42 protein-coding genes and 1 pseudogene (1 of these 43 running past the window's edge) are annotated in these 41,869 nt (G+C 71.5%); 26 read left to right on the forward strand and 17 right to left on the reverse strand.

What is annotated here, in order from left to right; translation table 11 throughout:
* The 3 genes in view from IG08_RS0136745 to IG08_RS0136755 are tightly spaced (at most 13 nt apart) and all read right to left on the reverse strand, a layout consistent with a single transcriptional unit that may run on beyond the window.
* Window positions 1-899 carry the 5' portion of a sodium/solute symporter gene (locus IG08_RS0136745; protein ID WP_030613110.1) on the reverse strand. It extends 814 nt beyond the left edge of the window, so 899 of the gene's 1,713 nt are visible here — the first part of the coding sequence; it begins with the start codon at window positions 897-899; the stop codon falls past the left edge of the window.
* Between the two features lie 13 nt (window positions 900-912).
* Window positions 913-1,281, reverse strand: coding sequence for a hypothetical protein (locus IG08_RS0136750; protein WP_390898516.1), 369 nt, complete (start codon window positions 1,279-1,281; stop codon window positions 913-915).
* Entirely contained in the window at window positions 1,278-2,027 is a 750-nt protein-coding gene (locus IG08_RS0136755; protein ID WP_030613116.1) for a LytR/AlgR family response regulator transcription factor, read from the reverse strand. Before IG08_RS0136755 ends, IG08_RS0136750 begins: the two co-directional genes overlap by 4 nt.
* Window positions 2,028-2,126: 99 nt before the next feature.
* On the opposite strand from IG08_RS0136755, the gene IG08_RS0136760 reads away from it, so the two are divergent.
* The 7 genes from IG08_RS0136760 to IG08_RS0136790 all read left to right on the forward strand — a co-directional run bounded on the left by IG08_RS0136760 (window position 2,127) and on the right by IG08_RS0136790 (window position 10,846).
* The gene (locus tag IG08_RS0136760) at window positions 2,127-2,642 is read left to right on the forward strand and encodes an Lrp/AsnC family transcriptional regulator (protein ID WP_030613119.1); all 516 of its coding nucleotides are present in this window, start codon (window positions 2,127-2,129) and stop codon (window positions 2,640-2,642) included.
* Window positions 2,643-2,766: 124 nt separating this feature from the next.
* Window positions 2,767-3,579 carry a dimethylargininase gene (ddaH, locus tag IG08_RS0136765; RefSeq protein WP_030613122.1) on the forward strand — a complete coding sequence of 271 codons (813 nt, stop codon included), beginning with the start codon at window positions 2,767-2,769 and terminating at the stop codon, window positions 3,577-3,579.
* Window positions 3,576-4,802 (forward strand): ornithine--oxo-acid transaminase, encoded by a 1,227-nt coding sequence (gene rocD, locus IG08_RS0136770; protein WP_030613125.1) that lies wholly within the window; start codon window positions 3,576-3,578, stop codon window positions 4,800-4,802. The genes ddaH and rocD overlap by 4 nt, the downstream gene beginning before the upstream one ends.
* A gap of 286 nt (window positions 4,803-5,088) precedes the next feature.
* A complete protein-coding gene (locus IG08_RS0136775) occupies window positions 5,089-7,557 on the forward strand; it encodes a SpoIIE family protein phosphatase (protein WP_030613127.1) in 2,469 nt (822 codons plus the stop codon).
* 62 nt (window positions 7,558-7,619) lie between these two features.
* Window positions 7,620-8,849: a PP2C family protein-serine/threonine phosphatase gene (locus tag IG08_RS0136780; RefSeq protein ID WP_030613130.1), complete on the forward strand. Its 1,230-nt coding sequence runs from the start codon at window positions 7,620-7,622 to the stop codon at window positions 8,847-8,849.
* 174 nt (window positions 8,850-9,023) lie between these two features.
* Window positions 9,024-9,749 (forward strand): lysophospholipid acyltransferase family protein, encoded by a 726-nt coding sequence (locus IG08_RS0136785; RefSeq protein WP_030613134.1) that lies wholly within the window; start codon window positions 9,024-9,026, stop codon window positions 9,747-9,749.
* Window positions 9,750-9,820: 71 nt separating this feature from the next.
* Window positions 9,821-10,846: an NAD-dependent epimerase/dehydratase family protein gene (locus IG08_RS0136790; RefSeq protein ID WP_106981098.1), complete on the forward strand. Its 1,026-nt coding sequence runs from the start codon at window positions 9,821-9,823 to the stop codon at window positions 10,844-10,846.
* Between the two features lie 69 nt (window positions 10,847-10,915).
* On the opposite strand, the gene IG08_RS0136795 is transcribed toward IG08_RS0136790, so the two are convergent.
* The 8 genes from IG08_RS0136795 to IG08_RS0136830 form a co-directional block, all read right to left on the reverse strand.
* Window positions 10,916-12,523 (reverse strand): alpha/beta hydrolase, encoded by a 1,608-nt coding sequence (locus IG08_RS0136795; RefSeq protein WP_030613139.1) that lies wholly within the window; start codon window positions 12,521-12,523, stop codon window positions 10,916-10,918.
* 126 nt (window positions 12,524-12,649) lie between these two features.
* Window positions 12,650-13,420 (reverse strand): urease accessory protein UreD, encoded by a 771-nt coding sequence (locus IG08_RS0136800; protein ID WP_030613142.1) that lies wholly within the window; start codon window positions 13,418-13,420, stop codon window positions 12,650-12,652.
* The gene (gene ureG, locus IG08_RS0136805) at window positions 13,408-14,085 is read right to left on the reverse strand and encodes an urease accessory protein UreG (RefSeq protein ID WP_030613145.1); all 678 of its coding nucleotides are present in this window, start codon (window positions 14,083-14,085) and stop codon (window positions 13,408-13,410) included. Before ureG ends, IG08_RS0136800 begins: the two co-directional genes overlap by 13 nt.
* A 150-nt stretch (window positions 14,086-14,235) precedes the next feature.
* Entirely contained in the window at window positions 14,236-14,910 is a 675-nt protein-coding gene (locus IG08_RS0136810) for an urease accessory protein UreF (protein WP_030613148.1), read from the reverse strand.
* 13 nt (window positions 14,911-14,923) lie between these two features.
* Complete coding sequence (locus IG08_RS0136815) at window positions 14,924-16,645, reverse strand: urease subunit alpha (protein ID WP_030613151.1); 1,722 nt, start codon at window positions 16,643-16,645, stop codon at window positions 14,924-14,926.
* Entirely contained in the window at window positions 16,638-16,949 is a 312-nt protein-coding gene (locus IG08_RS0136820; RefSeq protein ID WP_030613154.1) for an urease subunit beta, read from the reverse strand. Before IG08_RS0136820 ends, IG08_RS0136815 begins: the two co-directional genes overlap by 8 nt.
* 11 nt (window positions 16,950-16,960) lie before the next feature.
* Entirely contained in the window at window positions 16,961-17,263 is a 303-nt protein-coding gene (locus IG08_RS0136825) for an urease subunit gamma (protein ID WP_010355509.1), read from the reverse strand.
* Between the two features lie 133 nt (window positions 17,264-17,396).
* Window positions 17,397-18,026 (reverse strand): TetR/AcrR family transcriptional regulator, encoded by a 630-nt coding sequence (locus IG08_RS0136830; protein ID WP_030613158.1) that lies wholly within the window; start codon window positions 18,024-18,026, stop codon window positions 17,397-17,399.
* Window positions 18,027-18,143: 117 nt separating this feature from the next.
* Here IG08_RS0136830 and IG08_RS0136835 point away from each other — a divergent pair, with 117 nt between their 5' ends.
* Window positions 18,144-19,157 (forward strand): hypothetical protein, encoded by a 1,014-nt coding sequence (locus IG08_RS0136835; RefSeq protein ID WP_052425013.1) that lies wholly within the window; start codon window positions 18,144-18,146, stop codon window positions 19,155-19,157.
* A gap of 94 nt (window positions 19,158-19,251) precedes the next feature.
* On the opposite strand, the gene IG08_RS0136840 is transcribed toward IG08_RS0136835, so the two are convergent.
* The gene (locus IG08_RS0136840) at window positions 19,252-19,533 is read right to left on the reverse strand and encodes a type II toxin-antitoxin system Phd/YefM family antitoxin (protein WP_030613164.1); all 282 of its coding nucleotides are present in this window, start codon (window positions 19,531-19,533) and stop codon (window positions 19,252-19,254) included.
* A gap of 63 nt (window positions 19,534-19,596) precedes the next feature.
* Here IG08_RS0136840 and IG08_RS0136845 point away from each other — a divergent pair, with 63 nt between their 5' ends.
* The 4 genes and pseudogenes from IG08_RS0136845 to IG08_RS57690 all read left to right on the forward strand — a co-directional run bounded on the left by IG08_RS0136845 (window position 19,597) and on the right by IG08_RS57690 (window position 22,694).
* Window positions 19,597-20,232 carry an ATP-dependent Clp protease proteolytic subunit gene (locus tag IG08_RS0136845; protein WP_030613168.1) on the forward strand — a complete coding sequence of 212 codons (636 nt, stop codon included), beginning with the start codon at window positions 19,597-19,599 and terminating at the stop codon, window positions 20,230-20,232.
* Window positions 20,233-20,239: 7 nt separating this feature from the next.
* Complete coding sequence (locus IG08_RS0136850; protein ID WP_030613172.1) at window positions 20,240-20,545, forward strand: hypothetical protein; 306 nt, start codon at window positions 20,240-20,242, stop codon at window positions 20,543-20,545.
* A 562-nt stretch (window positions 20,546-21,107) separates the two neighbouring features.
* The gene (locus tag IG08_RS0136855; RefSeq protein WP_030613174.1) at window positions 21,108-21,581 is read left to right on the forward strand and encodes a C40 family peptidase; all 474 of its coding nucleotides are present in this window, start codon (window positions 21,108-21,110) and stop codon (window positions 21,579-21,581) included.
* Between the two features lie 312 nt (window positions 21,582-21,893).
* A pseudogene (locus IG08_RS57690) lies at window positions 21,894-22,694 on the forward strand (LysR family transcriptional regulator).
* Window positions 22,695-22,709: 15 nt separating this feature from the next.
* Here IG08_RS57690 and IG08_RS0136865 read toward each other — a convergent pair.
* Window positions 22,710-23,168, reverse strand: a complete 459-nt coding sequence (locus tag IG08_RS0136865) for an ATP-binding protein (RefSeq protein ID WP_030613177.1) — start codon at window positions 23,166-23,168, stop codon at window positions 22,710-22,712.
* Between the two features lie 213 nt (window positions 23,169-23,381).
* On the opposite strand from IG08_RS0136865, the gene IG08_RS0136870 reads away from it, so the two are divergent.
* The gene (locus tag IG08_RS0136870) at window positions 23,382-24,242 is read left to right on the forward strand and encodes a helix-turn-helix domain-containing protein (protein ID WP_030613180.1); all 861 of its coding nucleotides are present in this window, start codon (window positions 23,382-23,384) and stop codon (window positions 24,240-24,242) included.
* Between the two features lie 9 nt (window positions 24,243-24,251).
* A complete protein-coding gene (locus IG08_RS0136875) occupies window positions 24,252-24,473 on the forward strand; it encodes a DUF397 domain-containing protein (protein ID WP_030613184.1) in 222 nt (73 codons plus the stop codon).
* Between the two features lie 41 nt (window positions 24,474-24,514).
* On the opposite strand, the gene IG08_RS0136880 is transcribed toward IG08_RS0136875, so the two are convergent.
* The gene (locus tag IG08_RS0136880) at window positions 24,515-25,642 is read right to left on the reverse strand and encodes an 8-amino-7-oxononanoate synthase (RefSeq protein ID WP_030613187.1); all 1,128 of its coding nucleotides are present in this window, start codon (window positions 25,640-25,642) and stop codon (window positions 24,515-24,517) included.
* Window positions 25,643-25,790: 148 nt separating this feature from the next.
* On the opposite strand from IG08_RS0136880, the gene bioB reads away from it, so the two are divergent.
* The 3 genes from bioB to bioD are packed head-to-tail and all read left to right on the forward strand — an operon-like array spanning window position 25,791 to window position 28,993.
* Complete coding sequence (bioB, locus tag IG08_RS0136885) at window positions 25,791-26,993, forward strand: biotin synthase BioB (protein WP_030613190.1); 1,203 nt, start codon at window positions 25,791-25,793, stop codon at window positions 26,991-26,993.
* On the forward strand, window positions 26,986-28,275 hold the full coding sequence (locus IG08_RS0136890) for an adenosylmethionine--8-amino-7-oxononanoate transaminase (RefSeq protein WP_030613193.1): 1,290 nt from the start codon (window positions 26,986-26,988) through the stop codon (window positions 28,273-28,275). Before bioB ends, IG08_RS0136890 begins: the two co-directional genes overlap by 8 nt.
* Before the next feature lies 1 nt (window position 28,276).
* Entirely contained in the window at window positions 28,277-28,993 is a 717-nt protein-coding gene (gene bioD / locus IG08_RS0136895; protein WP_030613196.1) for a dethiobiotin synthase, read from the forward strand.
* Here bioD and IG08_RS0136900 read toward each other — a convergent pair.
* Window positions 28,990-31,215, reverse strand: coding sequence for a helix-turn-helix domain-containing protein (locus IG08_RS0136900; RefSeq protein ID WP_030613198.1), 2,226 nt, complete (start codon window positions 31,213-31,215; stop codon window positions 28,990-28,992). The genes bioD and IG08_RS0136900 overlap by 4 nt on opposite strands.
* Before the next feature lie 114 nt (window positions 31,216-31,329).
* On the opposite strand from IG08_RS0136900, the gene IG08_RS0136905 reads away from it, so the two are divergent.
* Window positions 31,330-32,016 carry an esterase/lipase family protein gene (locus IG08_RS0136905; protein ID WP_030613201.1) on the forward strand — a complete coding sequence of 229 codons (687 nt, stop codon included), beginning with the start codon at window positions 31,330-31,332 and terminating at the stop codon, window positions 32,014-32,016.
* A 75-nt stretch (window positions 32,017-32,091) separates the two neighbouring features.
* Entirely contained in the window at window positions 32,092-32,781 is a 690-nt protein-coding gene (locus IG08_RS0136910) for a class I SAM-dependent methyltransferase (RefSeq protein ID WP_030613204.1), read from the forward strand.
* Here the strand turns inward: IG08_RS0136910 and IG08_RS0136915 are convergent, their stop codons facing one another.
* Together IG08_RS0136915 and IG08_RS0136920 are read right to left on the reverse strand one after the other, a co-directional pair.
* On the reverse strand, window positions 32,782-33,120 hold the full coding sequence (locus tag IG08_RS0136915; RefSeq protein WP_052425016.1) for a hypothetical protein: 339 nt from the start codon (window positions 33,118-33,120) through the stop codon (window positions 32,782-32,784).
* Window positions 33,121-33,178: 58 nt separating this feature from the next.
* Complete coding sequence (locus tag IG08_RS0136920) at window positions 33,179-33,421, reverse strand: hypothetical protein (protein ID WP_030613223.1); 243 nt, start codon at window positions 33,419-33,421, stop codon at window positions 33,179-33,181.
* Window positions 33,422-33,618: 197 nt separating this feature from the next.
* Here IG08_RS0136920 and IG08_RS0136925 point away from each other — a divergent pair, with 197 nt between their 5' ends.
* The 7 genes from IG08_RS0136925 to IG08_RS0136955 all read left to right on the forward strand — a co-directional run bounded on the left by IG08_RS0136925 (window position 33,619) and on the right by IG08_RS0136955 (window position 41,757).
* Window positions 33,619-34,428 (forward strand): ABC transporter ATP-binding protein, encoded by an 810-nt coding sequence (locus tag IG08_RS0136925; protein ID WP_030613226.1) that lies wholly within the window; start codon window positions 33,619-33,621, stop codon window positions 34,426-34,428.
* A 4-nt stretch (window positions 34,429-34,432) separates the two neighbouring features.
* Window positions 34,433-37,000: an ABC transporter permease gene (locus IG08_RS0136930; protein WP_030613229.1), complete on the forward strand. Its 2,568-nt coding sequence runs from the start codon at window positions 34,433-34,435 to the stop codon at window positions 36,998-37,000.
* Window positions 37,001-37,046: 46 nt separating this feature from the next.
* Window positions 37,047-37,937 (forward strand): LLM class F420-dependent oxidoreductase, encoded by an 891-nt coding sequence (locus IG08_RS0136935; protein ID WP_030613234.1) that lies wholly within the window; start codon window positions 37,047-37,049, stop codon window positions 37,935-37,937.
* A 55-nt stretch (window positions 37,938-37,992) separates the two neighbouring features.
* On the forward strand, window positions 37,993-38,418 hold the full coding sequence (locus IG08_RS0136940; RefSeq protein ID WP_030613238.1) for a GNAT family N-acetyltransferase: 426 nt from the start codon (window positions 37,993-37,995) through the stop codon (window positions 38,416-38,418).
* A 144-nt stretch (window positions 38,419-38,562) separates the two neighbouring features.
* Window positions 38,563-39,897: a hemolysin family protein gene (locus IG08_RS0136945; protein ID WP_030613242.1), complete on the forward strand. Its 1,335-nt coding sequence runs from the start codon at window positions 38,563-38,565 to the stop codon at window positions 39,895-39,897.
* Window positions 39,894-40,916 (forward strand): hemolysin family protein, encoded by a 1,023-nt coding sequence (locus IG08_RS0136950; protein ID WP_030613245.1) that lies wholly within the window; start codon window positions 39,894-39,896, stop codon window positions 40,914-40,916. The genes IG08_RS0136945 and IG08_RS0136950 overlap by 4 nt, the downstream gene beginning before the upstream one ends.
* A gap of 58 nt (window positions 40,917-40,974) precedes the next feature.
* Window positions 40,975-41,757: an SGNH/GDSL hydrolase family protein gene (locus tag IG08_RS0136955; RefSeq protein WP_030613248.1), complete on the forward strand. Its 783-nt coding sequence runs from the start codon at window positions 40,975-40,977 to the stop codon at window positions 41,755-41,757.
* Window positions 41,758-41,869 lie beyond the last annotated feature (112 nt).

The following is a 41,869-nucleotide window of genomic DNA, read 5'->3' on the forward strand; positions in this document are numbered from 1 at the left end:
CGTTCCTCGCGGCCGGCGGCGAGGGAGGTCGACATGCCGCCGGTGCTGCTGCGCTCGGCGGCCGGGACGGTGGCGCCCTTGGCGAAGGTCAGCCGGGTGCCCCGCTCGATGTGGTGGGTGCCGGCGGGGAGTTCGAGCCGTTGGTCGTCGTGCGGCCGGCCGTCGACCGTGCCGCTCACCGTGACGGTCAGCGGTCGCTCCAGCTTCAGGTCGAGGCTGTCGTCGACGCGGACGACGCGCTGCTCGCGGAAGGTCACCGGTTCCTCGAAGGCGTGGCGGGGGGCACCGTCGCTCTGCCAGGCGAGGATCAGGAAGAGGGCGGGGACGAGCAGGGCGGTGAGTTTGAGCCAGTACTGGAAGGCCTGCACGAAGGTGATGCTGCGCATCCCGCCGGCGGCGACGGTGGCGACCACCACGGCCGCGACGATCACCCCGCCGAGCCACTGCGGCGCATCCGTCAGCACACTCAACGTCAGCCCCGCGCCCTGGAGTTGGGGCAGCAGGTACAGCCAGCCGACCCCGACGACGAAGGCGCCCGCCAGTCGCCGCACCGCCTGGGAGGCGAGGCGGGCCTCGGCGAAGTCGGGCAGCGTGTAGGCACCGGAGCGGCGCAGCGGAGCGGCGACGAACAGGAGCAGGACGAGATAGCCGGCCGTGTAGCCGACCGGGTACCAGAGCATGTCCGGGCCCTGGACCAGGACCAGCCCCGCGATGCCCAGGAAGGAGGCGGCGGAGAGGTACTCGCCGCTGATGGCGGCCGCGTTGAGGCGGGGGCCGACGGTGCGGGAGGCGACGTAGAAGTCGGAGGTGGTGCGGGAGATGCGCAGGCCGAAGGCGCCGACGAAGACGGTCGCGAGGACCACCAGGGCGACGGCCGGGACGGCGAAGCTGGAGTTCATCGGTTCTCGCCGTTCATCGGTCCTCGACCAGACGCACGAAGTCCCGTTCGTTGCGCTCGGCGCGCCCCACGTACCAGCGGGCGAGCAGCACCAGCGGGACGTAGAGGCCGAAGCCGAGGACCACCCATTCCAGGCGGCGGGCGTCGGGCATCGCCGCGAAGAGGAGCGGCAGTGGGCCGACGAGGAGGACGAGGAACGCGAACACCGCGAGGGCGGCGCGGAGTTGGGTGCGCATCAGGGAGCGGACGTAGGTGTGGCCGAGGGTGGTCTGCTCGTCGATCTCGGTGCGTGGGCGGTAGTAGCCGGAGGTCGGCCTGCTGCGGCGGGACGGGCCGGTGACGACGACGCGGCGCTCGGTGGGGTCCTGGTTCGGCACCGTCACGGCCTCCTCATCAGCAGGTCGCGCAGTTCGCGCGCGTGCCGGCGGCTGACCTGCAGCTCCTCGTCGCCGACCAGGACGCTCACCGTGCCCGCGTCCAGCCGGAGTTCGCCTACGTGGCGCAGGGCGACCAGGTGGCGGCGGTGGATGCGGACGAAGCCGCGGGAGCGCCAGCGCTCCTCCAGGGTGGACAGCGGGATCCGTACGAGGTGGCTGCCCTTGTCGGTGTGGAGGCGGGCGTAGTCGCCCTGGGCCTCGACGTGCGTGATGTCGTCGACGGAGACGAAGCGGGTCACGCCGCCGAGTTCGACGGGTATGTGGTCGGGGTCGGGTTCGTGCACGGGTATACGGGGGGTGTTGTCGGTGAGTTCGGCGGCCCGGCGGATCGCCTCCGCGAGGCGTTCCTTGCGGACGGGCTTGAGCACGTAGTCGACGGCTTTCAGGTCGAAGGCCTGGACGGCGAAGTCCTCGTGGGCGGTGACGAACACGACCAGCGGCGGCTTGGCGAACCCGGTGAGCAGTCTGGCCATGTCCAGTCCGTCGAGGCCGGGCATGTTGATGTCGAGGAAGACGACGTCGATCGCCTCGGGTCCGTTCGGCCCCGACTCCAGCGCGCGGTTGATACGGCGCAGCGCCTCGGTGGCGTCACCGGCCCCCTCCGCACTGCCGATCCGGGGATCGGCGTTGAGGAGGTAGAGCAGTTCCTCCAGCGAGGGGCGTTCGTCGTCGACAGCCAGGGCGCGCAGCATGAACCCGGAGTGTAGGAGTAATTCGTACGACTGGACACGTGGCCGTATGCACGTTCGCACTGGGTAGGGCGCCGACTGCGGGCTGGATACAGTGCGCGCATGAGCAGCACGCCCTCACCGTTCGACGAGACCGACCGGAAGATCATCACCGCGTTGATGGCGAACGCCAGGACGAGCTTCGCCGAGATCGGCGCGGTGGTGGGGCTGTCCGCGACGGCGGTCAAGCGGCGTGTGGACCGGATGCGGGACACCGGCGTGATCACCGGGTTCACGGCCACCGTGCAGCCCGCGGCACTGGGCTGGCGTACGGAGGCGTACGTCGAGGTGTACTGCGAGGGCGCGGCTCCGCCCCGGCGGCTCGCGGAGGTCGTCCGCAACCACCCCGAGATCACCGCGGCGATGACCGTGACCGGCGGGGCGGACGCGCTGCTGCACGTACGGGCACGGGACGTCGAGCACTTCGAGGAGGTGCTGGAGCGGATCCGGATCGAGCCGTTCATCCGGAAGACGATCAGCGTGATGGTGCTGTCCCATCTGATCCCGGAAAGCCCGGAGGCGGGTGCCAGCCAGCCCGCGCCGGAGGCCACGCCGGGGCACGCAGCAGACGTGCGCTGAGTCGGCGAAAGACGCAGCAATCCTGCGCGGACACGCAATTCTCATTGCTTGTCGGGCGTGACCGTCACTTCCTACCTTGGTGTCAACCCTCAGTCGACACCACAGGAAGCGGAGGAACCCCTCTGTGCCCGACTCCCGTGTGCCGCGCCGACGGCGTTTCCTCGTCTGCGAACCCAGACACTTCGCCGTGCAGTACGCGATCAATCCCTGGATGCATCCCGACACCCACGTCGACGTCGATCTGGCGCAGGAGCAGTGGCAGGCGCTGATCGACGCCTACCGCACGCACGGCCACGACGTCGACACCCTGGAGCCGGTCCCCGGTCTCCCGGACATGGTCTTCGCCGCGAACTCGGCGGTCGTCGTCGACGGCCGCGTCTTCGGCTCCCTCTTCCACGCGCCCGAGCGCCGCCCCGAGTCCACGCACTACGACACCTGGTTCAAGGCGGCGGGCTACGACGTCCACCGCCCCGAGTCGGTCTGCGAGGGCGAGGGCGATCTCGTCTGGACGGGCCGGTACGTGCTGGCCGGCACCGGGTTCCGGACGACCCGGGAGGCGCACCGCGAGGTGCAGGAGTTCTTCGGTCACCCGGTGATCAGCCTGACGCTGGTGGACCCGCACTTCTACCACCTGGACACGGCGCTGTTCGTGCTGGACGACGCCAACATCGTCTATTTCCCGGAGGCGTTCTCGCTGGGCAGCCGCGAGGTGCTGGCCCGGCTGTACCCGGACGCGGTGCTCGCGACCCGGGACGACGCGGTGGCGTTCGGCCTCAACTCCGTGTCCGACGGCCGCCATGTCTTCATCGCGCCGCAGGCCGAGGCGCTCGCCGCCCGCCTCGGCGAGCACGGCTATGTCCCCGTCCCCGTCGACCTGTCCGAGTTCCGGAAGGCCGGCGGCGGCATCAAGTGCTGCACTCAGGAGATCCGCCCATGACCGCTCCCGTACGCACTCGTACCTCCGCCGACCTCATCCACGCCGAGGAGCCGGTCCTCGCGCACAACTACCACCCGCTGCCCGTGGTCGTCGCCCGTGCCGAGGGCACCTGGGTGGAGGACGTGGAGGGCCGCCGCTATCTCGACATGCTGGCCGGGTACTCGGCCCTCAACTTCGGCCACCGGCACCCCGCGCTGATCGAGGCCGCGCATCGCCAACTGGACCGCCTGACCCTCACCTCCCGCGCCTTCCACAACGACAGGCTCGCCGAATTCGCCGAACGGCTCGCCGAGTTGACGGGCCTGGACATGGTGCTGCCGATGAACACGGGCGCGGAGGCGGTCGAGAGCGGCATCAAGGTGGCCCGTAAGTGGGCGTACGAGGTGAAGGGCGTCCCGGCCGACCAGGCGACGATCGTGGTCGCGGCGGAGAACTTCCACGGGCGTACGACGACGATCGTGTCGTTCTCCACGGACGAGACGGCTCGGGCGGGGTTCGGGCCGTTCACGCCGGGCTTCCGCATCGTGCCGTACAACGACCTGGCCGCGCTGGAGGCGGCGGTCGACGAGACGACGGCGGCGGTGCTGCTCGAGCCCATCCAGGGCGAGGCGGGGGTCGTCATCCCGGACGAGGGTTACCTGGCCGGGGTGCGCGAGCTGACCCGTCGCAAGGGGTGTCTGTTCATCGCGGACGAGATCCAGTCGGGGCTCGGGCGTACGGGTCGGACGCTCGCCGTCGAGCATGAGGGGGTCGTGCCGGACGTGCTGCTGCTGGGCAAGGCGCTGGGTGGGGGCATCGTGCCGGTGTCCGCGGTGGTGGCTCGGCGGGATGTGCTGGGGGTGCTGCGGCCGGGTGAGCACGGTTCGACTTTCGGTGGGAATCCGCTGGCCGCGGCGGTCGGTACGGCAGTGGTCGAGCTGCTGGAGACCGGTGAATTCCAGCGTCGGGCGGCCGAGTTGGGGGGCCTTCTGCGGGACGGGCTGGCGGAGCTGGTCGGTAAGGGTGTCGTCGGGTTCCGCTCTCGTGGGCTGTGGGCGGGGGTGGACATCGATCCCGCGATCGGTACGGGGCGTGCGGTGAGTGGGCGGCTGATGGAGGAGGGGGTGCTGGTGAAGGACACCCATGGGTCGACGATTCGGCTGGCGCCGCCGCTGACCATTACGGGGGAGGAGTTGCGGGCGGCGCTGGGGAGCTTGGAGAAGGTGCTGGTTCGGAGGGTGTGAGGCCCTGGGGTTTTCGCCCCCGCCGCCCCTTCCCATTCCCGTCCCTGGGGGCTGCCGCCCCCAGACCCCCGCTGTCGGCCTGAACGGCCTCGTCCTCAAACGCCGGACGGGCTGAAATCAGCCCCTCCGGCGTTTGAGGAGCGGGGGTCCAGGGGGCGGAGCCCCCTGGGGACGGGACGGGAAGGGCGGCGGGGGCGAGGACACCTCGGCGCTCACCGCACCACCGTCCGGGGTGAAGATGGGGTCAAGAGGTGGTAGACCACTCTCAGCGACAGAGAGGTCGGCCGTGGGCGCTCACGAGGAGCAGGACGTTGCCCGGCAGCGGTTCGACGTGGCCGATGCCGCGCCCCTGCTGCTCGACGCGCGGGGGGTGGTGACGAGCTGGACCCGTGACGCCGAGCGGCTGCTGGCGTATCCGGCCTCCGCGGTGGTGGGCAGGGAGGCCTCTGTCCTGCTGTCCGACGAGGACGCGCGGCGGCTGCCCGAGCTCGCCGAACGGTGCCGTGCCGACGGCGGTTGGGCCGGACTGCTGACCGCCCGGCGGGGGGACGGGCGTCCGGTGAGGGTGATGGTGCGGATCACCTCGGCGCTCGAGCCCACCGGTCCCTCGCGATGGCTCGTCCTGCTGTCGGAGATGGCCGGAGCACCCGGCTGGGACATGAGCCGCCCGGTGCTGGAGCAGATGGTCGCCCAGTCCCCGGTCGGCATAGCGATCGTGGACACCGACCTCCGTTTCGTCTGGTCGAACGACGCCCTGGCGAAGTTCGGCGGCGGTTCGCCGCGCCAGCGGCTGGGGCTGCGGCTGGCGGACGTCCAGCCGGGTATCGACACCGAGGGGATCGAGGCGCAGATGCGCCGGGTGCTGGCGACCGGCGAGCCGGTGGTGGGGTACGAGCATGTCGGCCAGGTCCGGTCCGCGCCGCTCCGGGAGACGGCGCACGTGCTGTCGTTCAGCCGGCTCGACGACGACCAGGGCCACCCGATGGGCGTGTACTACACCGTCGTGGACATCACCGAGCGGCACCGCGCCCGGCAGCGGCTGGCCCTGCTCGACCGGGCCGGCGAGTACATCGGCCGCACCCTGGACATCCAGCGGACCGCGCAGGAACTGGCCGACGTGGCCGTGCCGGCCCTCGCCGACTACGTCACCGTGGACCTGCTGGACTCGGTGCTGCGGGGAGCGGAACTCGCAGCGGGGCCGCCGAGCGAGACGGACCAGGTGCCGCTGCGCCGGGCCGGTCACCAGTCGGTGAACGAGAACGTCCCGGAGGCCGTGGTAGGCATCGGCAACGTGGCGGCCTACCGGCCGGACTCGCCCCCGCTCCGCGCCCTGACCACCGGCAGGCCCTGGTGCGAGGAGCGCCTCGACCCGCTGGCCGCGGAGTGGGCCACGGACATCCCCGGCGGCCGGCGGGCCACCTTCCTGGAGCTGGGCCTGCACAGCGTGATGATCGTGCCGATCCGCGCCGGGGGCGTCACGCTGGGCGTCACCACGTTCTTCCGGCGCCATCGGCAGGAGCCGTTCGACGAGGGCGACCTGAACCTGGCCGAGGACCTCGTCTCACGGGCGGCCGTCTGTGTGGACAACGCCCGGCGCTACACCCGTGAGCGCGACGCCGCGCTGGTCCTGCAGCGCAGTCTGCTCCCCCACCGGCTGCCCGAGCAGGACGCCGTGGAGGTGTCCGCCTGCTACCGGCCCGCCGACGAGCTGACCGGCCTGGGCGGGGACTGGTACGACCTCATCCCGCTGTCCGGCGCGCGCGTCGCCCTCGTGGTGGGCGAGGTGCCCGGTCACGGCATCAACGCCGCGGCGGCCATGGGCCGGCTGCGAACCGCCGTACGGACGCTCGCAGCCCTGGATCTGCCGCCCGAGGAGGTGCTCGGCCACCTCGACGACCTGGTCGCCCGCTCGGCCCGCGAGGAGGGCGTCGTGCCGGACGCCGAAGGGGCCGTGGGAGCCGACAGCTCGCAGCCGGTGGGGTCCGGCTGCGTGTACGTCGTCTACGACCCGGTCGACGGGCAGTGCACGATGGCCGCCGCGGGCCACCCGGCGCCCGCCGTCGTGCTGCCCGACGGCACGGTCGCCTTCGTGGACCTTCCGCAGGGGCCGCCGCTCGGTGTGGGCGGCCTGCCCTTCGAGTCGGTGGAGCTGGCCCTGGCGGAGGGCAGCACGCTCGCGTTGCACACCGACGGACTGCTGGCCCGCGGCGAGGAGTGGGCCCTGGACGCGGACCGGGACCGGCTGCGCCGGGCCCTGGAACTGTCCGCGGCCTCGCTCGACCTGCGCTGCCGGGCCGTGGTGGACGCGCTGGTCCCGGCCCGCCCGTACGACGACGTGGCCCTGCTGATGGCCCGCACCAGGCTCCTCGGTACGGAACAGGTCGCGGACTGGGACCTGCCTCCGGACCCGGCCGTCGTCGCCGACGCCCGCAAGGGAGCCGCCCGGCAGCTGACCGACTGGGGTCTGGAGGAGTTCGCCTTCACCACGGAACTGGTCGTCAGCGAGCTGGTCACCAACGCGATCCGGCACGCCGTAGGACCGATCCGGCTGCGCCTGATCAGGGAGCGGAACCTGATCTGCGAGGTCTTCGACGGCGGCGCGACCGCACCGCACCTGCGCCATCCCCGCACCACGGACGAGGGCGGCCGCGGGCTGCTGCTGGTCTCCCAGTTCGCCCAGCGGTGGGGCACCCGGTTCGTCCCCGAGGGGAAGATCATCTGGGCGGAGCAGTTCCTGGCGGATTCACCGGATTGATCTCCCTTCGTCCATACCGTGGGAAACTGGTGTGACCCCGGCGGTGCGGTGAGGCGGCAGCCATGACGGATACGGCGATCGACTACGCGGCGGTGTTCAAGGCCCTGCCCGGCATGGTGGCCCTGCTCACGCCCGACCTGGTGTTCGCGGACGCCAACGAGGAGTTCCTGCGCGTGGCCGGGCGCAAGCGCCAGGACCTCATCGCCCGCTTTCTGTTCGACGTCTTCCCCGACAACCCCAACGACTCCACCGCGACCGGCATGCGCGACCTGGAGGCCTCGCTGCGCCGCGTCCTCGCCACCGGCGAGCGCGACGCCATGGCCCTGCAGCGCTACGACGTCGAGTCGGTCGAGCGGCCCGGGGAGTGGGACGAACGCTACTGGAGCCCGTGCAACGCACCGGTGCTCGGACCGGACGGCGAGGTGGTGCTGCTGGTGCACCGGGTCGAGGAGGTCACCGAGCTGATCCGGGCCCGCGGCGGCCGGGGCGACGGCCGGACCCAGGTGCTGGAGGCCGAGCTGTACACCCGCGCCCGCGAGCTCCAGGAGCTCAACGAGCGGCTGCGCCGGGCCCACGCCCGTGAGCGCGAGGTGGCCCTGGCCCTCCAGAAGGCGATGCTGCCCGCCCACCGTCAGGTGGGACACCACCAGACGGCCGTGCGCTACCGGCCCGCGCTCGGCGCGCTGAACGTCTGCGGGGACTGGTACGACCTGATCGACCTGGTGGGCGGCGACCGCATCGGCGTGTCCGTCGGCGACGTGGTCGGGCACGGGCTGGAGGCCGCCGGTGTCATGGGCCAGCTGCGCAGCGCGCTCAGCGCCGCCTCCCGGGTCGCCGAGGGCCCGGCCCAGGCGCTGGAGGTCCTCGGGCGGTACTCCCACGTGGTCGACGGCGCCGAATCGTGCACCGCGGTGACCACCTTCATCGACTTCGACCACCACACCATCACCTACAGCAGCGCCGGGCACCCGCCGCCCGTCCTGCTCCACCCCGACGGCCGCGTCGAGTTCCTCGACCAGGCCACCGATCCACCGCTCGACGCCCGTCCCGTCCCGGTCCCCAGACCGCAGGCCGAGACCACGTACACGCCCGGCGCCACCCTCGTGCTCTACACCGACGGCCTGATCGAACGGCGCCACGAGGACATCGACACCGGGCTGGCCCGGCTCGCCGGCTCCCTCGCCCGGCATCGCGGAGCGGACCTCGAGTCCCTGGCGGACGCCGTACTGCTGGAGTTGCTGCCCCCGGGAGGTGCAACCGACGACACCGCACTGATCGTGGTACGCCTGTGAAGGGGCACGGCTCCTGTGGGTCGGCGTCCGGAATGCGCCACGGACCCCCGCCGAGCTGCCGGGCCCGGTTCCGGCGGGGACCGGCTGCCCCTACACTGACACCCCCGCCGCACGCCGGTTGACCTGCCAGAACGCCCAGTTGAGCCGATCCGCCAGAGTGAGGAGCGCCCCCTCTTGTTCTACTACCTGCTCAAATACGTGCTGTTGGGGCCGCTGCTGAGACTGGTCTTCCGGCCTCGAATAGAAGGCCTCGAACACGTACCGGCCTCGGGCGCGGCCATCGTGGCGGGCAACCATCTCTCGTTCTCGGACCACTTCCTGATGCCCGCGATCCTCAAGCGCCGCATCACTTTCCTGGCGAAGGCCGAGTACTTCACCGGGCCCGGCCTCAAGGGCCGGCTGACGGCGTTCTTCTTCCGCAGCGCCGGGCAGATCCCGGTCGACCGCTCCGGCAAGGAGGCGGGTCAGGCCGCCATTCGCGAGGGGCTCGGGGTGCTGCGCAAGGACGAGCTCCTCGGCATCTATCCGGAGGGCACGCGCTCCCACGACGGCCGGCTCTACAAGGGCAAGGTCGGCGTCGCGGTGATGGCGCTCAAGGCCCAGGTCCCGGTCATTCCCTGCGCGATGATCGGCACCTTCGAGGCGCAGCCGCCGGGCAAGAAGATCCCGAACATCCACCCCGTGGTGATCCGCTTCGGCAAGCCCCTCGACTTCTCCCGCTATGCCGGCATGGAGAACGAGAAGGCGATCCTGCGCGCCATCACCGACGAGCTCATGTACGCCATTCTGATGCTCTCCGAGCAGGAGTACGTCGACGAGTACGCGGCCGTGGCCAAGGCGGCCGAGGCCGCCGCGCGCAAGGAGAAGGCACGCAAGCTCCCCCGGATGCCGCTGAGTTGAGCTCTGCTTCCGGGCTCTGCTTTCGGCAGAGCGGCCTGCGCCGGACCGCTCTCGCGGCTTAGCGTCGTCGCATGAGACGTGCTGTGGTGGTCGGAGCGACGGGACAGATCGGACGGGCGGCCGTGGGTGCGCTGGCCCGGGACGGGTGGGAGGTGACCGCCGTCTCGCGCGGCGGCGGACGGGACGAGGGCTGGCCCGAGGACGTGCGGGTCGCGGCGGCCGACCGGGAGGACGACGGGGCGCTGGCCGGCCTGGTCGGGGACGGCTGTGACGTGCTGGTGGACATGGTGGCCTACGGGGCGTCGCACGCACGGCAGTTGGGCTCGCTCGCCGACCGCCTCGGCTCGGCCGTGGTGATCTCCAGCCTTTCGGTGTACGAGGACGACAAGGGCCGGAACTTCGACACGCAGAGCGAGCCGAACGGTTTCCCCGAGTACCCGGTGCCGATCACGGAGGACCAGCGGACGATCCCGCCGGGCGAGGCGTCGTACAGCACCCGCAAGGCCGTACTCGAGCGCGAACTCCTCGCCCTGGGCGCGGAGTTGCCGACCACTCTCCTGCGGGCCGGCGCGATCCACGGGCCGCACTGCCTGACCCCGCGCGAGCTGTACTTCGTCAAGCGCAACCTGGACGGCCGGCCCCGGCGCATCCTCGCGTTCGGCGGCGAGAGCCGTTTCCACCCGGCGAGCGTGCACAACATCGCGGAGTTGATCCGGCTGGCGGCCGCGCAGCCCGGCACCCGGGCCCTCAACGCCGTCGATCCGGAGGCTCCGACGGTGGCGGAGATCGCCGGCGCGATCGACGCCGTGATGGGGGTCGAGACCGAGAGCGTGCTGCTGGACGGTCCGCCGCCCTCACCGGTCGTGGGTGACACGCCGTGGTCGGTGCCGGTGCCGGTGGTGTGCGACATGGCCGCCGCAGAGCGGGAGTTGGGGTACCGCCCGGTGGTCCGGTACGCGGAGTCGCTGCCGGAGACCGTCGCCTGGATCGAGGGGCGGCTGGCCGGACGGGACTGGCGGGAGGCGTACCCGGAGATGTTCGAGGCGTACGGCGACCTCTTCGACTATGCGGCGGAGGACGCGTTCCTCAGCGCGTGAGCCTCAACTCACAGGAAAGGGGCGGCCGTTGGCTGCGGCCGCCCCCTTCTCCGTCGTACGACTCGCGCCTTACGGCTGCGGCGTGGCGTGCGGCGCGCACGTCACGTCGGTGGCGTCCAGCTTGCCGGTGAGCAGGTAGGTGTCCACCCGCTGGTTGATGCACGGGTTGACCAGGCTGGTCACGCCGTGGGAGCCCGCGTCCTTCTCGGTGATCAGGCGGGAGCCCTTGAAGCGCTTGTGCAGTTCGACGGCGCCTCCGTACGGCGTGGCGGCGTCACGCTCGGACTGCACGATCAGCACGCCCGGCAGACCCGTGCCCGTCTTGACGTTCACGGGGGTCTGCTGCTTGACCGGCCAGGTGGCGCAGGGCAGGTTCATCCAGGCGTTGGCCCAGGTCAGGAAGGGGTAGTCCTGGTGCAGGCGGGTGTTGTCCCGGTCCCACTTCTTCCAGCTGGTGGGCCACTTGGCGTCGGTGCACTCGACGGCCGTGTAGACGGCGTTGCCGTTCTCCGAGGCGATGTTGCCCGCGGTGTCGGACAGGTCGGGGGCGGCCGCGTCGACGAGCGCCTGGGTGTCGCCGGCGACGTACTTGCTGAACACGGTGGCGACCGGGATCCAGGAGGAGTCGTAGTACGGCGCGCCCTGGAAGAAGCCGATCAGCTCGGCCGGGCCGACGACCCCGCCGATGGGGTTCTTCTTGGCGGTGGCGCGCAGTTCGAGCCACTTCGCCTGCACGGCGTCACGCGTCGTGCCGAGGTGGAAGACGGCGTCGTTGGCGGCGACCCAGTCCTCCCAGTCCTTCCAGCGGCCCTCGAAGGCGACGTCCTGGTCGAGGTTGGCCTCGTACCAGATCTTCTCCCGGGACGGGTTGACGACACTGTCGACGACCATGCGTCGGACGTGCCCCGGGAAGAGCGTGCCGTAGACGGCGCCGAGGTAGGTGCCGTAGGAGACGCCGAGGTAGTTGAGCTTCTTCTCGCCGAGCGCGGCGCGGATGACGTCCAGGTCGCGCGCGGTGTTCGGCGTGGTCATGTACGGCAGCATCTCGCCGCTGCGCTCGTAGCAGCCCTCGGCGTACTCACGGGCCAGCTTGCGCTGGGCCAGCTTGTCGGCCTCGGAGTCGGGCACCGGGTCGGCCTTGGGCGCCTTCACGAACTCCTGCGGGTCGACGCAGGAGATGGGCGCGGAGTGGCCGACACCGCGCGGGTCGAAGCCCACGAAGTCGTACGCCTTGGACGTGTTGACCCACACCGGCGCCTTGGTCGTGACGCGGCGCGGGAAGCGCAGACCGGAGCCGCCCGGTCCGCCGGGGTTGTAGATGAGCGCGCCCTGGCGCTCCTCCTTGGTCCCGGTGTTGCCGATGCGGTCGACGGCGAGCTTGATCTGCTTGCCGTACGGCTTCGCGTAGTTGAGCGGCACGGTGACATAGCCGCACTGGATCGGCTTCTCCAGACCCCAGTCGGCCGGACAGTCCTGCCAGTCGATGCCCGCCTTCGCGGCGCGTGCGGCGGCTGTCGCGGCGCCGACCGCCTCGCGGTCCTGCCCGTGCCGGGCGGCCACGCTCGCGCTCGCACTGGCCGAGGGCGCCGCGACGGCGCCGGCTATCAGCGTCGCCGTGACGAGCACTCCGGCCGAACCGAGTGCCGTTGCACGCCACTTCGGTCTCGTATCCCTCAAGGGGGACCTCCCCGTACGTAGTTCCGATTGGTACGGGGATCCTCGTGGCTGTGAGCTCCCTGAGAACAGGGGGCGTTGACCTTCTTTGCCAATCCGATAAACGGAAAGGGTCGTTCGCTCGGCGGACTACGGCCCGAGGGACTCCAATGCCTCGTCCAGCACCCGGCGCAAGAGCAGCGCGTCCGCGGCCACCGCGGTGACGAGTACGGCCGGCCCGGCGAGGGGCATGACCGCGGCGCCCTCCCCCAGCACCTGCGCCGCCACCGGCTCCGCCACGAACTCCGGGCGTACGACGATGACCTGACCGACGGCCCGATGCCCCGCGAGCACGGCCGGACCGTCCCAGCCGCCCGGTGCCCCGGGCCCGCAGGCCAGCTCCTGGTCGAGCAGGGTCCTCCCCGCAACACGCACCACAAGCCGACTGCTCAGCCGCCCGGGCTCCTCGCGCACCCGCCCGAGCACCTGCTCCTCACGCAGGACGAGCCGGGAGGTGGCCCCCAGGTCGACGTGCGTGGTCACACACAGTTCACTGCCACCCGCGGAGATCAACTGCTCGGGCAGCCAGTGCAGTTCGGCCCCGTCGGCGACGGTGAGCCGCACGTCGTAACGGGCCTCGCCCTTGGCCTGTCCCGGCAGAGCGATGGTGGCGGCGGCCGACCCGACACGCAGCCGGGCACCGGCCTGCACGTCCGTTTCGACGGTGAAGTGGTCACCGCCGAGCGGCCCGCTCATCGCGCCGACGAGCATCACCCGCGCCTCGCTGCCACTCCCCCGGGTCCGCCGCAGGGCCAGCGGCCCGTCACCCTCCAGAACGGGCAGCGCCGTACCGCCACGTCCGTCCTCGCGAGCCACGATCCGAGCGGTGGCCCGCACCCCGCTCACGATCACGCCGTCCACGCGGCGTGCTGCGCCCGCACCCAGCCGGCGACGTCCGCGACGCCGGTCCCGCTCCTGAGCGACTGGAACACAACCGGCAGTTCGGCCCGCTGAGCCTTCGCGTCGGCCGCCATCCGTGCCAGGTCGGAACCGACGTACGGCGCGAGGTCGGTCTTGTTGACGACGAGCAGGTCGGCCGTGGTGACCCCCGGCCCGCCCTTGCGCGGAATGTCGTCCCCACCGGCCACGTCGATCACGAAGATCTGCGCGTCGACGAGCCCCTTGGAGAAGGTGGCGGTGAGATTGTCACCACCGGACTCGACGAGAATCAGATCCAGCGGCCCGACCTCGTCCTCCAGATCCTCGACCGCCTCGAGGTTGGCGGAGATGTCGTCCCGGATCGCGGTGTGCGGGCAGGCCCCGGTCTCCACGGCCGTGATCCGCTCGGGCGGCAACACGGCCTCCCGCAGCAGGAACTCGGCGTCCTCGCGGGTGTAGATGTCGTTGGTCACGACAGCGAGGGACAGCTCATCGCGCAGCGCCTGACACAGCGCGGCAACGGTCGCGGTCTTCCCGGACCCGACGGGCCCGCCGAGCCCGATACGCAGGGCACGACGCGAGCCGTCGGGACGCCGGGCGTCGGCGCTGACGGCGGATGCGCCCTCGTGGGAGTGGTCAAGATGCATAAGAAACGGCTCCATGTATTCAGCCCGTCCGGCGTTTGAGGACGAGGCCCTTCGGGCCGAAGCGGGGGTCTGGGGGCGGCAGCCCCCAGGGACGGGAAGGGAAGGGGCGGCGGGGGCGACTGTATCCATCAGCGGCTCCGCCGCGGGCTCCTAGGACGCGAAGAGACGCACGGGCCAGGCCGCATGCACCTCGGCAGAGATCTCCAACAGCGGAGCCGAAGCCGCAGGCAGCGCATCGACCCCTGTGTCGACCACCTCCCGAGCCGCCTCCACCGCCTGATCCGCGACGCGATCGAGCTCTGGCGCCAGCCGAGCCAGTACGGCCGTGGCGTCGAAGGGGTCGAGGCTCAGCAACCGCACCGTCGCACTCGCAGGCCCACTGACACTCTCGTACGCCGCGCAGTGAGCCGCGTCCTCGGCCCCCAGCCCGGCCGCCCGAGCAGCAAGGCCGAGCACCACCGGCTGATGCGCCCCCTTGGGAAACTCCCGTGCCAGGGCGTCGAGTTCCCCCGAGGGCCAGGTCGCCCGGGCGGCCCGCATCAACTGCCGCCCGAGCTTCCGTGCGGCAACCCGCAATGCGGGCGACGGCGTCCGCGCATCCGCAGCCGCGTCCAGCTCCACCGGATCCACGCCGAGCGCCGCCGCCGCGGCCAGCGCGGCGGCGACCCGCCCCGCCGTGTGCAGCCGCCCCCGGCAGAAGTCCTCCAGACTCGCGGCCCCGGTGATCCGCCCCGCCTTCACGGCCGCCTCGGCCCCGCCGGAGTGCGCGTGCCCTCCGGCGGGAAACCGACCGTCGGCCAGAACGAGAAGTGCAGCCCGCGACATCAGCACCACGCCATCAGAAGAGGAAGTACCGCTGGGCCATGGGCAGTTCGGCCGCAGGCGTCGCTTCGACGAGCTCCCCGTCGATGTGCACGGCGAAGCTGTCCGGATCGACCCGCACCTCGGGCCGCGCGTCGTTCTCCCGCATGTCGGCCTTGGTGACCCCGCGCGTGGACTCGATGGCGACGAAGCGCTTCCCCAGCTGGAGCCGCTCGGGCAGCCCGTCCTCGATGGCGAGCGGCGCCACGAAGTTGAAGGAGTTGGAGGCAGGCGCCCGCCCGATCGCCCCGTACATCGGCCGCGGCAGGATCGGCTGCGGCGTCGGGATCGACGCGTTCGCGTCGCCCATCTGCGCGTACGCGATCTGCCCGCCCTTGATGACGAGATGCGGCTTGACCCCGAAGAACGCCGGCTCCCACAGCACCAGGTCGGCGAGCTTGCCGGTCTCCACGGACCCGATTTCCTGAGCCAGACCCTGGGCAAGAGCCGGATTGATCGTGTACTTGGCGACGTACCGCCGCACCCGCCGGTTGTCCGCACGCCCGTCACCGGGCAGCGCTCCCCGCCGCCGCTTCATCACGTGCGCGGTCTGCCAGGTCCGCAGGATGACCTCGCCGACCCGGCCCATGGCCTGGGCGTCGGACGAGATGATCGAGATCGCGCCCAGGTCGTGGAGTATGTCCTCCGCACCGATCGTCGACGGCCGGATCCGGGACTCGGCGAAGGCCAGGTCCTCCGGCACCGCCGGGTTCAGGTGGTGGCACACCATCAGCATGTCGAGGTGTTCCTCGGCGGTGTTGACGGTGTACGGCCGGGTCGGGTTGGTGGAGCTCGGCAGCACGTGCGGCTCGGAGACCACGGTCATGATGTCCGGCGCGTGCCCGCCGCCCGCACCCTCGGTGTGGTACGCGTGGATGCCCCGTCCGGCGATCGCGGCGAGCGTGTCACCGACGAACCCGGCCTCGTTCAGCGTGTCCGTGTGGATGGCGACCTGGATACCCGTGCGGTCGGCGACGGTCAGCGAGGCGTCGATGACAGCCGGGGTCGACCCCCAGTCCTCGTGGAGCTTCAGCCCCAGGGCTCCCCCACGGATCTGGGACAGCATCGCCTCGTGGGAGACCGTGTTGCCCTTGCCGAGGAAGCCGATGTTGAGCGGGTACTGCTCCATCGCCTCCAGCATCCGGGCCAGGTGCCAGGGGCCGGGCGTCACAGTGGTCGCCTTCGAGCCCTCGGCCGGTCCGGTGCCGCCGCCGACCAGGGTGGTGACACCGGCGGACAGCGCCTCGTCGGCGATCTGCGGGCAGATGAAGTGGACGTGCGCGTCGACGGCACCGGCGGTCAGGATCCGCCCGTTGCCGGCGATGACCTCCGTCTCGGGGCCGATGACGAGGTCCGGGTGCACCCCGTCCATCGTGTCGGGGTTGCCTGCCTTGCCGATGGCGGTGATCCGGCCGTCGCGTATGCCGACGTCGGCCTTGACGATCCCCCAGTGGTCGATGATGACCGCGCCCGTGATGATCGTGTCCGGGGTGCCGTCTGCGCGCGTAGCACGGGCCTGGCCCATGGACTCGCGGATGACCTTGCCCCCGCCGAACACGGCCTCGTCACCGGCGAGTCCGGGCCCGCCGGAACGATCCTCCTCGATCTCGACGATCAGGTCGGTGTCGGCGAGCCGGATGCGGTCGCCGGTCGTCGGGCCGAACAGGTCGGCGTACGCGGCACGCGAGATCTCAGGCATCGAGGGCACCTCCGGTCTCCCCACGCAGACCGGGCACGACACGGGCGCCGGCGAGGGGGACGAGTTCGACGTCGACGGGGATCCCGGGCTCGAAGCGCACGGCGGTGCCGGCGGCGACGTTCAGCCGCTTGCCGCGCGCGGCGGCACGGTCGAACTCCAGGCCGGGGTTGGCCTCGGCGAAGTGGTAGTGGGAGCCGACCTGGACGGGCCGGTCGGCGGCGTTGAGGACGGTCAGCCGGGTGACCTCACGGCCCTCGTTGTAGGCAATCGGCCCGTCGCCGAACAGGATCTCTCCGGGAATCATCGACGGCCCCCTCAGACGATCGGGTCGTGGACGGTGACGAGCTTGGTGCCGTCCGGGAAGGTCGCCTCGACCTGGACGTCGTGGATCATCTCGGGGATGCCCTCCATGACGTCGTCCCGCGTGAGCAGCTTGCGCCCGGAGGCCATGAGCTCGGCGACGGTACGGCCGTCACGCGCGCCCTCGAGGATGTGCGACGTGATGAGGGCGACCGCCTCGGGGTGGTTCAGCTTGAGCCCACGGGCCCGGCGCTTCTCGGCCACGTCGGCCGCCACATGGATCAGCAGCCTCTCTTGCTCGTGCGGGGTCAGTTGCACGTCCCACCTCACAGTCCTCGCTCCGGACCGTGCGGGGTCCGGTTGCCGCAGCCCCGGGGCAAAGTCCCTGGTGGCGTGGATCGGCAGGCTAGTTGGACCGAGTTTCAAGCAAGTTAACCGAGCTGTGATGCTTTCAGGCCCCGGTGCGCGTGTCCTGCATGCTCATCAACGCCCGTAGACCGTCCTGGAGGATCTCGACCGGGGCGGGCCCGAAGAGGGACTGCTGCGCGAGGAAGCCCAGCACGGCGGCGATCATCGTGCGGGCCACATGGTCCGGGACGATGTCCGCCCGCATCATCCCGGCATCCTGGTATCCCTCGACGATCCGCCCCCACGCCGCGCGCACGTTGCCGTATCCCTCGGCCAGGACCGCCGCCAGCACCGGGTTGCGCGGGATCTCCGACCACACCTGGACGACCAGCCGCGGGAAGGCGGGAACGCCGTCGAGGGTGAGGTTCCCCCGCAGGGCGAGGGTCCGGCTCAGGACGCCGGCCACGAGGCTGTCGGGCGGCGGGGGCGGGCTCTGCAGGGCCGCCGCCTCGAAGGCCGCGCGCACCTCTCCGAGCACCTCCTGGACGATCGCGGCGATCAGCTCCTCCTTGCCGCTGAAGTAGCGGTACACCGCCCCTGCCGAGAGGTCGGCCTCCTTCAGCACGTCCTGCATCGACGTGGCGTGGAAGCCGTTGCGGGCGAAGCAGAGCGCGGCGGCGTCGAGGATCTGCCGGCGGCGGGCGTCGAGGTGGGCCTGGGATACGCGTGCCATGACCCACAAAGTAAAACGAACATTCCTTCTTGACAAGGCGCACGGGTCGCAGGACGGTGGGAGCACCGTAAAACGAACGATCCTTCTTTTTGGTTGCCAACCCGGAAGGGACCCGCAATGTCCACCGCCTCCGCAGCCCCCACCGGGAACGCCCGCCGCATGATCGCGGTCGTCGTCCTCGTCCCGGTCCTCGCGGCGCTCGCTCTCTGGGCCTTCGCCTGGCCCGCCGCCCGCAGCGCGCCCCGCGACCTGCCGCTCGGCGTGGCCGGACCCGCCGCCGCGACGGCCCAGGCGGAGAAGCAGCTGACGCAGCGGGAGGGCGCGTTCGAGATCCACCACTACGCGGACGAGGCCGCCGCCCGGGCCGCCATCGAGGACCGGACCGTATACGGCGCGGTCGTCGTCACCGCCCAGGGTCCCGAGCTGCTGACCGCGTCCGCCGCGAGCCCGGTCGTCGCCCAGCTGCTGCAGGCTGCGGTGGCCGAGCGGGCGGCCGCCGAGGGCACACAGGTCAGGACGGTCGACGTCGTCGCCGCCCCGAAGGCGGACCCGCGCGGAGCCACCTTGAACGCCAGCGTTCTGCCGCTGGCCCTGGCCGGGATCGCGGCGGGCGCGGTGGTGACGCTGGCCGGGCTGCGCGGGACGCGTGCCGTGGTCGCCCTGGTCGGCGCCTCCGCACTGGTCGGCGTGGCCGCGGCCGGCATCGCGGACAGTTGGCTCGGGGTCATCGCGGGCGACTGGTGGGCGGAGGCCGGGGTGTTCGGCCTGGCGACGCTGGCGGTGAGCGGCGCCGTCGCCGGTCTCGCCGCCCTGGTCGGCGCGGCCGGCGTCGGGATCGCCTCGGGCGTCATCATGCTGTTCGGCAACCCGTTCTCCGGGGCGACCTCCGCGCCGCAGATGCTGCCCGAGCCGGTCGGCACGATCGGCCAGTGGCTGCCGCCGGGCGCGAGCGCGACCCTGCTGCGCTCGGTGGCCTACTTCGACGGCGCGGCGGCGACCGGTCCCGTCCTGACGCTCACCTGGTGGGCGGCGCTGAGCCTGGGCGCCGTACTGCTCGGCAACGCGCTCAAGGCGCGGGCGAAGAGCACCGGGCCCGCCGCAGCCGAGCGGGAGCTCGCACCCGTCGGCTGACGACCGGCCGGTCGCACCGTGCACCCCCGCTGCAGCGGGGGTGCACGGTCTTTTCGCGTCTACGGCCTTTTCGCGCCTACGAGCTTTGGGCGCCCTACGAGGGACCGGCCCCCCGGTGATGCGCCGCGATGCCGAAGCGCTGCGGTTCGCGGGGAGCGGACGCGACCTCGCGCACGGCCGAGACCGCGCTGATCACCTGATCCTCGACGGCGGGCTCCTGGAGCTCCTCCAGCCGTTCGAGGTCGGCGGCGGAGACCAGGGCGACGAGGGGCTTGCCGTGCCGTGTCACGACGACGCGCTCACCGCCGTACACCACCCGGTTGATCAGGTCGGCGAGCTCAGCCCTGGCTTGCGTCACCGGAATCTCGTAGGCCATACCCCCATCATAACGTCACGTACGTCCTGTACATTTTTTACAGACGCCGAAGGAGGGGTACCCATGACCCGACCGACCGCCCGCCACGTCCTGCCCGAGTTCCACGAACGCACGAGCTCCGGGCACAGGACGATGGATCCGTACTCGAAGCTGCTGGAGGAGCGGATCGTCTTCCTGGGGACGCAGATCGACGACACGTCGGCGAACGACCTGATGGCGCAGTTCATGTACCTCGAGCACCAGGCCCCGGACCGGGACATCGCGCTCTACATCAACTCCCCCGGCGGCTCGTTCAGCGCGATGACGGCGATCTACGACACCATGCAGTACGTCGGTTGCGACGTGGAGACGACGTGCCTCGGCCAGGCCGGCTCCGCCGCCGCGGTGCTGCTCGCGGCCGGCACCCCGGGCAAGCGTTCGTTGCTGCCGGGTGCGCGCGTGACGATCCATCAGCCCTCGCTGCCCGAGCCGGTACAGGGGCAGGCCAGCGATCTCGCCATCCAGGCCGACGAGTTGACGCGGATCCGGGCCCGTCTGGAGGAGCTGCTCGTGCGGCACACGGGCCGCAGTCCCGAGCAGGTGAGTGCCGACATCGAGCGGGACAAGTTCCTGGACGCGCAGGAGGCGCTGGACTACGGGCTGGCGGACCGGATCATCCCGAGCCGCAGGGCGTCGCACCCCACGCCCGGCGCGAGGTGATGTGCCGATGGTGCCGGACCTTCCACCCCTGCCCGCCCTCACGCGCGCCGAGGGCGAGTTGATCGACCGTTACCTCGACGCGGCCGACCTCCTCGGCCGGATCAACCCGGCTCGGCACGGGGACACGTACCGCGGACTGCGCGCGGCCCAGGCACTGGTGGCCAAGGCGACCGAACTGCGCGACGCGCTGGCCCTCATGCACCGGCGGGGCGAGAACGAACTGCATGCCGCCACCCTGGCGCGGGCCCTGCGGGTCCTGGACGGCGAGCGGCGTACGGCCCGGGTCACCGTGCCGCCCCACGCCGACAGTTGAGGCAGACACGGGCAGACACGGGCGGTCCGGGCGACCCGTCGGCCTGACGGAGCGTCCGGACCGGCGTTGAAACGGACCGAACGGGGTACCGCCGATCGGCGTAGTCCCGGCTCCTTTTTCGCGACCGTCAAGGTTGCACAACGCGCGTAGCCGAGAGCGGAATGAGGAGTTCCTGTGCAGGTCCGGGGCTCCTCGGGGCTCTCGACACTCCTTCGAACACACGGGTGTCCACCCGAACGGGTGAGTGGTGAGTAACAACACAAACCCCCGGTTCCGTTGGGTTTTTGGGACATCCGTGAGCCAAGATCCCTGTCTGACGACAAGACCCCGCCGCAGCGGCGGGGCGGTCCGGGCGGACGCCGAATCCTGCCGCCGCCCGGATGCCCGGTCGACAGGAGTGGATCGGCAGGAGTGGAGGACCCAGGCAAGACGGGTCGCCGGAACGGTCGCGCCATGACCGGGCCGAGCAGCCCTTGGGGTGAAGCCGCAGCCGCGGCCGGGCAACTTCGCCAGCCCGAATCCGACAGGTCATCCTTCACAGGCGGCTGACGAAGGGTTGCGCATGACTGCGCTCAATCGTGTCCCGTCGCTCATGGTCCGGGCCGGTACGGCCTCGGCCCTCACCATCGCCGCAGTGGGCGGCTCCGTCGTGGTCCCGGGTGTCGCAACAGACGCCGCGGCCGCCACGTCGGCGACGAAGGCACTCAAGGTCGCGGCCTCCAAGAAGGGTTCCCCGTACAAGTACGGGGCCACGGGGCCGTACCGCTTCGACTGCTCAGGGCTCACGCTGTACTCGTTCAAGAAGGCGGGCAAGAAACTGCCCCGCACAGCGGCCCAGCAGTACAACAAGACACGCCACATCTCCGCCGGCAGCCGCAAGTCCGGAGACCTGGTGTTCTTCCACTCGGGTTCCAGCGTCTACCACGTCGGCATCTATGCCGGGAAGGGAAAGATCTGGCACGCCCCCAAGACCGGGGACGTGGTGAGACTGCAGAAGATCTGGACGAAGAGCGTCTGGTACGGCCGGGTCAAGTGACGCTCCCGAGGGGGTGACGGCGACCTGACCTGCCGTCACCCCCTCGGGCATCCCCGGCGCTTGCCACGGTCAGGCTGCCAACAGCGGCTCGACCAGCAGCACCGCGCCCAGAGCCGTCAGCGCACCCCCGGTGCCCCCTCCCCACGACGACCCGCGCGGGCCGCGCGGCCCGCGGGGTGATGGGCGCCAGCCGCAGCGCCGACAGAGTCCGAACGCCCAGGTACAACACGTGGGCGCCGCACAGCAGTTGGAGTGTGCGATACAGCGAGTACGGCCGCGGCGAGGGCCGTGTGCAGGAGCAGCCCGCCCTCGATGTTGACCCGGAGGACGGTACCTCGCGTCGGGACTCACCGCTTCCCCCGGCTCCATCACCGCGCCGCCGAGCGCCTCGGCTACACCCCGCCCGCGCTCTCCCAGCAACTGGCCAAGCTGGAGAGGGAGGCGGGCACGGCTCTTCTCGTACGGCATCATCGCGGCGCGCGATTCACGGTGTGGGTGAGTTGCTGCTGGCGCGGACCCGGCGGCTGCTCGACGAGTTGGAGCGAGCGCGGCACGAACTGGCCCGGCCGGCCGGGCTGTCGGGCGGCGCGCTGCGGCTCGGCATCTTTAAGACCACGGGCATCCATCTGCTGGCGCTGACGCACACGTACGAGCCCGCCGCACCGGTCGTGCTCCCGGCGTCCGTCTCCCTGGATCCGGTCCTGGTCGAGGAGTTGGTGCTGGTGACCGCGCCGGGCCATGCCCTCGCCGACGGGGCCTCTCGGCTCCCTCTGGCCGAACTGACAGGGCAGCCGCTCGTCAGCATGGCGCCCTGGCATCGGCGCGGCAGGGTATGGGCGGCGCCAGCCGGGGCGGGAGCCACACCCTCGGCGCTGGTGACGACTCCGGGATACACATTGGTGTGCGCGCTGGTCAGTGTGGGGCTCGGGATGGCGGTCGTACCGGAGCCGGTGGCACGGACAGCGGTCACGCCGGTGGGGCTGCGGCTGCTGGAAGGGGGGCGGGTTGCGCCGTACGATCTCGGTCGCGCACCGCGGCGAGGAGGCCTCGCCTGCCGCGGAGGCCTTCCGGGCGCTGCTGCGGGGGGCGTTCGGCCGTGCGTGGCCGATCTGACCTCACCTACGGCTGCTACGGCTCCTGCTGCCCCACGGCCGTCACCGGCTCCGCCGGTACGGTCCAGGGCAGTTCGATGGAGACGGTCTTGCCACCCTCTCTGGTGGGCCGGACTCTCAGCTTGCCGCCGCACTCTGCGGTGAGCCAGCGGATGATCACCATGCCACGGCCGTTGTCCTGCTGGACCGCGGCGGGCAGGCGCTTGGGGAAGCGGGGGTGGCTGTCGGTGACCCCGATGCGCAGTTGTTCGTCACGGTCGAGCTGGATGTCCACCGTGAAGGTGGGTGACTGCCCGAAGGTGTGCTGTACGGCGTTGGTGGCGAGTTCGGAGACGATGAGCCGGATGGTCTCGGCCACGTCGGAGTCCGGTGGCAGACCCCACTCGGCCAGTGTGGTCAGGACATAGGTGCGGGCCGTGGAGACCGAGGCGGGATCGCTCGGCAGAGTGACGGATGCTTCCAGGTGGTCTGCCATGGCCAGGTCGTCCCTTTCCCACGGGACCGCAGTCCGACACGGAGCGGATGGTTCGAGTACGGTCCCGGACTGGTGCTTCGTCGCCAGACTGCCATTACCGAGCCGGTGGCGGGTGGCGATCCACCAAGATATGCATATATCTGTCGCTCAAAGCGGTGAACTCTGCGACGGAAGACCGTATTTGGGTGGCTCGGAAGGAGTAAGGAGTACCCCATGCAGCACGGTCCCGCGGTGCGCCGCCGGAAACTGGGCGCCGAACTGCGTGCGCTGCGCACGAGTGCGGGGCTCACCAGTGGCGAGGCCGCCCGGCTGGTGGGCTGGCACCAGTCGAAGGTCAGCCGCATCGAGACCGGCGCCAGCGGCGTGAAACCGGCCGATGTGCGGTTACTCCTGGACGCCTACGAAGTACAGGATGCCCAACTTCGGGAGCTGCTGCTGGCGTTGGCCGGGTCCGACGAGGGCGGCGGCCGGCACCACTGGTGGCACGCGTACCGCGGGGTACTCCCACCCACCTACCGGGACTTCATCAGCCTGGAGTCCCAGGCGAGCGCGATGCGCACACTGGAGACCTCGGTCGTGCCCGGGCTGCTGCAGACGCCCGAGTACGCCCGTGCGGTGACCAGCGCCTCGGTGGACGGCCTCGACGACGAGCGGCTCGACGCGCTGGTCGAGGTGCGGCTGGCCCGGCAGGACGTACTGCGCTCGCATCCGCCGCTGGAGCTGACCGCTGTCCTGGACGAGGCGGTGCTGCGGCGGGAGATCGGCGGACCCGAGGTCATGGCCCGCCAGCTGCGACGGCTCCTGGAGGCGGCGCTCCTGCCACAAGTGCGGCTCCAGGTACTTCCGTTCACTGCCGGGGCGCACATCGGCATCACCGGGCCTTTCGTAATCTTCTCATTTTCGAGCACATCTGATCTGGACGTGGTTGTTCTCGACCACTTGACGAGTAGCCTCTACCTCGAACGGAAAGAAGACCTCCAGGCCTATACGGAGGCCTTCAACGCCCTTCAGATCCACGCCCTTTCGCCCGAGGACTCGTTGGATTACATCGCCGGGATAGGTGACGGCGCGTAAGGAGGCACCATGTCCGCAATGCCTCGGAACGTACCTTCCAGTACCGATCTGCACGGCGTGCGGTGGCTGCGCAGCAGCTACAGCACCGGAGCCAACAACTGTGTGGAGACGGCTCGGCCGTCGTCCGGCCCAGCGGCCGGACTCCTCGCCGTGCGCGACTCCAAGAACCCGACCGGACCCGCGCTGCTCTTCTCCCCCGAGAGCTGGGCGGGCTTCACGGCCGCGTTCTGATCACTTCGCTCCCACTCGGCGCACGGCCGTGTCACGCCGACTCATGGTCGCGTCTCGCCGATCACACGTACAGCGCGTTCGATCTGCCCCTCGGAGAGGTCCGCGCGGGCGGTCAGCCTCAGCCGTGAGATGCCGTCGGGCACCGATGGAGGACGGAAGCAGCCCACGGACAGTCCTGCCTCACGGCAGTCGGCCGCCCATCGCACGGCCCCCTCCGGGGAGGGGGCGCGCACGGAGACGACCGCGGCGTCCGGCCGTACGGCTTCCAGACCCGCGGCGGTCAGGCGTGCGTGCAGTTCGCTCGCCACCTCGCGCGCCCGCGCGGCCCGCTCCGGTTCACGGCGCAGCAGTCTCAGGGCCGCCAGGGCCGCGCCCGCCGCCGCGGGGGCGAGGCCCGTGTCGAAGATGAACGTCCGGGCCGCGTTGACCAGGTGGTCGATCACCCGGGCGGGGCCGAGGACGGCTCCGCCCTGGCTGCCGAGCGACTTGGACAGGGTGACCGTGACGACCACGTCGTCGGCGCCCGCGAGGCCCGCCGCGTGCGGGGCGCCCCGGCCGCCGGTGCCGAGGACGCCGAGCCCGTGGGCGTCGTCGACGACGAGTCCCGCACCGTGCTCCCGGCATGCCTCGGCGAGCCCGGCCAGGGGGGCCGCGTCGCCGTCGACCGAGAAGACGGTGTCGGACACGGCGACGGCGGGCCCGTCGTGCGTCTGGAGTGCCTTGCGCACCGCGTCCGGCTCGGCGTGCGCGACGACCTGGGTGGTGCCGCGGGCCAGCCGGCAGCCGTCGATGAGCGAGGCGTGGTTGCCCGCGTCGGAGACGATCAGCGAGCCGTGCGGTGCGAGTGCGGTGACGGCGGCGAGGTTCGCCGCGTAGCCGGACGAGAAGACGAGGGCCGCCTCGAAGCCGCAGAAGTCGGCCAGTTCGCGTTCGAGTTCCGTGTGGAGTTCGGTGGTGCCGGTGACGAGCCGGGACCCGGTCGCTCCCCCGCCCCAGGTCCGCGCGGCCCGCGCGGCGCCCTCGGTGACCTCGGGATGGCGGGCCAGACCCAGGTAGTCGTTGCTCGCGAGATCCAGGAGCGGGGAGTCGGCGGGGCGCGGGCGCAGGGTCCGTACGAGTCCGGCGCGGCGGCGTACGTCCGCCTGCTCGTCGATCCAGCCGAACGCCATGGCTCCTCCGGGGGAATTTGTAGGCAGTGGACAGACACTAGCCGGAGCGCCCGCCACCCATGATGTGGCAATACCCACACGTCGAAAGCCCTCTCTTGTACGAACTCTCCTTGGCCGGGAGCGGCTCCTTAGGACAGGATCGGCTCTCATGGACCTGCTGAACACGCTGGTGGACAAGGGGTTGCGGCGCGAGCTGCCGACCCGCGAGGAAGCGCTGGCCGTCCTCGCCACTTCCGACGACGACCTGCTGGATGTGGTGGCCGCGGCCGGCAAGGTGCGCCGGCAGTGGTTCGGGCGCCGGGTGAAACTGAACTATCTCGTCAACCTGAAGTCCGGGCTGTGTCCCGAGGACTGCTCGTACTGCTCCCAGCGGCTCGGCTCCACCACCGGCATCCTGAAGTACACCTGGCTCAAGCCGGACGAGGCCTCGCAGGCCGCGGCGGCCGGGCTGGCGGGTGGCGCCAAGCGGGTCTGCCTGGTGGCCAGCGGACGCGGTCCGACCGACCGTGACGTCGACCGTGTCGCGGGCACCATCAAGGCGATCAAGGACCAGAACGAGGGCGTCGAGGTGTGCGCCTGTCTCGGTCTGCTCTCCGACGGCCAGGCCGAGCGGCTGCGCGAGGCGGGCGCGGACGCCTACAACCACAACCTCAACACGTCCGAGGCGACGTACGGCGACATCACGAGCACGCACACCTACGCCGACCGGGTGGACACCGTGCAGAAGGCGCACGGGGCGGGCCTGTCCGCCTGCTCGGGCCTGATCGCCGGTATGGGCGAGAGCGACGAGGACCTGGTCGACGTCGTCTTCTCGCTGCGCGAGCTGGACCCGGACTCGGTTCCGGTCAACTTCCTGATCCCGGTCGAGGGCACCCCGCTGGCCAAGGAGTGGAACCTCACCCCGCAGCGGTGCCTCAGGATCCTGGCGATGGTGCGGTTCGTGTGCCCGGACGTCGAGGTGCGGATCGCGGGCGGCCGCGAGGTCCACCTGCGCACCATGCAGCCCCTTGCCCTCAACCTTGCCAACTCGATCTTCCTCGGCGACTACCTCACCACCGAGGGCCAGGCCGGCAAGGCCGACCTGGAGATGATCGCGGACGCCGGCTTCGAGGTGGAGGGCGCCGGCGAGGTGACCCTGCCGGAGCACCGGGCGACGGCCGGGGGCGGATGCGGGTCGCACGAGAGCGCTGGGAGCGGCTGCGGGTCGCATGAGGGTGCCGGGTGCGGGTCCCATGAGGGTGGCGGTGTCTGCGGTACGTCGGCTGCCGCGCCGGCCGTGAGCGAGCCCCGTACCGACCTGGTCGCCGTACGTCGTCGCGGTGCCGGAACGGACCTCGCGCCCAATGCCTGACCTGCCCGGCCTGCCTGTGCCGGAGCTGCTGGAGCTCGACCGGCGGCACGTCTGGCATCCGTACGGTCCGATGCCCGGGCGGCAGGAACCGCTCGTCGTGGAGTCGGCGAGCGGAGTGCGGTTGCGCATGGCCGACGGCTCGGGTGAGCTCGTCGACGGCATGTCCTCCTGGTGGTCCGCCATCCACGGCTACAACCACCCGGTGCTCAACGAGGCCGCGCGGGACCAGCTCGGCCGGATGAGCCACGTGATGTTCGGCGGGCTCACCCACGAGCCCGCCGTCCGACTCGCGAAGCACCTTGTCGACATGTCGCCCGACGGCCTGGAGCACGTCTTCCTCGCCGACTCGGGTTCGGTGTCGGTCGAGGTCGCCATCAAGATGTGCCTGCAGTACTGGCGTTCGCTGGGCCGCCCCTCCAAGCAGCGCCTGCTGACCTGGCGCGGCGGCTACCACGGCGACACCTGGCAGCCGATGTCGGTGTGCGACCCCGAGGGCGGGATGCACGAGCTGTGGAGCGGGGTGCTGCCGCGCCAGGTGTTCGTGGACGCGCCTCCGGCCGAGTACGAGGAGTCGTACGCCGATCAGCTGCGCGCGGCGATCGAGCGGCACGCCGACGAACTGGCCGCGGTGATCGTCGAGCCGGTGGTGCAGGGTGCGGGCGGGATGCGGTTCCACTCCCCCGCCTATCTGCGGGTGCTGCGCGAGGCGTGCGACGCGCACGACGTGCTGCTGGTGTTCGACGAGATCGCGACCGGGTTCGGGCGCACGGGCGCGTTGTTCGCGGCGGAGCACGCGGCGGTGACGCCGGACGTGATGTGTGTGGGCAAGGCGCTGACCGGCGGATACCTGACCATGGCGGCGACGCTGTGCACGCCGCGGGTGGCCGACGGCATCTCGCGGGGCGAGGTCCCCGTGTTGGCTCACGGCCCGACGTTCATGGGCAATCCGCTGGCCGCTTCCGTCGCCTGCGCCTCGATCGAGTTGCTCCTCGGCCAGGACTGGCTCGCCGAGGTCAAGCGGATCGAGGCGGGGCTGCGGGAAGGGCTGGCGCCGGCCCTTGAGATCCCGGGGGTGCAGGACGTACGCGTCCTCGGTGCCATCGGGGTCGTGCAGTTGGACCACGCCGTCGACATGAAGGCCGCCACGGAGGCGGCCGTACGCGAGGGTGTGTGGTTGCGGCCGTTCCGCGACCTGATCTACACGATGCCGCCGTACGTCACCGGAGACGCGGACCTGGCGCGGATCGCGCGCGCGGTGCGCGCGGCGGCTCAGGAGGGGTGACATGCCGATTCTGGTGATCACGGGTACCGGCACGGAGGTCGGCAAGACGGTCACGACGGCCGCCGTGGCCGCCGCCGCGCTCGCGGCCGGACGCACGGTGGCCGTGCTGAAGGCCGCACAGACGGGCGTACGGCCGGACGAGCCCGGGGACGCCGAGGAGGTCGCGCGCCTCGCCGGTGGCGTGACCACGGCCGAACTCGCCCGGTACCCCGAGCCGTTGGCACCCGCGACGGCCGCACGGCGGGCCGGGCGGGCGCCGGTGCATCCGCACGAGATCGCCGAGGCCGCCGCCAAGCTGGCCACCGAGCACGACCTGGTGCTGGTCGAGGGGGCGGGCGGGCTGCTCGTCCGGTTCGACGCGGCGGGCGGAACACTCGCGGACGCGGCCCGGCTGCTGTCCGCGCCGGTACTGGTCGTGGCGTCGGCGGGCCTCGGCACGCTGAACACCACGGAGCTGACGGCGCGTGAACTCCGCGCCCGGGGGCTCGACTTGGCGGGGCTCGTGATCGGCAGCTGGCCCGACTCCCCCGATCTCGCGTCGCGTTGCAACGTCGCGGATCTGCCGGACGTCTCCGGAGCGCCGCTGCTCGGCGCCCTGCCGGCCGGGGCCGGGGGGTTGGCTCCGGCCGACTTCCGTTCCACGGCGGCCGGTTGGCTGGCGCCCCGGCTGGACGGGACATGGGACGCCGAGGCGTTCCGGGTGCGGGAAGCCCCCTAAGACGAGTCCTCTTCCGCCAGCAGTCGCACGAGATCGATCCTCGACCGGATGCCCAACCGGGCGAAGACACCGCGCAGATGGTGGTCGATCGTGCGGGGGCTGAGAGCCAGGCGGGCGGCGATCTCGCGGTTGGTGGCGCCCTCGGCGGCCATGCGGGCGACCAGCAGCTGCTGGGCCGTCAGCCGGGTGGTGGGGTGCTCGGTCACGCCGTGCGCGGGCGAGGCGGGTGCGCCGAGGGCGCGGAGTTCGGCGCGGGCCTGGGCCGCGCAGTGCGGCGCCCCGAAGTGCTCGAACGCCTCCAGGGCGCTGTTCAGCCGGTCCCGTGCCTCCGTACGGCTGCGGAGTCGGCGCAGCGCGCCCCCGAACAGCAGCTCCGTACGGGCGCGTTCGAAGTCGCGGGTCCCGTGCGCGTGCAGGTCGAGTGCCGTGCGGTAGTGCTCGACCGCCTCCGCTCCTGGTGCCAGCAGGGCGTGGCAGCGGGCGCTGAGGGCGAGGTCGTCGGGGCTGCGCACCACGGTCGCCCAGCGGTGGTAGTCGGCGTGGGCGCCCCGGGCGATCCGGGTGTCGCCGGTGCGGACGGCGGCCTCGACGTAGTGCGGGGTGGCCAGGTGCCGGATGGCCCGGTGGCCGTGGCCGGGGCCGAATCCGGCGAGGGCGCGCAGGCGGGCCGCCGCCGCGGCGAAGCGGCCGCTGGTGAGGTCGAGGAAGGCGAGCGCCCACTGGGCGAGGGCGGCGGGCAGGCCGAGGCCGCGGGCGAGGGCGTACGACCGTGCGGCCGCGGCGCGCTCCCGGCAGGTGTCCGCGTCCCCGGTGATCGCCGCGAACATGGCGAGGGCGGCCTGGAGATGGCAGGCGCCGTTGTCCTGCCCGGTGGCGTGGGCCTGCCGCAGGGCGTCCGCCGCGGTGGCCGCGCCGGCCTGCGGGCGCCCGGTCCAGAAGTCCGCGTAGGCCCGGAACTCCAGGGCCTGGGCCACGGTGACGGTCGCGCCCAGCGCCCGCGCCGAGGCGGCCGCCCGCACCGTCGCGGTGGCGGCGCGGGTGTGGTCGCCGAGCAGGAGAGCGGCGATGCCGGCGTGGACCAGCAGCGTCGGGTCGCCTCCCGGACCGCACCGCCCTGCAGCCGCCTCCAGCAGGTCCCGCGCGTCCTCGTACCGTCCCTCGAAGGCGGCCGCGAGCCCGCCCAGTGTGCCGGGCACCACGATCCCCGTCCGCTCGGCGATCCGGGCGGCCTCCCGGCAGCGGCGCAGGTCACCGGTGTAGATGGCGGCCTCGGCGGCGCGGGCGAAAAGGTGGGCCGCGGGGGCGGAGGCGTCGGGCGCGCTGTTCTCACGTGTCACCTCGCGGCCATCTGCAGAACCGTTCCCTCTCTCCTGCTGGACACCTGCCGTCAGCAGCGCGTCGAAGGCCTCCGTGGCGTTTCCGGCACGCAGCGCGATCAAGCCGGTCAGCGTGTGGTCGTCGGTGGCGGCGGCCAGGCGGCGGGCGCGGTCCCCGTCGCCCGCCTGCCAGGCGTCCGTGGCGGCACGCGCGAGGAGCCGGGCCTGCTCGGACGGATCGGGGGACAGCTCGGCGGCCCGCTCCAGGAGCACACGGGCGAGGGTGGGCTGGCCCGTCTCGCGGGCCCGGGCCCCTGCGGTGCGCAGCTCCCCCGCGAGGCGTCCGCTCGGGCCGAGCGCGCCCGCTCCGCGGTGCCAGGAGCGGCAGGGCGTCTCGACGTCGCCGCGCAGCACCCGGGCCAGCAGCCGGTGGACGTCGCGCCGGTCCGCCGCCGAGCCGGACTCGTACGCGGCGATCCTGGTCCAGGCGTCACGGAAGACGACACCGCCCGCCCCCGCGTGCGCGATGCCGGCCACCTCGGCGGCCTCGAGCGGGCGGGTGTCGAGGCGGGCCGCCGTGACGGCACGCAGGAAGGCATGGGTGGCGACCGGGTACTGGTCGGCCGCGGCGAGGAGCAGAAGCAGCCGGGTGTCGTCCGGCAGCAGCCGGATCTCCGCGCGGTGTGCGCGCAGCAACGACGGTGCCAGTTCGGCGGGTTCCGTCGGGAGCGGGTCAAGGCCCGCCGCCTGTCTGTCGGTCAGGAGCGGTACGAGTTCGGCGGCGGCGCGCGGATCGCCGTACACGGCACGCAGCACCCGCACCCGTACGCCCTCGGGAAGCGCGGAAGCCAGGCGCCGCGGCAGCGAAGCGCGGTCGAGAGGCTGGGGGTTCACCGGAGTCACCACGCGACTGACGTTACTGGCGAGTTAATTGACCCGTAAAGACCGGCGATTTCGCCGATGCGGCGCGCGTAGACCCGCCTGACACTCCTGACAACCCCACCCGTATCAGGAGGCATCATGCAACGCTCCACGCGTCGCATTTCAGCGGTCGTCTCGGCCCTGGTCTCATCGCTCCTTCTGTCCCTCTCCCTCGCCGCGGCGCCCGCTCACGCCGCGACCCACAACCCGATCGTCTTCGTGCACGGCCTGAGCAGTTCGTCGAGCAGCTGGGACGACTGGGCCGCCGACTTCGAGGCCGACGGCTACACCGCCTCGGAGCTGGACGCCTGGTCGTACAGCTGGTCGCAGTCGAACGTGACCACCGCCCAGCAACTGGCCACCGAGGTCCAACGGGTGCTCACCGCGACCGGCGCCTCGAAGGTCGATCTGGTCGTCCACTCGATGGGCGCGCTCAGCGCCCGCTACTACCTGAAGAACCTCGGCGGGACCGCGTACGTCGACGACTTCGTCTCCACCGCAGGCGTGAACCACGGCACGACGACCGCTTCGTGGTGCACCTGGCTGTACACGTCGTGTGCCGAGATGTACACGGGCAGTTCGTTCCTGACCTCGCTCAACTCCGGCGACGAGACACCGGGCAGTGTCGCCTACGCCAGCTACTGGTCGAACTGCGACGACGCGCTCACCCCGGACACCACCGCGATCCTCAGCGGTGCGACCAACGTCGAGGTCGGCTGCGTCTCGCACACCGACATGAACAACGACTACGGCGTCTACGAGCAGGTGCGCGACTTCGTCGCCTAGCCCACGGGCGGGGGGTGCGCGGGGCGCGTTCGGGGGACAATCCAGGTAGGGCCCCGTCCTGCCCGGGAGGTCGCCATGCCGCCAAGGTCCGCAGGCAGCGGCAAGCTGCCACGCGATCCCGTGCACCACCCGCTGTTCGCCCGCCGTTACGCCCGCCTCAGCAAGGCCGCCGAGACCCGTTTCGGCATGGCCGGAATACGTGCCCGAATGCTCACCGGGCTGTCCGGGCGGGTGATCGAGATCGGCGCGGGCAACGGCCTGAACTTCTCGCACTATCCGGGCACCGTCTCGGAGGTCGTGGCGATCGAACCGGAGCGCCTGCTGCGGCAGCTGGCCGTGGAGGCCGCCCTGCGCTCCGAAGTACCGGTCGACGTGGTCCCGGGGGCGGCGGAGGCGCTGCCGGTCAAGAGCGAGGCCTTCGATGCGGTCGTGATCTCGCTGGTGCTGTGCAGCGTGCGCGACGTGCCGCGTGCCCTAGCCGAGGTGCGGCGGGTGCTGCGACCCGGCGGGGTCGTCCGGTTCTTCGAGCACGGCGAGGGCGGCGGCCGGGCGATGCACTTCACGCAGCGCGCCCTGGACCGCACGGTGTGGCCGGCGCTGAACGGCGGCTGCCACGTGGCCCGGGACCCGATCGGCGCACTGCGGGACGCCGGATTCGAACTCGGCCCTTACCGGCGGGTGTCGATACCGGAGAGGGGCCCGAAGCTCCCTACCTCCTACTGCGTGCTCGGCACCGCATGGCGGCCGGCACGCACCGATCGGTGATCACAGACACCACTGGCGCAGCTCCCGCGCGATGTCGTGCACCGAGACCTCCCCGCTCTTCACCAGTCGGGCGAGGTCGCGCACCCGCTCCGGCGAGGTGACGACCTTGTGGCCGCTGGCGACGAGGTAGGCGTAGGCGACGGCCGAGGCGAACAGGGCGTTGGAGCGCTCCAACGCGGGGACGTGGATGAGGAGTTGGAGCAGCGCGGCGGCACGCGCGTGCGAGCTGTCGTAGACGGGGACGTCGAAGATCTGGGCCTCGTGGCGCGCGACGGCGGCGACGAGGGCGCCCCAGTCGGCGACCTGGGGATCCCCCGGGGTCTTCTGTTCGGCGAGCATCAGAAGCCAGGCGAGGTCGATGCCGAGGTGGTCCGCGTTGTTCGGGTTGTCCAAGGGATCAGTGACGGCCTTCGCTCCGGTCCGCTCGGGTGTCCGTGCCGAACTCCTCGGCGAAGACGGACTCGTACTGCTTCATGAAGTCGGCGGCGGCCTCCACGAAGGTGTGGCCCACCTCGCCGGTGTCCTGCCTGACCAGCTCTTCGATGTAGCGGTTGACGCTCATGCCGCGGGCCAGTGCGCGTTCTCGGGCCGCGCGGGCGGTGCCCTCGTCCACGCGTACGTTCAGTTGGGTCTTGGCCATACCACAAAGCTAGCGCCGAGGTGCTAGCACCCGCAAGAGGCCATGCCCGACGGGGAGCGTGCCCCTTACACGGGTATCAGGGGCCCAACCTGGGGTGGAGACGGCCTCGACCCCACGGGGGATACCGGGTGTGGGCCGCGTCACATTACCCTCGACCGGATGGGAACGTACCGGCATCCAGGAGCTAGGAGGCGGCCTTGTCCACACCTGCTGCGGAGCACACGCCCGGCCATGCGTCGGCCGACGGGATCGTGGCCCGCGCCCGCGGTCTGACCAAGGCGTACGGCTCGGGCGAGACGGCCGTGATCGCCCTGGACTCGGTGGATGTGGACATCGCGCGCGGGCGGTTCACCGCCGTCATGGGCCCGTCGGGTTCCGGGAAGTCCACGCTGATGCACTGCCTGGCCGGGCTCGACACCGTGTCGGCCGGGCAGGTGTGGCTCGGCGACACCGAGATCACGGGGCTGAAGGACCGCGAGCTGACCCAGCTGCGCCGGGACAGGATCGGGTTCATGTTCCAGTCGTTCAACCTGATCCCGACGCTGAACGCGGCCGAGAACATCACCCTGCCCATGGACATCGCGGGCAAGAAGCCGGACGAGAAGTGGCTGGACCAGGTCATCGACACGCTGGGGCTGCGGGACCGGCTCAAGCACCGGCCGTCCCAGCTCTCCGGCGGTCAGCAGCAGCGCGTCGCCTGTGCTCGCGCGCTCGCCTCCCGCCCCGAGCTGATCTTCGCGGACGAGCCGACCGGCAACCTCGACTCGCGCGCGGGACTGGAGGTCCTCGGGTTCCTGCGCGAGGCCGTCGACGAACTCGGGCAGAGCGTCGTCATGGTGACCCACGACCCGGGCGCCGCCGCCCACTCCGACCTGGTGCTCTTCCTCGGGGACGGGCGGATCGTGGACGAGATGGAGCGGCCCACGGCGGAGGCGGTGCTGGAGCGGATGAAGCGCTTCGACGGCATCCGCGGCCAGTTCGACGACACCACCCCCGACGAGGACTGAGGCCGTGCTCAAGGCGACTCTCCGCAGCTTCCTCGCCCACAAGGGGCGGCTGCTGCTCTCCGCGCTGGCCGTCGTCCTGTCCGTGGCGTTCGTCTCGGGCAGCCTGATCTTCTCCGACACGCTGAGCCGCACCTTCGACCGGCTCTTCTCCTCGACCGCGCCGGACCTCACCGTCAGCCCGAAGGAGGACCTCGACGAGGCCATCCCGTCCGGCATGACGCCCACCCTGCCGGCCGCCCTCGCGGACCGCGTGTCCCGGGTCGACGGGGTCGCCGCCGCGCGCGTGGACGCCGAGACCGAGAACATCACCGTCGTCGACCGCGAGAACGAGAACGTGGGCTCGACCACCGGCGCCCCCACCATCGGCACCGACTGGAACCCGACCGAGCGCAGCCCCGTGGAGCTCACCTCCGGCCACGCCCCGCACGGCGCGGGCGAGGCGCTGCTCGACTCGGAGACCGCCGACCGCAAGGACGTACGCATCGGTGACACGCTCAACGTCATCGCGGGGCCGGGGTCGTTCAAGGTCGAGGTCGTCGGCATCGCCACGTTCACCACGACCAACCCCGGTGCCACCCTGCTGTTCCTCGACACCGCGACCGCGCAGACCAAGCTGCTGGGCAACGCGAAGGGCGCCACCAGCATCTCGGTCGACGCCGACGAGGGCGTCAGCAACGACCAGTTGAAACAGCGCGTGGCCGCCGCGCTCGGTACGGGCACCTACGAGTACCGGACCGCCGACGAGCAGGCGAAGTCGGACGTCGACCAACTGGGCGGATTCCTCGACGTCATCAAGTACGTCATGCTCGGCTTCGCCGGTATCGCCGTACTGGTCGGCGTGTTCCTGATCGTCAACACGTTCTCGATGCTGATCGCCCAACGCACCCGCGAGCTGGGCCTGTTGCGGGCGCTGGGCGCGGACCGGCGCCAGGTCCGCCGTTCGGTGCTGACCGAGGCGACCCTGCTCGGCCTGGTCGGCTCCACGGTGGGGCTCGCCACGGGCATCGGGCTGGCCGCCGGGCTCATCGCGCTGATGAACGCGTTCGGCATGAACATCAAGTCCAGCGAGATGGCCATCGGCTGGGGAACACCCGTCGCCGCGTACGTCGTCGGCGTCGGCGTCACCTTCGTCGCGGCCTATCTCCCGGCCCGCCGCGCGGCCGGCGTCTCGCCGATGGCGGCCCTCGCGGACGCCGAGATCGCCGGGATCGGGCGGCCGCTGAAGGTGCGCGCGATCGTGGGCGGCGTCGTCGGGGCGGCGGGCGCGGCCGCGCTCGTGGGCTGCGCAGCATCCTCCCAGACCGCGTCCGCAGCCTCCCTCCTGGGCCTCGGCGTCGTCCTGACCCTCCTCGCCACCGTGATCGCGGGCCCGCTGCTGGTACGGCCGGTGATCCGGGTGCTGGGCGGGGCCTTCCCCGCGCTCTTCGGTCCGGTCGGCCGGATGAGCCAGCGCAACGCCCTGCGCAACCCCCGCCGTACCGGTGCCACCGCGGCCGCGCTGATGGTGGGTCTGGCCCTGGTCGGCGGGATGTCGGTGGCGAGTGCCTCCATGACGAAGTCCTTCGACGAGCAGATCGACAAGACGCTGGGCGCCGACTTCGTGGTGCAGAACGGCAACTTCCTGCCGTTCCCGCAGGAGGTCACCGACCAGGTGCGCAAGACCGAGGGCGCGGGGCTCGTCGTACGGGCACGGTTCACACCCGTCGCGGTACGGCTGCCGGACGGCGACCGGGTCGAGACGACCGCCGCGGGCTACGACCCGCAGCTCGACGAGGTCGCCAACATCCCCTACGCGCAAGGGGACTCCGCGGCCGCGCTCGCGGACGGGAACATCGCCATGGACGTCGACTTCGCGCGGGACCACGGCGTGCGGGTCGGCAGCACGATCCCCGTCGAGTTCCAGGGCGGCCGGAAGACGGACCTGACAGTGGGAGCCCTCACCGACCAGGAGAGCGCCGACGGGTTCGGCACTCAGGGCGGCCTGTACTTCGGTCTGACCACACTCGAACGCTTCGCGCCGGGCGGGCAGGACTCCGCGCTCTACGTGAACGCCGCCTCCGGCACGAGCCCCGACGACCTGCGCGCGAACCTGGAGAAGACGCTCGACCCCTACCCGCAGGTCCAGGTGCGCGACCTGGCCGACTACAAGGACCTGGTCCACGACCAGATCGCCGTCCTGCTGTACCTCGTGTACGCGCTGCTCGGGCTCGCGATCGTCATCGCGGTGCTCGGCGTGGTCAACACCCTCGCCCTGTCGGTCGTGGAACGCACCCGCGAGATCGGGCTGCTGCGCGCCATCGGGCTCGCCCGGCGCCAGCTGCGCCGGATGATCCGGCTGGAGTCGGTGGTGATCGCGGTGTTCGGCGCGGTGCTGGGCCTCGCGCTGGGGCTGGTGTGGGGCGTGTGCGTCCAGCAGGTACTGGAGTTGCAGGGCATGAACGTGCTGGCGATCCCCTGGACCACGATCGTCGCGGTCGTCGTCGGCTCGGCGGTGGTGGGCATCGTGGCGGCGCTGCTGCCCGCGTTGCGTGCATCCCGCATGAATGTGCTGGCGGCCATCGCGCACGAGTGATGGAATCGCGGTGAGTACTCAAATCGCTTATTGCTGAGGAGAGTTCATGCCGCGCCCCTTCCGCTTCGGAGTCAACCTGACCGCCGCCGAACCCGCCGGGGAATGGCGCGCCCAGTGCCGACAGGCCGAGGAACTCGGCTACGACGTGATCCTCGTCCCCGACCATCTCGGCAAGGTCGCGCCCTTCCCGGCGCTGGTCGCGGCGGCGGAGGTCACCGAGCGGCCCCGACTGGGCACGCTCGTGCTCAACGCGGGCTTCTGGAACCCGACGCTGCTCGCCCGCGAGGTGGCCACGACGGACGCGCTGACCGGTGGACGCCTCGAGCTGGGCCTCGGCACCGGCTATGTACAAGCGGAGCACGACACGGCCGGGCTGCCGTTCGGCTCCGCACGCGAGCGGGTGGACCATCTCCAGCGCACGATCGAGGAGTTGGAACGGCTGCTCGCCTCCGAGGACCACCAGCCGCAGCCGACGCAGCAGCCCCGTGTCCCCCTGCTGATCGGCGGCAACGGCAACCGGATGCTGCAACTGACCGCCGAGCGCGCCGACATCGCGGCCTTCACGGGGGCGACCCTGGTGCCGGGAAGTACAACCGGTCAGTTCACGCCGGCCACCGCCGAGGAACTCGACGAGCGCGTCGCGCGCTACCTGCGGCTGTCCGAGAGCCGCAAGGAACCGGCCGAACTGAACCTGCTCGTCCAGATGGTGGTCGTCACCGACGACCGCGAGGCAGTGGCCACGCCGTTCCTGCACCGGGTACCGACCCTGACCCTGCAACAGGCGCTGGACCTGCCCATCATGCTGATCGGCACGGAGGAGGAGATCGTCGCGCAGGTGCTGGCGCAGCGCGAGCGGTACGGCTTCTCGTATCTGACCGTGCTGGAGGCGTCCATGGAGGCGTTCGCGCCGATCATGGAGAAGCTGCGCGGCCGGTGACGTCCGCATGCTGGAATTCCCGGGTCCCCTCAGGCGTACGTGATGGGATCGCTGTATGACTGACCTGCGGATACGGGCCGCGACGCCCGAGGACCTCGACACCGTACTGGCCTTCTGGAAGGAGGCCGCCGAGGGCACGAGCATCAGCGACGACCGCGGCGGCGTGGAGCGGCTGGTCGCCCGAGACCCCGAGGCGCTGATCCTGGCCGAACTGGACGGCGAGCTGGTCGGCACGGTGATCGCCGGCTTCGACGGCTGGCGGTGTCATCTGTACCGGCTCGCGGTGCACCCGGAACGCCGTCGGCGGGGTATCGGTTCGGCGCTGCTCACGGCCGCGGAGGAGCGGTTCGTGGCGCTCGGCGGGCGGCGCGGGGACGCGATGGTGCTGGTGCGCAACGAGACCGCCCACCATGCCTGGCGTGCCGCGGGGTACACGCCCGAGGAGAAGTGGCGGCGCTGGGTGAAGCCCCTCGCCGACTGATCTGTTTTGCCCGTCCTTTACTATTGGGGGACCATCATGGTCCCCCGATGAAAGGTGTGAGCGTCCGCCCATGGGCGAGCCTCCCAGTACGCGACATCGCGCGATCCTCCCTGCCCTGTCCGATCATGGGACGGAGGTGACCCGATGACCGAAGTGCTCCTCCTGCTGGTGGCGATCCTGCTCTCACTCGCCTGTGGCGCCTTCGTCGCGGCGGAGTTCTCGCTGACCACCGTCGACCGCGGCCAGCTCGAACGGGCCGTGGAGCGCGGCGAGCGGGGCGCGTCCGGCGCCCTGAAAGCCGTACGGAATCTGACGTTCCAGCTCTCCGGGGCGCAGCTCGGCATCACGGTCACCAATCTGGTGGTCGGCATGCTCGCCGAGCCGTCGGTCGCCGCGCTGCTCTCGGGCCCCCTCGAATCGATGGGCATCTCACGCTCCACCGCGTCCTCGCTCGCGCTGGTGATCGGCACGGCCCTGTCGACGGTCGTCCTGATGGTCGTCGGCGAGCTCGTGCCCAAGAACTGGGCGATCTCCTCGCCGCTGGCCGTGGCCAAGCGGGTGGGCAACGCGCAGCGCTGGTTCAGCGCCGCCTTCCGCCCCTTCATCACGCACCTCAACAACACCGCCAACCGCGTGGTGCGCCTCTTCGGCCTGGAGCCCGCCGAGGAGCTGGCCTCCGCGCGCGGTCCCCAGGAACTGGCCGCCCTCGCCCGGCACTCCGCCAAGGCGGGTGCCCTGGAGGCGGACACCGCCGAGCTCTTCGTGCGGACCCTGAACCTGGCCGACCTGACCGCGGAGAACGTGATGACGCCGCGCGTGCAGGTCATCGCCCTCGACGTGCAGGCGACCTGCGAGGACGTGGCGAACGCGACGCGGGCGACCGGCCTTTCCCGGTTCCCGGTCTACCGCGGCAACCTCGACTCGGTCGTCGGCACCGCGCACATCAAGGACGTCCTGGCGGTCGCCGCCGACCGCCGGACCCGCGTGCGCGTCTCCGAGCTGATGCGCGAACCGCTGCTGGTGCCGGAGTCGCTCACCGTCGACCGGCTGCTGGACCGGCTGTCCGGCAAGCGCACCATGGCCGTCGTCATCGACGAGTACGGCGGCACGGCGGGCGTGGCCACGCTGGAGGACATCGTCGAGGAGGTCGTCGGCGAGGTGCGGGACGAGCACGACCCGCACGAGACGCCCGACCTGGCGTCGGCGGGTACTGATGACGAGGGCCGGGCCCTCTTCTCCGCCGACGGCTCCGCCCGCACCGACCAGCTCGCACGCGTCGGACTCAGGGCGCCCGAGGGGCCGTACGAGACGCTGGCCGGTCTCGTGGCGACCGAGCTCGGCCGTATTCCCGCCGTCGGTGACCGGGTCGAGGTCGCGGGCTGGCAACTGGACGTGGTGGACGCGTCGGGTCGCAGGGCCGCACGCCTGCTGCTGCACGCGCCACTGCACGAGGAGACGACGGAAGGGGAGAGCAAGTGACCGCCATCCAGTTGCTGATCGGTCTGGCGACCCTCGTCGTCAACGCCTTCTTCGTGGGCGCGGAGTTCGCGCTGATCTCCGTGCGCCGCAGCCAGATCGAGCAGTACGTCGAGAAAGGGGCGCAGGGCGACCGGCGTGCGAAGAGCGTGCTGTGGGGCTTGGAACACGTCTCCGCGCTGATGGCGGCCGCGCAGCTCGGCATCACGCTGTGCACGCTGGTCCTGGGTATCGTCGCCGAGCCGGCCATCGCTCATCTGCTGGAGCCGGTGTTCCATGCGGTGGGCGTGCCCAAGGGCGCGGGTCACGCGGTGTCCTTCGTGATCGCGCTGACCCTGGCGACGTATCTGCACATGCTGCTCGGCGAGATGGTGCCCAAGAACATCGCGCTGGCCGAGCCCGTGCGCAGCGCGCTACTGCTCGGCCCGCCGCTGGTCACTCTGTCCCGGGCACTGCGCCCGGTGATCTTCGCGATCAACGCCTTCGCGAACGCCCTCCTGAAGCTGCTCAAGGTCGAGACCAAGGACGAGGTCGCGGCCACCTTCTCGGACGCCGAGCTGGCCCGGATCGTGCGGGACTCCAGTGAGGCCGGGCTGATCGACGACCGTGCGCAGGAGCGGCTGCGCGACGCGCTGGAGCTGGGGCGGCGGCCCGTACGGGATGTCGTGCTGCCCCTGGAACGTGTCGTCTACGCGCGCGTGGGCGTCACCCCGGAGCAGCTGGAACGGCTGTCGGCCGAGTCCGGGTTCTCCCGCTTCCCGGTGGTGGACGACGGGCGCCGCATCCTCGGCTATCTGCATGTGAAGGACGCGCTGGACGCCTCCCCACGCGACCTGCCGCTCCAGGTGCGGGACATGCGGCCGATCGCACGGGTTCGCGAGAGCACACCGCTGGACGACGTGCTCACGGCGATGCGCGGCAGCCGGACGCACGTCGCGGCCGTGCTCGGCGACGACGGGCGGCTGGCGGGGCTGGTGACCATGGAGGACGTACTGCAGGAGCTGTTCGGACAGCGGGCGTGAGGGGCTGGTCGGCCCGACCGACCAACGGGTATGGGCCCGGGTTACCATCTTTTCCGCCATGCAGAAGAAACCCACACACTCCAGCCTCGTCGCGGTCGGCGACTCCTTCACCGAGGGCATGTCGGACCTGCTCCCGGACGGTTCCTACCGGGGCTGGGCCGACCTGCTCGCCGGCCGGATGGCCGCCCACACGCCCGGCTTCCGGTACGCCAACCTCGCGGTACGCGGCAAGCTGATCCAGCAGATCGTCGACGAGCAGATCGACGTGGCGGCGGCCATGGAGCCCGACGTGATCACGCTGGTCGGCGGGCTCAACGACACCCTGCGGCCCAAGTGCGACATGGGCCGCGTGCGCGAGCTGCTGACCGAGGCCGTGGAGCGGCTCGCCCCGTCCTGCAAGCAGCTCGTGCTGATGCGCAGCCCGGGCCGCCAGGGCCCGGTCCTGGAGCGCTTCCGGCCGCGCATGGAGGAGCTGTTCGTCTGCGTCGACGAGCTGGCGGAGAAGCACGGCGCGATCGTCGTCGACCTGTACGGCGCTCCGTCCCTCGGCGATCCGCGCCTGTGGGACGTGGACCGGCTGCACCTGTCGGCCGAGGGCCACCGCCGCGTCGCCGAGGCCGTCTGGCAGACGCTCGGCTACGACCCCGAGGACACGGAGTGGCGTACGCCGATCCCGGCCACGCTGCCGCCAGGGTTTGCCGCGCGGCGGGTCGCGGACGCGCGCTTCGCCCGGCAGCACCTGCTGCCGTGGATCGGGCGGCGTCTGACGGGCCGGTCGTCGGGGGACGGTTTGCCGCCGAAGCGGCCTGAGCTGCTGCCGTACGAGGGTCCGTCGGGGTGACCGTCCAGGTGTCTCGCCCCCGCCGCCCCTACCCGTCCCATCCTTCTGGGGCTCCGCCCCAGACCCCGCTCCTCAAACGCCGGAGGGGCTGGATTTTGCCGGCCGAGGCTGG

The sequence above is a fragment of the Streptomyces fulvoviolaceus genome (assembly GCF_000718165.1).
Lineage (GTDB): Bacteria > Actinomycetota > Actinomycetes > Streptomycetales > Streptomycetaceae > Streptomyces > Streptomyces fulvoviolaceus.

Bases quoted from the DNA above. Each gene is read 5' to 3' on its own strand.
- IG08_RS0136755 (WP_030613116.1), bottom strand. From the start codon at position 2,027: ATGCTGCGCGCCCTGGCTGTCGACGACGAACGCCCCTCGCTGGAGGAA.
- IG08_RS0136760 (WP_030613119.1), top strand. From the start codon at position 2,127: ATGAGCAGCACGCCCTCACCGTTCGACGAGACCGACCGGAAGATCATC.
- rocD (WP_030613125.1), top strand. From the start codon at position 3,576: ATGACCGCTCCCGTACGCACTCGTACCTCCGCCGACCTCATCCACGCC.
- IG08_RS0136780 (WP_030613130.1), top strand. From the start codon at position 7,620: ATGACGGATACGGCGATCGACTACGCGGCGGTGTTCAAGGCCCTGCCC.
- IG08_RS0136790 (WP_106981098.1), top strand. From the start codon at position 9,821: ATGAGACGTGCTGTGGTGGTCGGAGCGACGGGACAGATCGGACGGGCG.
- ureG (WP_030613145.1), bottom strand. From the start codon at position 14,085: ATGCATCTTGACCACTCCCACGAGGGCGCATCCGCCGTCAGCGCCGAC.
- IG08_RS0136810 (WP_030613148.1), bottom strand. From the start codon at position 14,910: ATGTCGCGGGCTGCACTTCTCGTTCTGGCCGACGGTCGGTTTCCCGCC.
- IG08_RS0136815 (WP_030613151.1), bottom strand. From the start codon at position 16,645: ATGCCTGAGATCTCGCGTGCCGCGTACGCCGACCTGTTCGGCCCGACG.
- IG08_RS0136820 (WP_030613154.1), bottom strand. From the start codon at position 16,949: ATGATTCCCGGAGAGATCCTGTTCGGCGACGGGCCGATTGCCTACAAC.
- IG08_RS0136830 (WP_030613158.1), bottom strand. From the start codon at position 18,026: ATGGCACGCGTATCCCAGGCCCACCTCGACGCCCGCCGCCGGCAGATC.
- IG08_RS0136835 (WP_052425013.1), top strand. From the start codon at position 18,144: ATGTCCACCGCCTCCGCAGCCCCCACCGGGAACGCCCGCCGCATGATC.
- IG08_RS0136840 (WP_030613164.1), bottom strand. From the start codon at position 19,533: ATGGCCTACGAGATTCCGGTGACGCAAGCCAGGGCTGAGCTCGCCGAC.
- IG08_RS0136845 (WP_030613168.1), top strand. From the start codon at position 19,597: ATGACCCGACCGACCGCCCGCCACGTCCTGCCCGAGTTCCACGAACGC.
- IG08_RS0136850 (WP_030613172.1), top strand. From the start codon at position 20,240: ATGGTGCCGGACCTTCCACCCCTGCCCGCCCTCACGCGCGCCGAGGGC.
- IG08_RS0136855 (WP_030613174.1), top strand. From the start codon at position 21,108: ATGACTGCGCTCAATCGTGTCCCGTCGCTCATGGTCCGGGCCGGTACG.
- IG08_RS0136865 (WP_030613177.1), bottom strand. From the start codon at position 23,168: ATGGCAGACCACCTGGAAGCATCCGTCACTCTGCCGAGCGATCCCGCC.
- IG08_RS0136870 (WP_030613180.1), top strand. From the start codon at position 23,382: ATGCAGCACGGTCCCGCGGTGCGCCGCCGGAAACTGGGCGCCGAACTG.
- IG08_RS0136875 (WP_030613184.1), top strand. From the start codon at position 24,252: ATGTCCGCAATGCCTCGGAACGTACCTTCCAGTACCGATCTGCACGGC.
- IG08_RS0136880 (WP_030613187.1), bottom strand. From the start codon at position 25,642: ATGGCGTTCGGCTGGATCGACGAGCAGGCGGACGTACGCCGCCGCGCC.
- bioB (WP_030613190.1), top strand. From the start codon at position 25,791: ATGGACCTGCTGAACACGCTGGTGGACAAGGGGTTGCGGCGCGAGCTG.
- IG08_RS0136890 (WP_030613193.1), top strand. From the start codon at position 26,986: ATGCCTGACCTGCCCGGCCTGCCTGTGCCGGAGCTGCTGGAGCTCGAC.
- bioD (WP_030613196.1), top strand. From the start codon at position 28,277: ATGCCGATTCTGGTGATCACGGGTACCGGCACGGAGGTCGGCAAGACG.
- IG08_RS0136905 (WP_030613201.1), top strand. From the start codon at position 31,330: ATGCAACGCTCCACGCGTCGCATTTCAGCGGTCGTCTCGGCCCTGGTC.
- IG08_RS0136910 (WP_030613204.1), top strand. From the start codon at position 32,092: ATGCCGCCAAGGTCCGCAGGCAGCGGCAAGCTGCCACGCGATCCCGTG.
- IG08_RS0136915 (WP_052425016.1), bottom strand. From the start codon at position 33,120: ATGCTCGCCGAACAGAAGACCCCGGGGGATCCCCAGGTCGCCGACTGG.
- IG08_RS0136920 (WP_030613223.1), bottom strand. From the start codon at position 33,421: ATGGCCAAGACCCAACTGAACGTACGCGTGGACGAGGGCACCGCCCGC.
- IG08_RS0136935 (WP_030613234.1), top strand. From the start codon at position 37,047: ATGCCGCGCCCCTTCCGCTTCGGAGTCAACCTGACCGCCGCCGAACCC.
- IG08_RS0136940 (WP_030613238.1), top strand. From the start codon at position 37,993: ATGACTGACCTGCGGATACGGGCCGCGACGCCCGAGGACCTCGACACC.
- IG08_RS0136945 (WP_030613242.1), top strand. From the start codon at position 38,563: ATGACCGAAGTGCTCCTCCTGCTGGTGGCGATCCTGCTCTCACTCGCC.
- IG08_RS0136955 (WP_030613248.1), top strand. From the start codon at position 40,975: ATGCAGAAGAAACCCACACACTCCAGCCTCGTCGCGGTCGGCGACTCC.